The organism is Sphingobacterium sp. ML3W, assembly GCF_029542085.1.
In the GTDB taxonomy this organism is placed as follows: Bacteria; Bacteroidota; Bacteroidia; order Sphingobacteriales; family Sphingobacteriaceae; genus Sphingobacterium.
The window spans coordinates 6458123-6515793 of sequence record NZ_CP107036.1; the positions used below are offsets into that span (position 1 = coordinate 6458123).

At 41.8% G+C, this 57671-nt stretch carries 32 protein-coding genes (2 of these 32 running past the window's edge); 30 read left to right on the forward strand and 2 right to left on the reverse strand.

What is annotated here, in order from left to right:
• The 3 genes in view from OGI71_RS26680 to OGI71_RS26690 are tightly spaced (each overlapping or abutting the next) and all read left to right on the forward strand, a layout consistent with a single transcriptional unit that may run on beyond the window.
• A protein-coding gene (locus OGI71_RS26680) for an erythromycin esterase family protein (RefSeq protein WP_282253213.1) crosses the window boundary here: on the forward strand, positions 1 to 145 show its 3' portion. 1133 nt of this gene lie to the left of the window's left edge; the window shows 145 of its 1278 coding nt (coding positions 1134–1278); the start codon falls outside the window, past its left edge; its stop codon occupies positions 143 to 145.
• On the forward strand, positions 145 to 1050 hold the full coding sequence (locus OGI71_RS26685; RefSeq protein WP_282253214.1) for an ATP-binding cassette domain-containing protein: 906 nt from the start codon (positions 145 to 147) through the stop codon (positions 1048 to 1050). Before OGI71_RS26680 ends, OGI71_RS26685 begins: the two co-directional genes overlap by 1 nt.
• On the forward strand, positions 1043 to 1816 hold the full coding sequence (locus OGI71_RS26690; protein ID WP_282253215.1) for an ABC transporter permease: 774 nt from the start codon (positions 1043 to 1045) through the stop codon (positions 1814 to 1816). The genes OGI71_RS26685 and OGI71_RS26690 overlap by 8 nt, the downstream gene beginning before the upstream one ends.
• An 8-nt stretch (positions 1817 to 1824) precedes the next feature.
• Here the strand turns inward: OGI71_RS26690 and OGI71_RS26695 are convergent, their stop codons facing one another.
• Positions 1825 to 4575, reverse strand: coding sequence for a substrate-binding domain-containing protein (locus OGI71_RS26695; RefSeq protein ID WP_282253216.1), 2751 nt, complete (start codon positions 4573 to 4575; stop codon positions 1825 to 1827).
• 292 nt (positions 4576 to 4867) lie between these two features.
• Here OGI71_RS26695 and OGI71_RS26700 point away from each other — a divergent pair, with 292 nt between their 5' ends.
• The 17 genes from OGI71_RS26700 to OGI71_RS26780 all read left to right on the forward strand — a co-directional run bounded on the left by OGI71_RS26700 (position 4868) and on the right by OGI71_RS26780 (position 32478).
• Complete coding sequence (locus tag OGI71_RS26700; protein WP_282253217.1) at positions 4868 to 6190, forward strand: sugar porter family MFS transporter; 1323 nt, start codon at positions 4868 to 4870, stop codon at positions 6188 to 6190.
• Positions 6191 to 6241: 51 nt separating this feature from the next.
• Positions 6242 to 7198 (forward strand): carbohydrate kinase, encoded by a 957-nt coding sequence (locus OGI71_RS26705; protein WP_282253218.1) that lies wholly within the window; start codon positions 6242 to 6244, stop codon positions 7196 to 7198.
• An 88-nt stretch (positions 7199 to 7286) separates the two neighbouring features.
• Positions 7287 to 10412, forward strand: a complete 3126-nt coding sequence (locus OGI71_RS26710; RefSeq protein ID WP_282253219.1) for a TonB-dependent receptor — start codon at positions 7287 to 7289, stop codon at positions 10410 to 10412.
• Positions 10413 to 10515: 103 nt separating this feature from the next.
• A complete protein-coding gene (locus OGI71_RS26715; RefSeq protein ID WP_282253220.1) occupies positions 10516 to 12198 on the forward strand; it encodes a RagB/SusD family nutrient uptake outer membrane protein in 1683 nt (560 codons plus the stop codon).
• A 25-nt stretch (positions 12199 to 12223) separates the two neighbouring features.
• Complete coding sequence (locus tag OGI71_RS26720; protein WP_282253221.1) at positions 12224 to 13330, forward strand: hypothetical protein; 1107 nt, start codon at positions 12224 to 12226, stop codon at positions 13328 to 13330.
• 43 nt (positions 13331 to 13373) lie between these two features.
• Entirely contained in the window at positions 13374 to 14978 is a 1605-nt protein-coding gene (locus OGI71_RS26725; RefSeq protein ID WP_282253222.1) for a glycoside hydrolase family 32 protein, read from the forward strand.
• A gap of 64 nt (positions 14979 to 15042) precedes the next feature.
• On the forward strand, positions 15043 to 16551 hold the full coding sequence (locus OGI71_RS26730; RefSeq protein ID WP_282253223.1) for a glycoside hydrolase family 32 protein: 1509 nt from the start codon (positions 15043 to 15045) through the stop codon (positions 16549 to 16551).
• A gap of 260 nt (positions 16552 to 16811) precedes the next feature.
• Positions 16812 to 18650 carry an alpha-L-fucosidase gene (locus OGI71_RS26735; protein ID WP_282253224.1) on the forward strand — a complete coding sequence of 613 codons (1839 nt, stop codon included), beginning with the start codon at positions 16812 to 16814 and terminating at the stop codon, positions 18648 to 18650.
• A gap of 267 nt (positions 18651 to 18917) precedes the next feature.
• On the forward strand, positions 18918 to 19928 hold the full coding sequence (locus tag OGI71_RS26740) for a LacI family DNA-binding transcriptional regulator (protein WP_282253225.1): 1011 nt from the start codon (positions 18918 to 18920) through the stop codon (positions 19926 to 19928).
• A gap of 196 nt (positions 19929 to 20124) precedes the next feature.
• The gene (locus OGI71_RS26745) at positions 20125 to 20376 is read left to right on the forward strand and encodes a hypothetical protein (RefSeq protein WP_282253226.1); all 252 of its coding nucleotides are present in this window, start codon (positions 20125 to 20127) and stop codon (positions 20374 to 20376) included.
• A 65-nt stretch (positions 20377 to 20441) separates the two neighbouring features.
• Positions 20442 to 23408, forward strand: coding sequence for a SusC/RagA family TonB-linked outer membrane protein (locus OGI71_RS26750; protein WP_282253227.1), 2967 nt, complete (start codon positions 20442 to 20444; stop codon positions 23406 to 23408).
• 41 nt (positions 23409 to 23449) lie between these two features.
• On the forward strand, positions 23450 to 25042 hold the full coding sequence (locus OGI71_RS26755) for a RagB/SusD family nutrient uptake outer membrane protein (RefSeq protein WP_282253228.1): 1593 nt from the start codon (positions 23450 to 23452) through the stop codon (positions 25040 to 25042).
• 111 nt (positions 25043 to 25153) lie between these two features.
• Complete coding sequence (locus OGI71_RS26760; protein WP_282253229.1) at positions 25154 to 26170, forward strand: SusE domain-containing protein; 1017 nt, start codon at positions 25154 to 25156, stop codon at positions 26168 to 26170.
• 9 nt (positions 26171 to 26179) lie between these two features.
• Entirely contained in the window at positions 26180 to 28039 is a 1860-nt protein-coding gene (locus tag OGI71_RS26765) for a glycoside hydrolase family 13 protein (RefSeq protein ID WP_282253230.1), read from the forward strand.
• 33 nt (positions 28040 to 28072) lie between these two features.
• Positions 28073 to 28720, forward strand: coding sequence for a beta-phosphoglucomutase (gene pgmB / locus OGI71_RS26770; protein WP_282253231.1), 648 nt, complete (start codon positions 28073 to 28075; stop codon positions 28718 to 28720).
• Between the two features lie 20 nt (positions 28721 to 28740).
• Positions 28741 to 31050: a family 65 glycosyl hydrolase domain-containing protein gene (locus OGI71_RS26775; protein ID WP_282253232.1), complete on the forward strand. Its 2310-nt coding sequence runs from the start codon at positions 28741 to 28743 to the stop codon at positions 31048 to 31050.
• Positions 31051 to 31152: 102 nt separating this feature from the next.
• Positions 31153 to 32478, forward strand: a complete 1326-nt coding sequence (locus OGI71_RS26780) for an MFS transporter (protein ID WP_282253233.1) — start codon at positions 31153 to 31155, stop codon at positions 32476 to 32478.
• Positions 32479 to 32595: 117 nt separating this feature from the next.
• On the opposite strand, the gene OGI71_RS26785 is transcribed toward OGI71_RS26780, so the two are convergent.
• Complete coding sequence (locus OGI71_RS26785) at positions 32596 to 36561, reverse strand: two-component regulator propeller domain-containing protein (RefSeq protein ID WP_282253234.1); 3966 nt, start codon at positions 36559 to 36561, stop codon at positions 32596 to 32598.
• Positions 36562 to 37005: 444 nt separating this feature from the next.
• Between OGI71_RS26785 and OGI71_RS26790 the strand changes: the two genes are divergently transcribed.
• From OGI71_RS26790 to OGI71_RS26835, 10 genes are all read left to right on the forward strand, one after another.
• Positions 37006 to 39990, forward strand: coding sequence for a SusC/RagA family TonB-linked outer membrane protein (locus OGI71_RS26790; protein ID WP_282253235.1), 2985 nt, complete (start codon positions 37006 to 37008; stop codon positions 39988 to 39990).
• 42 nt (positions 39991 to 40032) lie between these two features.
• Positions 40033 to 41604 (forward strand): RagB/SusD family nutrient uptake outer membrane protein, encoded by a 1572-nt coding sequence (locus tag OGI71_RS26795; RefSeq protein WP_282253236.1) that lies wholly within the window; start codon positions 40033 to 40035, stop codon positions 41602 to 41604.
• A gap of 355 nt (positions 41605 to 41959) precedes the next feature.
• A complete protein-coding gene (locus tag OGI71_RS26800) occupies positions 41960 to 42487 on the forward strand; it encodes a sigma-70 family RNA polymerase sigma factor (protein WP_282253237.1) in 528 nt (175 codons plus the stop codon).
• A gap of 64 nt (positions 42488 to 42551) precedes the next feature.
• Positions 42552 to 43586: a FecR domain-containing protein gene (locus OGI71_RS26805; protein WP_282253238.1), complete on the forward strand. Its 1035-nt coding sequence runs from the start codon at positions 42552 to 42554 to the stop codon at positions 43584 to 43586.
• Positions 43587 to 43590: 4 nt separating this feature from the next.
• Entirely contained in the window at positions 43591 to 46689 is a 3099-nt protein-coding gene (locus OGI71_RS26810; protein ID WP_282253239.1) for a TonB-dependent receptor, read from the forward strand.
• 27 nt (positions 46690 to 46716) lie between these two features.
• Positions 46717 to 48279 carry a RagB/SusD family nutrient uptake outer membrane protein gene (locus OGI71_RS26815; RefSeq protein ID WP_282253240.1) on the forward strand — a complete coding sequence of 521 codons (1563 nt, stop codon included), beginning with the start codon at positions 46717 to 46719 and terminating at the stop codon, positions 48277 to 48279.
• Between the two features lie 30 nt (positions 48280 to 48309).
• Positions 48310 to 49791, forward strand: coding sequence for an aryl-sulfate sulfotransferase (locus OGI71_RS26820; RefSeq protein ID WP_282253241.1), 1482 nt, complete (start codon positions 48310 to 48312; stop codon positions 49789 to 49791).
• Positions 49792 to 49926: 135 nt separating this feature from the next.
• Positions 49927 to 52935, forward strand: coding sequence for a glycoside hydrolase domain-containing protein (locus tag OGI71_RS26825; RefSeq protein ID WP_282253242.1), 3009 nt, complete (start codon positions 49927 to 49929; stop codon positions 52933 to 52935).
• Positions 52936 to 53074: 139 nt separating this feature from the next.
• Positions 53075 to 56137 carry a DUF5107 domain-containing protein gene (locus tag OGI71_RS26830; RefSeq protein ID WP_282253243.1) on the forward strand — a complete coding sequence of 1021 codons (3063 nt, stop codon included), beginning with the start codon at positions 53075 to 53077 and terminating at the stop codon, positions 56135 to 56137.
• Between the two features lie 108 nt (positions 56138 to 56245).
• Positions 56246 to 57671, forward strand: the 5' portion of a protein-coding gene (locus OGI71_RS26835) for a hypothetical protein (RefSeq protein WP_282253244.1). It continues 437 nt past the right edge of the window; only the first 1426 of its 1863 coding nucleotides appear in the window; the start codon lies at positions 56246 to 56248; its stop codon lies beyond the right edge, outside the window.

The following is a 57671-nucleotide window of genomic DNA, read 5'->3' on the forward strand; positions in this document are numbered from 1 at the left end:
GGGACTACCCGATACTTCTCTGCTCAGGAGGCCATTTGTTTCAGTCATCAATCAAGGTATTGAGGAGGAAAGAAAATGGACGGACTATATTGATGGCATTTTTTATATTGATCTAAATAAAAGACCAACTTATCTCGAACGTTAATGGAAAGTATCCTAACTCAACAGCTCAGCTTTAAAATAGGTTCAAGAACCATTTTAAATAACATTGACCTCCATGTTCCTGACAAAAGTATCTACGGTTACCTTGGACGGAATGGTGCTGGAAAGTCTACTACCATCAAACTCCTACTTGGACTCTTGCAGGACAACGCCGATGCTATTTTTATCCGGGGACAAAGTTTAAAAGCCGATCGTAGCGACATTTATGCAAATGTGGGTAATCTCATCGAAGCACCTTGCTATTACACCAAATTGACCGTTTTTGAGAATTTAAAATATTTGGATATCATCCACAAAAAGGGAGAAAAACGAATCGATGCGGTGCTCGAAATGGTAGATCTAGGAAAAGAGAAAAAGAAAAAAGCCAGTATGTTATCTATGGGAATGAAGCAACGGCTAGGAATTGCCATGGCTATATTTCATGATCCACAACTTCTAATCCTGGATGAACCGTTAAACGGGCTCGATCCACAGGGAATTGTCGAAATGAGAAATCTGTTTCGCTTGCTCAATGAACAGGGAAAGACCATATTTCTGTCAAGTCACATTCTAAGCGAGCTCGAAAAGATAGCAACACATATAGGAATTATTGAGGGAGGCAAAATGATATTTCAGGGAACTAAAAATGAGTTGCTGCGTCAGGTGGAACGGGAGGCTCTACTGCGGACTTCCGATGCTACACGGGCAGCCACGATTTTATACAATGCCGAATTTTCGGTATTAAGAACCGATGGACAAACGGTCGTGGTGAAAATAGCAGATGACAACCAGTTTGATCAGTTGATTAAATGTCTGGTGCAACATAACATTGAAATTTATGGACTAGAGTCCCATAGTGCAGACCTTGAACAGATTTTTATAAACTTAATTGCCAGCTCTAATGACTAATACATTGTATATCGCTTTCTTATCTGAAAAATTCAAATTGCTCAGAAACCGGCAGATTTTTGGCGTCCTTATCGCTCCGGTATTGCTTATTTTCGCTATTGATGGTTATATTATATATGATATCATCCGGTCGGGAAGTATAAGTGCGGTACCTAATCCATGGAAGGTATTGCTAGGAAGATATGTATTTCAGTTTTTTTATTTGCTGTACCCGATTCTGGTCGCACTGTTTGTTTATGCCTGCTGTGATGTTGAGTATAAGAACAACAACTATAAGGTCCTGTTTACTTTACCGCTTGACAAGTCGAAGATATTTTTTTCAAAGGCTATTTTTATGCTGCTAACCATACTGTTTTCTATACTATTTGCCTATGCAGCCTTCTTGATCAGTGGGTATGTACTGAGTTTGATCTACCCGGTGCTCGGTTTCCAGAATTACGATTATAGGTTGGTGATTTTCGTGACGTTTCTGAAGCTTTTGATTACGCTATCGGCTATTTCGATGATTCAATTGGCATTAAGTCTGCTATTCAGAAGCTTTATTTATCCCATTGGCGTGAGCATGTTTATGCTGGTGTTTTCGGTATTTGTAGCTCAAAAGAATTTTTCTGACTTTATTCCTTACACTGGTACTTATAAGGCCTTCATGAATATAATGAATGAAAATGATGCCTTTGAAAGACTTGATTATAGTAATATTGCTATGATCATTTTATTTATGCTGATCAGTTTTTACATTTTTAAGAGGAAAGGCCTTTTTAAATAGTTGATCGCTTATTTTCGGTCTAGTTCTTTCTTAAAGGTGCTTGGTGACTGTCCATATTTCTTTTTAAATGCTGAGGCAAAATAGGACGCTGAGGAGAAACCGACGTTGCTGTAGATCTCATTGATATTGAGTCCGTCGGCCATCAGGCTTTTTGCTTTTTTGAGCCTCCTTTCGACAATATACTCGCTGATGCTGCAGTCGAGCAATTGTTTGACTTTACGATAAAGCTGCACACGCGAGAGGTTGAGCTCGCCGGCAATATCGTCGACACTCAGCCGCTGATCAGACAGCTTCGATTCGACAATAGCCGAAAAGCTATTGAGAAATCGCCTGTCGCTTTCATTAATGGTATCTGACTGTGTTGAATCAAATTGCTCGACATTACTACTATATTTTTCTTTAAGCTGATGCCGTGATTGTAGCATATTGGCAATCCTTGCCCGAAGGAGTGCGGCATTGAAGGGCTTGGTTATATAATCATCTGCTTTCAGGAGACTTCCTTCAAGGATCGTCTCTTCATTGGCTAATGCGCTCAACAGAATGACAGGAATATGGGCTGTCTGGTAGAATGTTTTGATGTCTTTGAGGATATCTAGTCCGCTGCCGTCAGGCAACATGATATCGGTGAGTACCAAATCTGGGAAATGTGCTTTCATCAGGGTGCTGGCTTGATGCGAATCTCTCGCTAAAAAAAGATTATAGTCGTTTTTCAAGATTGAGCTCAGGTAATCCCTGATTTCATCATCATCTTCAACAATCATAATGCTCTTCGATTTATTGGAATGAAAAGAGAGATTCTTGTCAGGAGATTTTACTTCAGTATCCAGAAAGTCTTGTTGCTTGAACACAGGTTTTACACCGGATACAGCTGCTATGATCTCCTCCTGTTGATAATGGGTATTTCCGATAGGCATGCGCAGGGTGAAGATCGAACCATGGCCCAATTTGCTGCTGGCTGTGATCTGGCCATGATGCAGCTCGACGATCTGTTTGACGTAGGCCAAACCGATCCCGGATCCATTCCGGCTGCCTGTTCCCTGATAGAAGGGATCAAAAATATGCTCGATATCAATGGGCGAGATCCCTAGACCATTATCCAGCACACGTAAATAGAAATAATCTTTGAAGTTATTTTCTTCGAGTGAAATTTCAATTCTACCACTGGTTGTGGTATGTTTTATCGCATTGGAGAGAAGGTTGGATAAGACCTGTTCCATCAGATATTCGTCAATCCAGACCTCTTTGAGCATACTCTTATTGATGTAGCTGATCGATATTCTGCTTTTTTTGAGCAGTGGTTTAAAACTGTTGATGACCTGCTGAATAAAAGGGTCGATATGTACTGCTGATACCTGAAGCTTTATTTTTGCTTTGCTGATCCGATGGATGTCGATCAGGTCGCTGACGAGTCGCTGCAATTTTTTTGCACTCCTTTTGACTCGTGATAATTGTTCTCTGATATCTTCTGATAGATCTTTTCGCATTTCGAGATCCTCGATAGGCGCCAGGATAAGGGTGAGGGGTGTTTTAAATTCGTGGGAGATATTGGTGAAAAAATTGTTTTTGATTTCTGCGGCTTGCTGAATCTGACTACTCATTTCAACGATTTGTTTCTGCTGGGATAAGATCTCGCCGTTCTGGATTTCAAGGTGTTTGTTTTTTTCCCAATTGCTTTTGATAACGATAATAGAAATGCCACCAAATACGACTGCGAGTACCAAACTGACAACGAGAACATTGAGAACAGATTTTTGATTTTGATAAATCCGATTTTGCTCAGTGATAAATTCCTGTCTTGTGTCTATGTCTACCTGTTGCTGTTGTATCTTTTGTGACTGTAGTGCCAATAGTTCTGCATTTGTTCTGTCGATCACAGCAGTGGCGAGGATATTTTCGCGTCGATATGGTTGATTGTTGATAATCGCCAGCGCCGTTCTGATCGCTTCGGTTCCGCCAGTGGGGTAGAGTATAGAGGCATACATATGACCTTGTATTATCTGCTCAAGACCATTGCCCGGTCCAGGCAGCGCATCTACACCGATGATTTTAATATCTTTTTGGAGCTGCGCCTCGTCCAGTGCTTTTTTTACTCCCATGGCCATTTGGTCATTGAAGGTAAAAATAATATCACTTTGTGTCATTTGAGCAATATGCTCACGCATTTTGGTATAGGCTATATTCTTTTCCCACCCACCGTGGATAATAGCACTGACCTGGATGCCGCTTGCCGCGGATATGCTTTGCATAAATCCCTTTTCACGCTCAATCGAGGCGGAGGTACCCGATAAGCCTGTTACCAATCCGACCCTACCTTTACCTTGGAGGACAGCCTGGCTATATTGACCGGCCAGTTTTCCGATGGCAAGGTTGTCGGCACCCACATAAGCATTGTATTGACCTGAAGAGGTTTTGCGATCTGTTACAATCACCGGTATTTTACGCTGGAATACAGAGTCAACGATCGGTGTAAGCGGTTCGGCCTCATTGGGTGACACAATCAACAGGTCGATACCCGCTTTGGTCAGCTCGCGTATCTGATCAATCTGCACAGCATTATTGCCTTGAGCATCGCGGTATAAGAATTCAATATCGGGATTAAAGGAGAGTTCCCGTTTCATTTCTTCAAGCATAGTTTGCCTCCATGCATCATTCCCAATGCACTGCGAAAAAGCAATGACCCGCTTCTTTTTCTGGTTTGCCGATTGACATCCCCAAAAAAGCAGCAGGATCAATATGCCATAGACGGTATATTTTCCCATGTTTATTTCCCCTTTACTATCCGAATATACATCATTTCAGTTTTTTTAGATAATAAGCGCAAGGTTAGTGTATTCTTTACACTAAAAAGAGATGGCTGAAATATGTATCATTTTCTATAAGATATGTCTAAAAACTGAAAGTTTAAAAATTATGATTTAGTATAATGTATTGATAGACAATGTTTTGTGTTGTTTCTGAAATTGTTACATAAATAAATGTTTTTGCTGTGTACAAATTTAAGTACCCGTGAAGCCAGGGTTAAATTTGGGTTAATCAATTATAGATGATAAGATGAACAAAAACACGGTATTGGCTTGGTCTTTTGTAGTGGCATTAGGCGGATTTTTATTTGGCTTTGATACAGCTGTTATTTCGGGAGCTGAAAAAGCAGTACAGGAGCATTGGCATTTGAGTGAGTTTCAGCATGGGCTTACGATGGCCATCGCGTTAATAGGTACGGTCGTTGGTGCGGCATTGGGCGCTTTGCCTTCGGACAAGCTCGGTCGCAAAAATACATTATTTGTTGTGGCCGCATTATATTTTATTTCAGCGATCGGAAGTGCGCTGGCCAACGACTGGACAATTTTTATTTTATTCCGGTTTTTGGGCGGTATTGGTGTTGGAGTGTCTTCGGTAACGGCACCTATTTATATTTCCGAAATTTCACCCGCCGCTTCACGGGGCAAACTGGTAGGTCTCTTCCAGTTCAATGTGGTACTGGGTATTTTGATTGCTTATTTATCAAACTATTTTATCGGACAGGTAGGGGAAGAATCCTGGCGCTGGATGCTGGGTGTACAGAGTTTTCCGTCGCTACTGTTTTTTGTGCTGATTTTCTTTATTCCAGAAAGTCCCAGATGGCTGCTATTGCATAAGAATAATCTATCTGAAGCAACAAAGATCATGCAGCGAATCAATTCTGAGGGCTATGCGCTTGAAATCGAGAAAATTCAGGCCTCGAAAGATGCAATGGCAGGTGAGGGTAAATTATTTATACGTGAAAACGCCAGACCAATTTTATTGGCCTTCTGTTTTGCGTTGTTCAATCAGCTCTCGGGTATCAATGCGATCATCTATTATGCACCGCGTGTCTTTGAAATGGCAGGTCTCGGTTCCCAAAGTTCCTTGCTCTCCACGGTAGGGATCGGTGTGATCAACTTTATCTTCACCTTGGTGGCTATCAATTTTATAGATAAGGTAGGTCGCAAAAAACTGATGCTGGTGGGCTCTATTGGATTGATCGTATCCCTCGCACTGGTGTCGCAGGCTTTCTATACAGGGCAAACAACAGGATTTGCTATTACAATCTACCTGATGAGTTTTATTGCCTTCTTTGCCTTCTCTCAGGGAGCTGTGATCTGGGTGTTTATTTCCGAAATTTTTCCGAATGATGTGCGAGCCAAAGGTCAGACATTTGGCAGTTTGACACATTGGGTAATGGCTGCGATTATTACTTTTTGTTTTCCGGCGCTGACAGAGATGCTCGGTGGTGGCGGTACCTTTCTGATTTTTGCACTATTTATGGTATTGCAGCTTGTTTATGTACTGAAATTTATGCCCGAAACAAAAGGACGGTCGCTGGAAGATATGGGACAGACCATCAATTTACATTAAGTATCGCGCTTTTATTGATCTAATCGCTTATGCGTACAAATAATAATGACAATGAAAAACCTGAATAAATTAATACAAGGAGTTTGTTTCGGAGAAGTTCTTTGGGATAATTTGCCGACCGGGAAAAAACTGGGCGGGGCTCCGTTAAATGTTGCTTATCATCTCAATAAGCTTGGCGTTGTTGCACAAATGCTCACCCGTGTCGGAAGGGATGAAAATGGCTATGAGCTGCTTGCCGTATGTGAACAGCTGGGGATCCCGACAACCTTCTTTCAGTACGATGATAGCTTGCCGACCTCTACCGTTGAAGTGACGATTGATGCAGACCGTAATGTACAATACGATATTGTATACCCTGTTGCCTGGGACAGAATTACAGCGGGACCGGCAGTGCTGGAAGCTGTTTCCAAAGCTGACTTCTTGGTGTATGGCAGCTTGGCCTGTCGCGATGATATGAGTTTTCAAAGCCTATTGACCTTATTAAAGGAGGCTTCCTTCAGGGTCATGGATGTCAATTTGCGTGCTCCTTTTTTTGGTCCTCATCGGGTATATGAACTATTGCGCTACGCGGATCTCGTTAAGATGAATGCCGAGGAACTGCATATTATCGCTGAATGGAGTGGGGCACCTTCAACGTACACAGATCAGCAGCGGGTGGATCTACTGTTAGATTGTTTCTCTATTCAGGAAGCTATTGTTACCTACGGCGCCGCAGGAGCAGTATACCATCATAAAAAAGCAAATATCAGCTATCATTTTCCTGCGTTGAAAGTACAGGTGGAAGATACCATCGGAAGCGGAGATTCGTTTTTAGCGGCTTTTTTGACCAAGCGGTTTCAGATGGCAGAAGGAATAGCCTTGGAGGAAGTGCTCGAGTTTGCAGCCACTTTAAGTGGGTTTGTGACGCAGAGCAGCGGTGCATGTCCCGCTTATAATGCGGAAGATATCAACCGCTTTCACTGGCTGAATCCCATCTTCCGTGATAGTGAACGGAAAATGAAACAGTAAAAAGCTTATGATGCAAAAAAGGGAAAATGCGAAATAAGCAACAGCAAGAAAAATAATCAAATTAATAATCTACTTATAATAACCAATTATGTTTACAAGACAGCAAGCTATGTTGCTTCCGTCTTTGGCTCTCTTTTCAGTTGTTGCTTTTGCGCAGCAAACAGAAATCAGGGGGCGGATTGCGGACAGCGGAACAGCCGCTCCCATCGTTGGAGCGTCGTTAGTGCTCAAGGGAACCAGTCAGGCAACGAAGACAAATGAAAAAGGGGAATTTGTACTCCAGCTATCGGGCAACAACGGTACAGTGGAAATAACCTATGTTGGCTACGAATCCCAGACAATACTATTGGGGGACAAGAAATTTTTGGATATCCGGTTGGTCAGTACCGAAAAAGGACTTGATGAGGTGGTTGTCACCGGCTATCAGCGAGAGCGCAAGAAGGATCTGACCGGCGCCGTGAGTGTCGTCAATGTGACCGAAATGATGAAAGCTCCTGAAAATAATCCTATGAAGGCGCTTCAGGGGCGCGTAGCGGGTATGACGGTAACTTCTGATGGTAGTCCAAGTGGCGCGGCCACTGTACGGATGCGTGGTATCAGCTCCATCAACAGCAGCCAGGATCCGCTCTATGTTATCGATGGTATACCGACACAGGGTGGCATGCATGAGCTCAATTCCAACGATATCGAGAGCATTCAGGTATTAAAAGACGCCTCCTCGGCAAGTATCTACGGCTCACGAGCTGCAAATGGTGTTATCGTGATCACAACAAAAAGAGGGAAACTTGGAGCGCCAAAGCTTACTGTAGACGCTTATGTGACCAGTACACATTTTAATAATCGCATGAAGGTGCTCAATGCACAGCAGTATGGTCAGGCGCTATGGCAGGCAACAATCAATAGCGGCGGTAATCCGAACAGCAATAATATCGGCTATCAATTTGAGTGGAACAACGATGCCAATGGCGTGCCACAGCTCAACAATGTGTTTGTATCCAAATATATCGATCGCGAACATACTATGTATGCCGCAGATACCGATTGGTTCAATGAAGTTTCCAAACCGGGCTTACTCCAATCTTACAATGCGACTTTGAGTTCGGCTACGGAAAAGTCAAGCTCTTATTTTTCCGTAGGTTATCTGCATAATAGTGGAACACTTCGGTATACGGATTTCCAACGTATATCAGCCCGGATGAATGCCGATTATAAACTGTTTGACGGTAAGTTGGTTGTCGGTGAGAATTTTACAGTGAACAACACGGGAGAGGTGCAGGTGCCCGGGGATGTGCTTGATCTATCCCTGAAGGCATTGCCGGTCATACCTGTACATACCGTAGATGGAATTGGTTGGGGCGGTCCCGCCCTTGGGATGAATGATCGTCATAACCCGATGCGCCTGTTGCATGATAACAGGAATAATAAATACAATTACTGGCGCCTATTTGGAAATGTTTACGCCGATTTGCAGCTTATCAAAGATTTGCATTTACGCACAAGCTATGGCATAGACTACAGTAATTTTTACAAACGTAACCTGGAAGTTTCCTATCGCTCAGGTTTTATGAGTAGCAGTCGAAGTGCTGTCAATATGGAACAGTCTCAGGGATTAAAGTGGACCTGGTCGAATACTGCAACATACAGAAAAGAGATTGACAGACACACGATAGATCTACTGGCTGGTGTAGAAATGAACCGACAGAACGATATCAGTTTTAATGCATATACAGCGGGAGATGGCGCTTTCGCTATTGAAACACCAGAATACATGTGGCCCGGTGTAAGTACAGGGACAGCCGCCGTTGGCGGTGGTTCCACAGGTTTTTCACTCCTTTCATACTTTGGAAAAGCAAACTACTCTTTTGATGACCGCTACCTGGCCTCATTCACCGTGAGACATGACGGTTCTTCCCGTTTTGGAAAAAACAACCGCTTTGCAACCTTTCCGGCTGTAACAGCAGGATGGCGAATCTCATCCGAACGATTTATGGCTGGTACCAAGGATTATATCTCTGATCTTAAACTGCGTGCCGGCTGGGGGCAGACCGGTAATCAGGGCATCGGTAACCTGGCGACCTATGCGCTCTTTGTACCTGAATATGGGGTGGGTGACCCCACCTGGAATATTGTCGATGGTACCGCTTATGATCTTTCAGGTACCGGAACAGGGACTCTCCCTTCCGGATACCGAAAAATCCAGACTGAAAATAATGATCTAAAATGGGAAACAACGACACAGACCAATATCGGCCTGGACTTTACACTGTTCGGTCAGAGTCTCTATGGATCAGTCGATTGGTACATTAAAGCGACAAAAGATATGCTGATCAATCCTGCTTATATCGGTGTCGTCGGTGAAGGTGGCTATCGCTGGGCTAATGGTGCTTCGATGGAAAATAAAGGTTTGGATATTACGACAGGATACCGCAATAAGACTGCTTTTGGTTTAGATTATGATGTGACCGCAGTCTTTTCGTCGTATAAAAATAAGGTGACCCATTTGCCCGAAGCCGTGGAAAATTCCTATGGTGGTCGTCAGGGTGATAATATTATCGGTAGACCATTGGGCTCATTCTATGGTTACTTAACGGATGGGATCTTTCAGAATCAAAAAGAGGTTGATGATCATGTTAACCAGACCGGTAAAGGCATTGGCCGTTTGCGTTACCTTAATGTCTATGGTGCTGATCAGCAGATCACAGATATGGACCGAACCTGGATCGGCAGCCCGCATCCCGATTTTTCCTATAGCTTGAATATTGCCTTGAAGTATAAAGGATTTGATCTGTCCGTCTATTTTCAGGGGGTACAGGGGATAGACGTTGAAAACTGGTTGAAAAAACAGACTGATTTCTGGAGTGTCGATGATGTGAACTCCAATAAAGGTGTACGGTTACTCAATGCCTGGACTCCACAGAATCCAACCTCGACAATTCCGGCTTTGCAGACAACAAACAATAACGATGAGGGGCGTCTGTCCAATTATTTTATCGAAAACGGATCCTATATGAAGCTTCGAAACCTCTCGCTTGGCTATACCTTACCAACGGCAACAGCTTCTCGCTTACGGATGAGCCGCCTACGTGTGTATGTTACCGGACAGAACCTGTTTACAGTTAAATCGAAGAATTTTACAGGCGTAGATCCTGAGAATGTAGGTTGGGGGTATCCGATCCCGACGACATGGACCGCAGGGGTAAATATTGGCTTTTAGAAGAGAGAACCAAAAGCCTTTGCGGATGAGAGGGGAATAGATGCGACGAGAAACCAAAACAATAAATCCATGGAAATATGGAATATTAAAAAATAGAATACCAATGAAAAAAATAACCAATAAAATCGCGATAATGATGGTGTTTGCGGGGCTGCTGTCCGGATGCACCAAGTTCTTGGATCAGACACCTAATGGTGTACTGAGCTCCGATCAGGTAAAGGAACCAGAAAGATTACTGACAGCCACTTATGCAGCTTTAGGCAATGACCATTATGATGTGCCTTTTAGCTTATGGCCTTATGGTACAGTACGATCTGACGATGCATATAAAGGTGGATCGGGACCGCAGGATATACAGACGTTCCATTTTCTTGAGGTCTCCAGTAATGTCACGACCAATTTTGCGGAGGTGGATAAACTGTGGTTTCAGCTTTATGTTGCTATTTCACGGGCTAATACGACCATCAAAACGATTCAGGAAATGAACAATTTTGATGGCAAGGAGGGGAAGTTGGCCGAAGCGAAATTCCTACGGGGACACTTCTATTTTATGCTCAAAACGCTTTTTAAATATGTACCCTATATTGATGAAAATGTACCGGTAGATAGCTATGAGACCGTATCAAATAGAGCATTGAGCAATGATGCGCTCTGGCAAAAGATTGTCGATGATTTTCAATATGCAGTAGATCATTTGCCAGCTGTACAAACGGAAGTCGGTCGTGCCAATCGAATTGCGGCGGCGGCTTATCTTGCTAAAACATATCTGTACAAAGCCTATCGTCAGGATAACGAAGAACGACATGCGCTAACTGGAATCAATCCGGGAGATCTGGAAAAAGTATTGCAGAATACGGACATCGTACTTGCATCAAACCATGCTCTTGAAGCAGATTTTGCCTTTAACTTTTTGCCGGGGAAATATGAAAATGGTACTGAAGCACTGTTTTCAATACAATTTTCAAAAGATGATGGTACGAAATTCGGCCGTGTGAATTTCTCGGATCTGCTTTCTGTACCGATGGGTCTGGGCTGTTGTGATTTCAACAAACCTAGCCAGAATTTGGTGAACGCATTCCGTACAACGGGAAAAGGGGTACCGCTTGATAATTACAATACATTGAATAGCTTCCATGCATCGGAAAAATACGACCCAAGGTTATTCCATACTGTGGCAATTCCGGGATTACCTTATAAATATAATACCAAACGCATTTACGAGGAGAGCTGGAACCGCAATCCTGCGGACTATTCGGTGTATGCTTCGTTGAAGGAGAATGTCGATCCAGATTGTGATTGTTTTGTTCCGATGGCACCATTCTTTGCAAATACAAAAAACCGTATTGTCCTGCGTGTTGCCGATGTCCTATTGATGCGTGCTGAGGCGCTGATTGAATTGCACCGTCCCGCCGAAGCTTTACCGCTGATCAACCAGTTACGTATCCGTGCAAAAAATAGTGCAACCATGACGGGCTATGCAACGGATAAAATGTTGGTAGAAACCTATAAAAATGGAGATAACATTATATGGAATGAGGAGAATGCACGGAAGGCTTTACGTGCGGAACGTCGTCTGGAATTGGCGATGGAAAATGGTCGCTTCTTCGACCTGGTACGCTGGGGAATCGCGGATCAAACTATGAATGCGTATTATGAAACGGAGAAATCGCGTCGTTCTTATTACGCTGTAGCTCATTTTACAGCGAATAAGAGTGAATATTTGCCTATTCCGGAAGCACAAATCAGACTGAGCAAATACCTATACAAGCAGAATCCGGGATATTAACTAACATATTAACCAATTTATACCAATGAGAACATTAAAATATAACATCGGATTGGGGCTTCTGCTTATAGGGTTGTTTTCAGCTTGTAAACAGGACGTTGAAAGCGCTCTTGATCTACATGCGGACGTAGATATCTTGTCTTTTAAAGTTGGCACTGCCACAGGGACGATAGATCAGCACAAAGGCAGCATCAGCGTGCTGGTACCGGCAGGGACAGATCTATCAGCGCTTGCTCCTGTAATTGTATTGCCGGGTGAAGCGAAGGTATCTCCAGCTTCGGGCATGGCGCAAAATTTTTCTTTTTCTTCGACGAAACCAGTTACATATCGTGTGTATAACGGCAATTTATATAATACTTATCAGGTTACTGTCAGAGAAATAAAGGCGGAAATAACGGCTTTTCGTATCGGAGACCGCTCAGGACTAATTGACCAGCAAAATAAGCAAATCAAAATTTATCTACCATTGGGAACAGATTTGAAAAATCTTACACCATCTGTCGAGTTTACATCGGGAGCAAGCATTGCACCGGGACTAGGCGGATTTGTGAATCTGAGTTCCCCAGTAAAATATACGCTTACCTATATGGGACAAACATTTCAATATACGGTAACGGCCGTACTCGGCGAGGAACCAAAGCCGGTACTGACAATTTATAATGGTGAAACTGTTGTGCCACATTTCGATGGTTTGGGTGTAAACGGTGTAGACTCACCTTATTCTAATCCAAAAACGAAAGGTACCAACAGCACAGCTTTCTGTGCATCCTTTATCAGAGATGCTGAAACAGGAGCTGGCTGGCACGGTGGCGCATTATGGAATGCCAATAAGGTGAATATTAACCCTGCAGCGTACAACCGTTTCTCCATTATGGTATTGAAAGATGTGGAAGGAGATGTACAGCTGGAGATTCAATCGGATGGCGAACAGAATAAAGATTGGCTACGGGCAAGATATGTGAAAGCACATATCGGTGAATGGCAGGAGTTGATCTTTGAGGTTCCTGCTGGGAGAACAGCAACCATCAATAATATACTTGTGATGCCACATGAACATCCCAACGGACAGCCGGTGGTTTTCCCAACCCAACGGATGTATTGGGATGAGTTGAAGGCATTGCCAAAAGAATAGCCGGAGTAAATAATTGGAATATGGTTTTATTAGGAGATTTTAAATGAAAACTAACTTGTATTTATTTCCAGCATTATGCTTTATAGCATTGCTGACGAGCTGTAAAAGTGGGGATCAGACCCTGCCTGTTGACAAACCTGATGACAATGCTTCGGTAGACCGATCTACCTCCTGTATTGCGACACAAGAGGCAGGTCTGTTTCAGACTTTTTATAAGCCGCAGCAAGGATTTGTCGGTGATCCAATGCCTTATTATAATACCGATGACAAAAAGTACTATTTGTTCTATCTCTACGAAAATGCAAATCGCCACCCGATCTATGTTACCAAAACCAGTGATTATGCAACATTTGAAGGCTTTATGGAAATATTGCCTGCTGGCACTACCGGAAGTCAGGATGAATGGATTGGAACAGGCAGCTTTATTAAGAGAGGTCAGACTTACTACTGTTTTTATACTGGTCATAACGGTAACCTGAATCCGGCTGAAAAAGTGATGGTCGCAACATCGGCCGACTTGCTGAACTGGACGAAACAGCCTGTGGAGAAAATACAGGCCGCCGTGGGCTATGACCAGAATAATTTTAGGGATCCACATGTATACTGGGACGAAAGTCGCGGTAGCTATGTGATGCTGGTCACGACCCGTAAGGATGGCAAAGGGGCGATTGCACGGTATGTATCCACGGATCTGAACAGCTGGTCTATCATAGATCCGCTGCTAGCGACTGCAGCATCCGCAGTAGGTAAACATGAGATTGAAACGGATGCTGAAATATTGGAATGTCCAGATATATTTAAAATCGGCAGTAAATGGTATTTAACATTTTCACGGATAAATAGGGATGAGCACCGGAAGACTTTTTATCGAATTGCTGAATCTCCGGATGGCCCCTGGAGGATCTGTCGTGATGCAGATGGTCATCATGAAACTTTCGATGGTTTATTTCTATATGCTGGCAAGACAGCTACGGATGGAACGACGCGCTATTTCTCGGGTTGGTGTTCAACAGGTCAGACGGTGAACACCAACAATGAATTACCTTGGTCAGGAAGTTTAATTTCGCATAAATTAGTTCAGGGACCGACGGGGAGATTGTATCCAACTATTCCTGCTGCAATAAACAATAAGTTTAATAAAGAATTGGCTTTTGAAAAGCTGAATGCAGTTGGAAATGTTTCTGAAAATAATAAAACATACAATATTACAGCACAGTCTGACGCAAGAAGTTATGCACGATTCAACCGTAATACAGCTAGCGTTAAAATGTCGCTGACAATAGATGCTTCGCAGTCAGATCATTTCGGTTTCACCTTTGGCGCATGTGACAATCCTTCGGAGCTGTATAGTATTGCCTTTGATCTGACGTCTTCAAACCGTTGGGGTATGCCTGCACTATTTATGAATCGAGAAACGGTTCTAGGCGGAACCGCCGGTAAAACAGAACTTAATTTTACGCCATTGATTGTGCCTGCCAATAAGGTCTTTGATGTAAAAATTGTAATCGAGAAATCGATCTGTGTGGTTTACGTAAATAATAATGTTGCTTTTACCAATCGGATCTATAAAATGGATCAGAACCCCTGGACCATTTATGCAGATCAGGGTACGATCAAAGTCAATACATTGAAAGTAGAGAAATCATAAGAATTTTAATTATTTTATCGGATAAGGCCCGGTGAAGATAATGTGATATAAAACTTAATAAGATATGGATAGAATAAAGAAATATGGAACCATCATGCTCTTTGCGAGTTTGTTGAGTTCAGCTTTTGCTCAAGTAGGACAGCGAGACATGAATCAGGCTGTTGAAAAATACCGGCCGATCTTCCATTTTACCCCCAAACAGGGCTGGATGAATGATCCCAATGGAATGGTGTATCTTAATGGGAATTACCATCTCTTTTTTCAGCATAACCCCGAAAAATCTGTTTGGGGACCCATGCACTGGGGGCATGCCATTAGTAAGGATCTGATTCATTGGGACGAACAAAAAATTGCTTTGTATCCCGATAGCTTGGGAACGATCTTTTCGGGAAGTGCAGTGATTGATAAGAATAATACCGCTGGTTTTGGAAAGGGGGCTATGGTTGCTATTTTTACGCATCATAATCATCAAGAGGAAGACCGTAAAACCGGCCTACACGAAAATCAGAGTTTGGCCTATAGCCTGGATCAGGGAGTAACCTGGACCAAATATAAAGGCAACCCGGTATTGCCAAATCCAGGGATTTGGGATTTTCGGGATCCAAAGGTGATGTGGTTCGAAAAATCAAAAAGCTGGATTATGACCCTGGCAACTAAAGATTGTATTACCTTTTATTCATCCAAAGATTTAAAAGAGTGGAAAAAGGAGAGCGAATTTGGTAAGGAAGTGGGAGCACATGGTGGAGTCTGGGAATGTCCTGACCTGATTCCAATGAAATATCAAGGTGAAACCAAATGGGTATTATTGGTCAGCATCAATCCGGGAGGCCCCAATGGTGGTTCGGTAACACAGTATTTTGTAGGTGATTTCGATGGGCATCAATTCCAGCCAGCAGATACATCAATCAAATGGCTGGATTGGGGACCAGATAATTACGCGGGTGTAACTTGGAGCAATTTAGGAGAGCGGCACCTGATGATCGGTTGGATGAGTAACTGGCAATATGCCAATGTGGTGCCAACGACGCGCTGGCGCTCATCTTCGACAATCCCGCGTGAACTAGCTTTGCAAAAGATAAATCAAAAATATTATGTAAGCAGCAATGCAGCACCCGAGGTGACTAAAGCATTTCAGTCTGTAAAAAAATATCAGGCAAATCAATCCAAAGAGCTCACTGTACAGGAGCAGCTGTCGCAAGCATTTCGGTTGGAGATCAATAAGCTAAAAGTACAGAATTTTAAACTTATTTTGTCTAATGCTATTGGAAATGAGTTGGTTGTCGGTTATGTCAAAGATCAGGATGCATATTATATTGATCGTTCAAAATCCGGGGAAATTGCTTTCAATGCAGATTTCCCAAAAAGAAGCACAGCAGGACGACTATCCAAAAGCGAAACATTATCATTAAGCCTATATATCGATGTCAGTTCTGTAGAGCTCTTTGCTGACGGTGGATTAACCGCAATGACAAGCTTGTTTTTTCCAGAGGAACCAATTACACGGATACGTATAGTGGGCGATAATAACCTAATATTTCGGGATATAAATATTGCCACATTCAGGGACAAATAAACAATTTACGCATAAAACAAAGGGGCCTTTTTTTAAAAAGGCCCCTTTGTTTTATGGCCTAAGCCGATCGCAATCAGGTTACTATCACATTGTAAAATAAATACCTGATTAGCTAGAATAATTTTAAAGACTAGTTTCGATTTGATATATTTAACAGTTGTTTTGCGGGATGACAAATACTAGACCTAATTTGTAACGCCAATTTACTTTTTAGCGAAGGCGCTTTTGCGATGAACTTTTATGTATAACACAATATAATAATGACACTTAATTTTTTTAAATGGAAATGCGCAGCGGCAGTGGGAATGCTTTTGTGTATGACCGAGGGATCATTTGCCCAGACAAAATCAATACCTTATGAAGGTGTGCCCGGATGGACCGAAAGCCAGAATAAACGGATGGAATGGTTTAGAGAAGCACGTTTTGGACTTTTTATCCACTGGGGGCTGTATAGTGCTGCTGGAGGTAGTTTTGAAGGAAAGCAATATCCTCAACATTACGCTGAATGGATCCAGACCTGGGGGAAAATCCCCAGCAAGCAGTACGCTGCGGTGCTGAAACCAAAGTTCACCCTACGTTCGTTTGAACCTAAAGCCTGGGCACGTCTGGCCAAAAAAGCAGGAATGAAATATATGGTATTGACTTCCAGACATCATGAAGGCTTTAGCCTATTTAATAGCCAGCAACCATATGCTGTAAAAAATGAGATTACAGGAAGTGCAAACTTATCCCCCAAAGGTAGGGATTTATATAAAGAGATCATGACCGCATTTCGCCAGGAGGGACTGAAAGTAGGTGCTTATTATTCTTTGCTCGACTGGCAGCATCCAGATTCCTACGAAGCTTTTAATCTGAATCCTAACACAGACAATCATAAACCTGATCATGACCGCTACAAGGAATATCTCTATGGGCAGGTCAAAGAACTTGCTCAGAATTACGGTCCACTGGATATGCTCTGGCCTGACTTTAGCAGCAAACAGCATCAAGGTGAGGCTTGGGGAACAAAACGCATGTTGACAGATCTGATCAAATGGCAACCCAATATCATTATCAACAACCGGTTTTGGGATGGGTTAGAAAACAAAAATGGTGATATTGGAACCCCTGAAAAATATATTCCGCCAACAGGACTTCCGGGCATGGATTGGGAGGTTAGCCATACAATGAACGAAAGTTATGGCTATAGTGCGCACGATCAAAATTGGAAGAGCTTTCCTAAAATCATGCAATTATTTGTAGAAACGGTAAGCAAAGGTGGTAATTTTCTGCTCAATGTAGGGCCTGATGGGGATGGAGCTATCCCTGCACCAGCGATTAAAATTATGGAGCGTATAGGTGATTGGATGCAGATCAATAAGGAGGCAATCTATGGTACCACAGCAAGTCCTTTTCAGGCATTGGACTGGGGCTATTGCACGCAAAAAGAAGGTAAATTGTATTTACATATATTTGATCGACCTGCCAGCGGAAAAATTGATCTACCGATCAAAAACAAAGTCGCTGTTGCCTATGCGTTGGCAAATCCAAAAAACAAGCTGAAGGTTGTGGTGGATAAGGGGAGACCTGTGATTCCAGTTGATGCTTTCGACATTGAAAAAGGACCGAAGGTAATTGTTGTCGAAATTCAGGGAAAACCAGATGTGGAAGAGAATCTGACGCAGACTCAGGCGGATGGACGTATTGTGATGAATGCAAATAACGCTAAATTGCTAGATGGAAAAGGACTTAAAATCATTGGTGCAACGACACATGACCCCAATCGTCCAAATGCCATCGGACAATGGAAAGATAGCAATGACCGGATCTATTGGGACATCAAAATCCAAAAACCAGGTAAATACCGTGTATTGATCAGTTATTTGCCAAATGCAAAACATAAAGGTAAGGTGATACTTTCGGCACTTGGACAGCAGCTTCCATTTGCTTTTGGTACGGAAAATGGAAAAGGATTTAAAGAGATGGAACTGGGTACAGTTGAAGTATCGCAGCAGGTTATCGGCGAGCCGAGCACCAGGGTTACATTACAGGCAACGGCAATTGAAGGTGATATGTTGCCAGAGATTGCATCGCTTACGTTGGTGCCGGTGCAGGAATAAGTTAATAGGATAAGTACAATTGTACCGACTGTTTTTAACAGTTGAGCCAGAGCAGCCCCGGCAAATATATATTGCTGGGGCTGTTTTGTATAAAGTTGTCTTTAAAAAATATGTTAATATATCTGAAAAGGAAGCTTGGCAAATGAGGCATGATATGATCAATAATTAAAGTAGCGAAACCGGAAAAGAATTTTTTATTCTGGAGGGATAATTGCGTTATTTGCATAAAGCAATTATGAAGCACACAATAGCAAATGAAACCTTGATATGTCTCAATTAACTATAATAGATCTGGCCAAAAGACTAGGCTTGTCAAAATCCACGGTTTCCCGTGCTTTTCGGGATAATGTGGATATTAATCCAGCTACCAAAGCTCGTATATTGGCTATGGCCGAGGAAATAGGCTTTTCTCCAAATGTGTACGCGAGCAGTCTCAAAGCGAATAAGAGTCTGACAATTGCAATTATTATTCCTGAATTTGGGAATAAATTTTTCTCGCAGGCGATTAAAGGGATAGAGGCTGTGGCACGTTCTAAAGGTTATCATACGTTAATTTATGTGACTGATCATCAGGTTCATAATGAAGCTTCTATTGTACGCTCGCTGGCTAATGGACGCGTTGATGGAGTGATTCTCTCGGCATCTGGCGAAGGAAAAGATCATTCGCATATCCAGCTACTGGAAGAACGGGGGATACCTGTCATGTTTTTCGACCGTGCCTACGATGACTGGAAAGGAGGCTATGTGACCGGTAACGACGCGGAAGCAGCTTATCTGGCGACGAAGCATTTGATTGAAAATGACTGCAAAAAAATTGCTTACCTAGCTATAGATCCCAATATATCTATTGGTAAAGTGCGTAAAGATGGGTACGAGAAAGCCCTTTTGGAGGCAGGAATTCAGATTAACCCCAAACTGATCCTGGATACGGTCAATGATGCTGAACAGAATATGACTGATATAAAAAACCTTATCGAACAGGAAAAACCCGATGCCATATTCGCATCGGTTGAACGACTTGCAATCTCCAGCATACGGGTAGCAAAACAGTTAAAGATACATATACCCGAACAGCTGAAAATAATATGTTTTTCTTGTTTGGATATTGCAGATTTGATAGATCCTGCACTCAGCCTTGTCAAACAACCTGCCTATGAGATGGGAGAATTGGTTACAAAATTCCTGCTGGATAAGATGGAAAACCCCAGTAATGAAAAGTTTGCTAATTCGGTTTATCTTGATTCTCAGCTTATTTTTCAAAAATCTAGCTTGAAATAAATCAAAAAATATTTGGTTTTCGTTGAACCATTATTTAGCTTTGATTTATCATCGGGAACATTCCCGGTGATAATTAAATAATCAATTTGTATAAAACATTGGATAGGGTAAATCAGCAAATCGCTTGAAAGCGATTTCTTTTTACATTGATTTCGGGAACGTTCCCATTTCCTCTTCCAATCAAAGCTAATTATCGATGGGGAAGCATATCTCTCACTTAATAGGGTATTTCTGGATGATTATCCTTTTGTCTTCACATGCAAATAAAAAGGAGAATATAACTACTGAACAGGTACGCATAAACGCGCTGCTTCCGTTTGATCAGGCAAAGGGGAATGGCCCGTGGAGCGAACGCTTCATTGGCTTTAGATTACCGCAGGCACTATGCCTACTGTGGGAGGGTAATTCTTTAGCCGATTATCTGAAACAGTCCAATCAAAAAATATGAGCACCTGATCAGGTGCATAGCTCGGGGGAGAACAAAACTAAACTAAATAAATAAACAGTTATTTTATGAACAAACAGCTATTACGTCCATTTTGGGCCTTGAACATGTTACTCGGGGTGAGTGCCACGGCATTTGCGCAGCAAGCCACGCTTCAGGGAAAAGTAATGGATCAAAAAGGAGTTTCCTTGGTAGGCGCGACACTGCGTTTCGAGGAGATTCAAAAATCACTGTCTACCAATGCCAACGGGGATTTTAGCTTGGATAGACTGAAAGCTGGGAAATTACGGCTGAAAGTAAGCATGGTCGGTTATACAGCACTCGATACCTTGATTCAGGTAAAAGATGGCAGTAATCCCTTAAACTTATATCTCAAAGCAGATGCAAGTCAATTGGAAGAAGTGGTCGTGATCGGTTATGGTACGCAGAAAAAAAGTGAACTTACTGGTTCGATCAGTACAGTTACTTCCAAAGACTTTCAAAAGGGACAGATTTCTTCACCCGAGCAATTAATTATGGGTAAAGTCCCCGGTGTACAGATCACTACAAGCGGTGGTCAACCGGGAGCAGGTAGCACGATCCGTATTCGTACTGGTGCCTCATTGAATGCCAGCAATGATCCATTGATCGTCGTAGATGGTGTTCCCTTAGCTGGCGGATCTGTATCGGGCGTAGCTAACCCCTTAAGCCTTATCAACCCCAATGACATTGAGACATTTACCATTCTGAAAGATGCGAACGCAACAGCCATTTATGGTTCACGGGCATCCAATGGCGTTATTCTGATCACAACAAAAAAAGGGAGTCGTTCGGGTACGCAAATCAATTTTTCGACACAAAATTCCTTGGCCACGGTAGGTAAAAAAGTGGACCTGCTTACAGCGGATCAGATTCGCGACTATGTCAATACAAATGGAACCGATGCCATGAAAAAGCTTCTGGGGGAGGCCAATACTGATTGGCAGGATGTGATCTATGGCAATGCATTTACCACGGACAACAACATCAATATTGCCTCCAAAGCCGGGAACATGCCTTATCGGATTTCAGCGGGATACATGAATCAGGATGGGGTGCTGAAAAATGATAACCTTAAAAGGACAACAGCAGCTTTGGCTCTGACGCCGAAATTTCTCGACAATCACCTCTCCTTAGATGTGAATGTTCGTGGTACCTGGTCAAAATCCAGGTTCGCAACACAGGATGCCATTGGTTCGGCCATTCAATTCGATCCGACACAACGCGTTTATGTGGATGACAAAAATAGCTTTGGAGGTTATTTCGAATGGATACAAGGCGGAAAGCCAAATCCCAATGCCCCCCGAAACCCATTGGCATTGCTGGAGCTACGCAAAGATCAAGGGGATGTCTTCCGAAGTATTGGTAACGCGAAAGTCGACTATAGTTTCCACTTCCTTCCGGAATTACATGCTAACTTAAATGTAGGCTACGATCTGGCCCGGTCTAAGGGAAATACATTTACACCGGCGATTGCAGCGCGTAATTTTAATGAAGGTGGTGAACGCACGGAATATAAAACGGATATTAACAACAAAACGCTTGAATTCTATTTGAAATATGATAAGGAATTACCGGAAATAAAAAGTAATATAGACGCGACACTAGGCTATGGCTACTATAAAAACAGTACCAAAGCTTATAATTTCGATCGGACCAATGAGGCTGGTGAGGTACTGACATCAGTCAATCTTCCTTTTGATAGACCTGAGAACTTATTAATCTCTTACTACGGTCGTTTGATCTATACCTATGATAATCGCTATGTACTCTCTGGAACATTACGTACTGACGGTTCCTCAAGGTTTAGTCCCGATAACCGATGGGGATATTTCCCTTCTGTAGGTTTTACTTGGCGCGCCAAAAATGAGCGTTTACTGAAAGATATTGCTGCACTTTCGGACCTTAAGTTCCGTCTAAGCTACGGAAAAACAGGACAGCAGGACGGTATCGCCAATTATTCTTACTTGCCTAATTATACAATCGGGGGTAATCAGTCCATGTATCGTTTTGGAAATGAATACTATTATTTGTATTCACCCGTGGTCTATGATGGTGATATCCGCTGGGAAAGCACCACAACATATAATGCAGGTATTGATTTTGGTTTTAACAACAACCGTATCTACGGGAGTGTAGATTACTATTCGAAAAAGACCAGGGATCTTTTGAGTACTATTCCGATAGCTGTGGGGTCTAACTTTAGCAATTTTCTGTTGACCAACGTCGGTAATATGGAAAATCAAGGGCTGGAGTTGAACCTGCATGTTGTCCCTGTCAAATCGGAGAAATCGACCTTGGATCTGGGCTTCAACTTGACTTACAACAGGAGTAAAGTCACCAACCTGACCCTGTCCGATGATCCGAATTTTATGATTGAAACGGGGGGTATCCGCGGTGGGACAGGCAATAATATTCAGGCCCATCAGGTAGGTTACACCCCTTATAGTTTTAGAGCATTTCAGCAGGTATATGATGAACAGGGAAAGCCAGTAGAGGGTTTGTATGTAGACCGGAACGGTGATGGAGTGATCAGTGATAGTGATCGTTATATGTACAAATCACCGCTTCCAAAATATCTATTGGGATTTACAGCTGCATATGCTTACCAGAAATGGTCCTTGGCAACGACACTACGCGCAAATTTGGATAACTATGTGTACGACAACGTGTCTTCCAATTTTGGCAGCAGCTACAATGTCATTGACCAGGCTTCCCTGGTGATCAACAATGCACCAGTAGATTTTCTGAATAGCAATTTCAAAGAAAAACAGCTTCAGAGTGATTATTATATCAAAAATGCCTCTTTTCTGAAAATGGATAATATCAATGTCTCGTATCAGCTTGGACAATTTATTCGAAACAGCAAAGCGAATCTTTCGATTTCGGCAACGGTGCAGAATGTCTTCACTGTTTCGAAATATAAAGGTGTAGATCCGGAGATCTCCAATGGTATTGATGACCGTTTTTATCCACGACCACGTACCTATGTATTGGGTATCAATGTCAATTTTTAGGAAAAGAAGAATGTTTAAATCGTGTATTAACTGCGCATAAAATGAAAAAATTAAATAAATATATATCGGCTTGTTTGTTAGCACTGGCGCTATCAAGTTGCCATAAAGATTTGGATCTCAAGCCCACCAATGATGTGATTGCTGAAGTGGCATATAAAGATTTTACCGGCTATACACAGGCTTTTGCAAGATTGTATGGTTCACTGACATTAACGAGCACTTCAGGCCCAAATAATACAGATCTGGGTGGTTTGGATGCGGGGACATCCGACTTTTTGCGTCTTTTTTGGAATGCACAGGAGCTGACGACCGACGAAGCCGCCTGCGCCTGGCTGAACGATCCCGGAATTAGCGGTTTGGATTACCTCAATTTTGATGATAGCAATCCTATGCTGCGGGGCCTCTATACACGCTGTGTATATACCGCGACACTGGTAAATGAATTTCTGAGAGAAAGCACCGATGCAAAGCTGAGTGAACGCGGTATCTCGGAAGCCGATAAAGCTGAAATCGCTTACTATCGTGCTGAAGCCCGCTTTATACGCGCTTATAATTATTGGGTATTGCTTGACCTATTTGGCAATCCGCCATTTGTGACGGAGGAAACCGCTGTGGGCAAAGTTGCCCCGCCACAGATCAAAAGGCCTGATCTTTTTGCCTATGTGGAAAAAGAGTTGTTGGCTGTGGCAGATCAGCTTAAAGGAAGTAAAAAGAATGTTTATGGTCGTGTAGACCAGGTTGCGGCCTGGGGACTACTGGCCAGACTATACCTCAATGCCGAAGTCTATCTAGGGACTGGCACTAAAAAATATACAGAGGCGATTACCTATGCCGAAAAAGTATTGAATTCGGGTTATAGTTTAGGAACGAATTATCGGCAGTTGTTTTATGCAGATAATGACCTGAACAATCCTGAATTTATCTTTTATCTACCTTATGATGGTACCAAGACCCAAAGTAAGGGTGGTACAACCTACCTGATCAATGCTGCGATTGACGCAACGATGAATCCGGGCTCCTTTGGTGTACCCGGTGGTGGCTGGGCAGGCAACAGAACCCGCGATAACATTGCTACGATTTTTGGCGACTATTCTGGCGCAACAGATAAACGCGCCATGTTCCATTTAAACGCTAGCGTTAAAATTGAGGACATTGCTGTCTATAAACAGGGCTTGGCTGTCACCAAATTCCGCAATGTCAACAAAGATAATACGGCTCCCGTTGCAGCGGAAGGATTTGTTGCTTCGGTAGATTTCCCATTGATCCGTTTGGCAGAAATGCACTTAATCTATGCCGAAGCTACCCTTCGTGGCGGTACAGGCGGAACAGTTGCTAAGGCACTTGATTATGTAAACAAATTGCGTGTAAGGGCCTATGGTAATACCAGTGGCAATTTAACGAATATCTCCTTGGACGATATCCTTAATGAACGTGTAAAAGAACTGTATTGGGAGGGATTTAGACGTTCGGATCTAATTCGCTACGGTAAATTTACGGGTGACAGTTACCTGTGGCCATTTAAAGGTGGTATGTTGGCAGGTCAGGCGGTACCAAGCTACAGAAATCTATTTCCGATTCCCGCCGCAGATATTATCGCCAATGTGAATCTCGTTCAGAATCCGGGCTACAATTAACCTAATGATGAATCTTTAATCTCGCAGCTCCTATCAGAGCGATGGGAGAACAAATAAATATAAGGGGTTAAAGGTGTTTATTTAAAAAAAATAATAAATAGCTGTTTACAGATGAAAATAATATATTATATAGGATTGGTGCTGCTACTGGCAACTTTCCAAAGGTGTAAAAAAGACGAAACACAGGCTAAATTGAACGCGACAGATGCGGTGAAATCAGCGGCATTGACTTTGGATAAAAATAGTCTGATCCTGTCCAAAAATAACGCAAACGATACGGTATTACATATTGCATTGATACAAGCCGATTTTGGCTATCAGGCAGCAGTGGCCAATGTGCTACAGTTTGGTATCAAGGGGGACAATTTTAAAACAGTGAAGGAAGTCGTTATTCCCGGCGGACGTACTGCAATGGGTTTTACTGGTTATGAACTAAATAGTTATTTGCTTGCTTTGGGCGTTCCGACAGGGGTGACATCGGACTTTGATGTCCGCGTAAAATCCAGCATCAACAGCAAAATCGCTGCGGTATATTCTGCGTTATCCGGGTTAAAAGCCAGTCCCTATGCATCGACAAGCTATTTATATGCTGTCGGAGCCTATCAGGGATGGGTTCCGGAGACAGCAGAATCGCTGATCTCGCCGACAAGTAATGGGATCTATAGCGGGATTATCTTTTTCCCCCAAGCGAATTTAGAGTTTAAGCTTACATCTGAACGCAATTGGGCTAATTCTTATGGTCAGACTGAGGCGGGGAAGATTGTATATAATGGCGGCGGAAATATTAAAGCACCACGTGCAGGAAATCTCGAGCTTGAAATCAATACCACTGCCAATACCATTACATACAAAGATCACAGCTGGGGTGTAATAGGTAGTGCTACACCAAAAGGCTGGGAAGCGGATACCGACATGAAGTATGACAATGCGAATCAGGTCTGGAAACTAACCGTTAATCTCACCGCAGGTGCCCTTAAGTTTCGTAAAAATCACGATTGGGGAACCAATTTTGGCGGTGTAAATGGTAGTCTTATCGCCGGTGGTGCAGATATTATGGTGACTACCGCTGGCAGCTATGCTATTGTCTTCGACCTTAATACAAATACTTATACATTGACCAAGAAATAAATTGTGCATATGCTGAAAAGAAATATAAGATTTACCACAGTATTTGTGGCACTAACTAGCCTCGGATGGAGCCCCCTGATGGGGCAATCCATCCAACGTGTGGAACCGCTGAACTGGTGGACAGGGATGGAGGTGCCTACAGTACAGTTGGTTGTCTATGGACCCCACATAGGCAAGAGCGACGTTCAGGTGGATGACAGGGGAATAGAATTGCTCAAAGTAAATCGGGTAGAGAATCCCAATTACCTTTTTCTGGATGTTAAGGTAAAAGCGGCTGCTCAACCCGGTTGGTCTACGTTTACTTTTAGCCTGGGGAAGAAAAAGTTGACCTATCGATACGAGCTCAAGCAAAGGGATCAGCGTATCAAAGCACAGGGAGTGACCAGTAAGGACTTGATTTATCTGATCATGCCAGACCGTTTTGCAAATGGCAATAAGACAAATGATCAAGTAAAAGGCATGTTGGACATGAGCCTGAATCGGGATTCAATGTATCTGCGTCATGGTGGCGATCTGGAAGGTGTAATAGGTAAATTGGATTACTTACAGGATCTTGGTGTGACCTCCGTCTGGTTGACACCGGTATTGACTAATGATATGCCTTTGGCCTCGTATCATGGTTATGCAAATACAGAGACTTATCATATAGATCCACGTTTTGGAAGCAATGATACCTATGTGCAGCTGGGAGAGCAATTACATAAACGTCGGATGAAACTGATCTTTGATGTAGTGCCCAATCATATCGGCAGCTATCATTGGACCGTGAAGGACAAGCCGATGGCGGATTGGCTCAATGAGTGGCCGAACTATACTCAGACTACTTACAAGGATCAGACTGTTTTTGATCCCTACGCGTCGGCAGATGACAAAAAGAAGATGGTTAAAGGTTGGTTTGTGCCAACTATGCCAGATATGAATCAGCAAAATACGTATGTACAGAACTATCTGACCCAAAGTCATATCTGGTGGATCGAAACAGCGGCCATTGATGGGTTTCGCATTGATACTTATCCTTACAATGACTTGGATTTTATGGCAAAATGGACCGATCGTATTCAAAAGGAGTATCCCAACTTTACCTTTTTTGGAGAAACTTGGGTACATGGTGTCGCGAACCAAGCCTATTTTCTAGGCGGGAAGCGTGTGGGACAGGATGTCGACTCGAAGCTGATGGGGGTGACGGATTTTCAACTGAATTATGCAATTGGGGATGCGCTTAATCAAAAAACCGAATGGACAGCGGGAGCAAATAAGCTTTATAGCACTTTGGCATCTGACTACCAGTACCCGCAGGCAGATCGAAATGTTCTTTTTTTGGATAACCATGATAAAGACCGTTTTTTCTCGGTCATAGGGGAAAATATACAAAAATATAAATCGGCTATGGCTTGGCTTCTGACAACAAGAGGGATTCCGCAGCTGTATTATGGTGCCGAGATCCTCATGAAAAACTTTTCCAATCCCGATGGCCTGTTACGAGAAGATTTTCAAGGTGGCTTTGCTGGCGACAAGGTCGATAAGTTTAAAGTCGGGGGACGGACAGCAGCAGAGCAGGATATGTGGAATTTTGTGCGCAGTCTGGCCAATTACCGTCAAAAAAATACCGTGTTGCAAACGGGGAAAACCATGCAATATGTACCTGAAGATGGAGTTTATGTGTATTTCCGTTACAATGATCAGCAAATTGTGATGGTTGTCATGAATTGCAACGATCAGGAAAAAGAGGTCAAATTGGACCGATTTACTGAAAGAAATACGGGAACGAAAGCTTATGTTGACGTTATTACACAACAAAAAATTACACCCGTTAATCAAAAAATCAAGCTGAGGGCTTACGAGACCAAAGTACTTGACCTAACATTTTAATACAACTTAAGATTTTAAAAGTTCTTTTTTTCAATGATTAATTATAATACTGTAAAGGCCGTAATATTTGATTTGGATGGTGTGTTGGTAGATACGGCAGTCTATCATTTTCAGGCATGGCATAGATTGGCAACGAGCTTGGGCTATACTTTTTCGCATGCGGAGAATGAACAGCTGAAAGGTGTGAGCAGAGTAGAATCGCTGGAGCTTATTTTGAAATGGGCCGGATTGGAAAAATCCGGACAGGAAAAAGAGCAGCTGCTGGTTCAGAAGAACCAATGGTATCTGAGCCTGATCGAACAGCTCAATCCAGGGCAGCTGCTTCCCGGTAGCCTCGATCTGCTCAATAAGCTTCGCGAAAAGAATATTTTGATTGGGTTGGGATCGGCCAGCAAAAATGCGTTGAACATACTTCAGAAAACCGGAATTGTGGATTATTTCGATGCTTTGATCGACGGAAATGCTGTTCAGGCATCTAAGCCAGATCCTGAGGTTTTCCTGAAAGGGGCAGAGGCTTTGGCGGTAGCACCTCAATCTTGTCTGGTGCTCGAAGATGCTCAGGCCGGCATCGATGCTGCTAAGGCTGCTAGTATGCAGGTTATCGGTGTTGGAAAAGCCGATAACTTAAAGGGAGCGGATGGCATAGTAGCCGACCTAAGGGCGCTAGTAGACAAATTTTAAATTATAGTAGCAATTAACGTATGAAAACATATATCAAGCATGATCCTTGGCAAATTATAGAAGATGAGTTTAGACCGGATCATAATGAATTTTCGGAAAGTATCTTTTCTATCGGCAATGGCCGTATGGGGCAACGGTCCAATTTTGAAGAACAGTTTAGTGGACAGACTTTACAGGGCTCTTATCTTGCAGGCATTTACTATCCGGATAAAACCCGTGTAGGCTGGTGGAAAAATGGTTATCCTGAATATTTTGCTAAAGTCATCAACTCTTTCAACTGGATCGGACTGACGATATCGGTCAACGGCCAGCCATTAGATCTGGCGAAAGTTAAGGTGAATTCATTTGAACGCCGGTTGGATATGAAACGGGGTATTTTGCACCGCAGTTTTGTTGCTGTGATGCCTGATGGAGCGGAGGTAAAGGTGGAGGCCAGTCGCATGTATCATCTTTTTGCACCCGAAACAGCTTCTTTGCAATATAACCTACAAGCGCTGTCGACCGCTATGGAATTGCAGGTGATTTCTTTTCTGGATGCCGATGTCGCGAATAGAGATAGTAATTACGACGAAAAATTCTGGGAACCATTGGCTCAGGGACAGCAGGGTACAAGTGTATTTATGTCTGCACAGACCAAAAAGACCGGATTTGTAGCCTGTGCTGCATTGGAAACCTATGTCGTAGGGCCAGAAAGCCAGATTAAGGCGGAGAGCCTCATTTCAACGACTGGTTATATGGCTGAGAAATATATCACGAGTCTAGTCCAGTCACAGGTACTTTGTATCGAGAAAAGAGTGGCAATTGTCACCTCTGAAAACCATGCTGTCGACCAGTTAAAGGAAGGGGCTACGACTTGTTTAGCTCAATTAGGGGAAGATAGTTTTGCGCAGCTTAAGGCAAAACAGGCTGCCGCATGGCAGGTAATTTGGGCAGAAAGCGATATTGAGATTTTTGGTGATGTTGCCGCCCAACAGGCCATTCGTTACAATATTTTCCAGCTGAATCAAACCTATACCGGTGCAGATGCACGGCTTAATATCGGCCCAAAAGGTTTTACGGGCGAGAAATACGGCGGTGTTACCTACTGGGATACCGAAGCGTATTGTATCCCATTTTATTTGGCTACGCAATCACCGGAGATTGCTCGTAATTTATTGTTGTACCGCTACCAGCAGCTGGATAAGGCCATCGAAAATGCCGAAAAGCTAGGCTTTAATAAGGGAGCAGCACTCTTTCCCATGGTAACTATCAATGGTGAGGAATGCCACAACGAATGGGAAATAACTTTTGAGGAAATACATCGCAATGGAGCGATCGCATTTGCGATCTACAATTACGTACGCTACACCGGAGATGCGGATTATATCTGGTCTCATGGTTTGGATGTATTGATTGCGATCAGTAGATTTTGGGCACAACGGGTCAATTGGAGTTCGGAAAAAAAACAATATGTCATGCTGGGTGTCACCGGACCGAATGAATACGAAAATAATGTCAATAACAACTGGTATACCAATAGAATTGCTTCCTGGTGTTTGGAATATACACTAAACTGTTTACAACAATGTAGAACAGCGGCTCCGGAGATTTATGCAACAGTGGTGGAAAGATTGGATATAACGCAAGATGAAAGGGCAGGTTGGCGGCATATCATCGACAAACTGTATTATCCTTATGATGAAAAAAGAGCGATTTATTTGCAACAGGACGGTTTTTTGGATAAAGAACTGATTGCGGTAGCGGACTTGGATCCTTCACAGCGTCCCATCAATCAAAAATGGAGCTGGGATCGTATCTTGCGGTCCTGTTATATCAAGCAGGCAGATGTGCTACAGGGCTTTTATTTTCTGGAGGAGCACTTTGACGATGATACGCTGCGACGCCATTTTGAATTTTATGAACCACTTACTGTGCATGAGAGTTCGCTTTCTCCTTGTGTACATGCAATATTGGCGGCCAAACTTGATAAAGCCGACAAAGCCTATGAGTTCTATTTGCGAACCTCACGTCTGGATCTGGATGATTATAATAATGATACAGAGGATGGATTGCATATTACCTCAATGGCCGGTACATGGATGACAATTGTTGAAGGATTTGCAGGTATGCGTATAAAAGATGGACAGCTGTATTTAAATCCAATGCTGCCCTCTGAATGGAAAGGATATAAGTTTCGTGTACTGTTTCGTGGGGCAAGCCTGTTGATCACGGTTTCCAACGAGTCTTACCTGATCGAAAACCAAAGCGATTTAACAGTCAATATTTTGACAGCAGTGGATGCATTTACTTTGGCTGCAAATAGTACGAGAGAGGTACTGCAGGTCAAGTAATGCAGTTTTTTTAGCTTGGCAAAGATGACACTCGCGCTTGGCTAAGATGGAACTGAAAATGGTAATTAAATTGTATTTTGTTTTAAATTTTGATAGCCTACTATGGGGAATAAACCTGAACTAAGTATAAGCCAGGTCATTAACATGAGTTTTGGGTTTTTAGGTATACAGATGGGCTTTGCCTTACAGAATGGCAATGCCTCACGTATTTTGCAATCCTTTGGCGCTGATGTGGAACATCTATCGTTATTTTGGTTAGCGGCGCCGATCACCGGCATGATTGTTCAGCCGATCATTGGTCACTATAGCGATCGTACATGGACAGCGCTTGGACGCCGTCGACCTTATATTTTGGTGGGAGCGTTGCTGACAACATTGACACTTTTTCTGATGCCGAATGCAGCGATGTTTACGCTGTTGTTACCACCGCTATGGATTGGAGCTGGCTTACTGATGTTTATGGATGCGTCGATTAATGTGACGATGGAGCCTTTTCGGGCTTTAATTGGAGACAACTTGCCCAGTAGTCAACGTAGTCTTGGCTTTTCTATACAAACCTTCCTTATCGGCGTGGGGGCAGTAGTTGGTTCGCTAATGCCTTATGTTTTTACCAAGTACTTCGGCTTTTCTGGAACAACAGCGGCTGGTCCTATACCTGAAAATGTGATTTATTCTTTCTATGCCGGTGGACTTGTGCTCTTGTGTACGGTGTTGTGGTCTGTTCTAAAAACAAAAGAATATAGCCCCAAAGAACTACAGTCTTTCACTGAAAATATTGATCAGGTTCAAGAAAACAGTACGGCTTTTGGGCTACGGACAATTTTGCGGGACATCAAAGCAATGCCGCAGGTTATGAAGAAATTGGGTTGGGTTCAGTTTTTTTCCTGGTTTGCGTTATTCATGATGTGGGTATACAGCACGCCAGCTATCGCTGAATCAGTATTCTATTTAAAAGAAGGGGATCGTACGGATCTCTATATGGAAGCCGCTAATTGGGTGGGTGTACTGTTTGGGATTTATAATGGGGTTTCTGCAATTTATGCCTTATTTATTCCGAAGATCGCCAGGCGCTATGGACGCAGCAGAACACATGCTTTTGGTCTTATGGTCGGTGGACTTTCATTGATATCACTTTTTCTGATCAAGGATGCCAATATGCTCATTTTGCCTATGATTGGGATTGGAATTGCTTGGGGAAGTATTTTGGCGATGCCCTATGCCATTTTAAGCGACCATTTGCCGGCATCCAAAATGGGCGTGTATATGGGGCTTTTTAATTTTTTTATAACTTTACCACAGATCGTATGTGGTTTTTTTGGTGGTATGATTATAAAATATTTCTTTCAGAGCCAGTCGATTTATGGCTTGTTACTTGCTGGGGTATTTATGTTTTTAGCTGCTTTTTTTGTTCCAAAAAGTAAGCAGTAAATAAAGATGAAGGATAGAAACGTTCGCAACCAAGAACGTTTCTATTTTTTGTTTACCCTCACTTGGTTTTCAATTTTCTTATAAAAATAAGTACTGCGGGTAAAAATGTAGTTCCTTTTATTGTTTACTGTGTTCGACTATATACGTACTAGGTGGCATCCCATAATGTTTATGAAAATCTCTGGAAAAATTTGACTGTACGGTGTAGCCTACCATCGTGGAGATCTGTGTAATATTATATTCTTTCTGGGTAAGCAGTTCGGCTGCCTTCTTTAAACGTGATATGTTGATTAGTTCATTAGGTGTCAGGTCCGAGAGCCCTTTGATTTTGCGATATAAAGTCGGACGACTCATATTCATTAACTTGGCAAGTTCTTCGACATTTAGATCGATATCTGAGATATTGTCATAAATTATGGTATTGAGCAAACTTATAAAGTCTTTATCTGGCGCGGAAACATTAATTTCGGCTAAATGTGTACTTGGAGAATTGGTAAAATAATTTTTAATTATTTTTCGATTGTTTAAAATGTTACGTAGCTGTACCATTAAAAATTCCATGGAAAAAGGCTTTTCAATATAAGCATCTGCCCCGATCTTCAGCCCTTGAATTTTAGCATCCAGTGCGTTTTTTGCCGTCAGGAATATCACTGGAATATGGCTGTAGAGAATATCTGTCTTAATGCGCTTACATAATGCAATGCCATCCATTATAGGCATCATGATATCTGTCAGAACAAGCTGTACATTGTCGCGGTCCAATATCTCAAGAGCTTCAGCTCCATTGTTAGCTCTTAGAATGGTATAGTTTATTTTGAGTTCCTTGTTGAGATAGGCAAGTATTTCCTTATTGTCTTCGACGATAAGAATCACCGGTTTTTCAGTAGTTTCCTCCTCCTTGGCATACATTCCGCGTTCTTCAGTCTTGTAATTCTCTTCGAGAAAAGGTTTGATATCGAGCGACTGCTCCTGGAAGATAGGAAGTGAAAGCAGAAAAATATTTCTTTGTTCTTCGGTATAAACTAGCGATAAGGAACCCTGATGAAGCTCCACAAGTGAGCGGGAGAGTGGAAGACCAATGCCAGTACCAGTATCTTTATCAGATTCATTCAGGCGATAAAATGGTTCAAATATCTTTTCTCTTTTGTCAAAAGGGATGATTTCGCCATCGTTTCGAAATTCTATATTAAACATGATATCATCACTGTTGAATGGAAGCAGCTTGATATGAACATGATTGTCGGCGTATTTTATGCCATTATGAATTAAATTTGTGAGAATTTTGCGCAGAGCCTCTTCATCTACAAAGGCTGTTAGTGTAATACGGGGCAAAGAAAGATCATAATGCAGCAGTTTTTCTTTTGCCAGGGAGTTCAAATCATTGAATACATCGGACAACAAACTGTTAATATCCGTTTTAGTGAAAATAAGGCTCATATTATTTGTTTCTGCTTTTCTGAAATCTAAAAGTTGATTGGTGAGACGGATAAGTCTACTTGTATTTTTCTCCATGAGAGCAAGATCGCTTGCTGTTTCGCTATCCGTGAATTGTCGTGTGCGGATTATTTTCTCGAGTGGCATTTTTATCAAAGTCAGTGGCGTACGGATCTCATGGGCGAGGTTGGTGAAAAATTCAAGCTTAAGATTATATACTTCTTGTTCTTTTTTGCGTTCATAGTTATCCATTTTCTGGGCATTATTTGCCTTAATAAGCAGGAAGTAATATCTTAAAATCAATAAAACAATCGTGCTAACAGCGAAGAAATAAGCAAAGTATGCCCATGAAGACAACCACCAGGGAGGCGATACCACAATACGTAGTTCTTTTTCAGTTGGATTCCATATTCCATTATTGTTAGCTCCTTTAAATCTAAAGGTATAGGTTCCAGGAGGAAGTTTATTGTAATATATTTTTTGGTTGCCTGTAATATCCGTCCAGCCCTTATCATAACCCTCCATGATATAACGATAGGCATTGCTTTTTGGGGAAACAAAGCTCAAGGCTGCGATATTAAAACTGATATTGGAACTGTTATAGGACAGTTGAATCTCTTTTGATAGCGAGATGGATTGTTTCAGTATGCCATTTTCACGAACTGGTATGCTCTCGTTGTTGATCTGAATGTCGCTAATGAAAATAGGCGGAATAAAGCTATTCTTAATGGATTTTGTCGGGTTAAAGCTTACCATTCCCTTTATGGTTCCAAAATATAATGTACCATCCTTATCTTTAAATGCTGAATTATAATTAAACTGATCCGCGGGAAGCCCGTCTCTCGATGTATAGATGACCATATGGGGGAGATTTCCGTCCAGTCTGACCAGTCCACCACCTGTTGATATCCATATACTGTTATTATCGTCTTCCAATACTTTAAATACTTGATTGGAAGGTAAACCCGATTCGGTCAGATAGTTGGTGAAATGTCCATCACGACGGTATTTTGAGAGACCGCTTTCCGTACAAAACCACAGATTTTTTTTACTGTCTTCAAATAAGCCATTGACGTAATTATTGACGAGTGTATTCCGTTTACCTTGTTCAGAGCTTAAATGTTGTATCTCGCCCGTGCCACGATTATACTGGTAGACTCCACTGCCATAAGTGTTGACCCAAAGTATGCCATATTCATCTTCGTAAATTCCTTGTATCCAGGCTTTAATGGGGAGGACGTCAAAACTGTCACTGTGTTTATTGTAGCCATATAATGCGCGGTCTGTCCCTACAAACATGCTGTTGTCTCTGGACTTAAAGATGCAAACGGCGAAGCTGCTTTGTAGCGGGCCGCTACCGATGCGGTCATAGTGCTTTTTTAATTTTCCGGTCTTTACGTTGAGTATATCCAGTCCATGTGTTGTGGAGCCTACCCAGAGTTCATCGCCTATTGTTGCCAAACCATGGACATTGTTATGTGCAATACTTCCCTTTTTTCCATTGGCAACAAAATGCTGAATCTGTTGTGTTTGCCCATCTATTTTATTTAGACCACCATCTTCTGTGCCTATCCAGAAATTTCCATAGCTATCTTTTTTTATATCATGTACGATATTCCCTGATAAAGCAGATTTTCCAAATCCATATAAGTACTTTTTGAAATTGTCGAATTGGTTGCTGTATTGGTTAAAACCGCCGAAAAATGTTCCAAACCAGATGTTATCTTCACGGTCACGATAGAAATTCAAAACAGCATTGTCCGATATGGCAAATGGATTGAGCAGATCTTTTTTGATGTGTTGGCTCTGACCTGTATGAATGTTATAGGTATATATTCCTGTCTCTGTTCCGATCCAGTATACCGACTCTGTCTGTTGGATAATGCAATTTGCCTGGATGACTTTTTTTGGGTAATGGTTTGCAAATAAGTTTTTTAATGTTCCGTTTTTAAAATCAAACAGGTAGGCTGAATTGATGGTACCGACCATGAGCAGGGAGTCGTTGATGGCGTAGACGGTCTTTGTGTTGGCCAGTGCTTTCCGATTTGTTTTTTTGAGTGCAATTTGAACAAACTTACCTTCGTTGACCTGATACCGTTCTATCGTACTGTTAATATCTGTGGTCCACAGCCCGCCTTTTTTGCTACTGGTAATGGCCACTAGGGTATTTTTGTTTTGATCAAAAGGAACGATCTCTGTCGTGTAAGGATTATAACGATAGAGTTTTCCCGTGGAAAGCAACCAGATAAAACCGGCATATTCATGTATGGCATTTACCTCTCCAATCGGTATTCTATCGAAGGGCTGGAAGTTTTCTTTCACCGGATTGTAACAATAGGTCCCCCGTGTCGTTCCCACCCATAGTATACCTTTGCTATCGGTCAGGATACTTAAAATAGACGAACTCCCGATGCTTGTAGGATCTGAAGCATTGTGCCTAAATATCTTAAATTGATTGCCATCAAAACGATTAAGACCATTCCTTGTCCCTAGCCAAAGAAAGCCCTGGGTATCTTGTGTAATACACTTAACAGAACTATTGGAAAGACCATCGTGGGGTTGATAATTTTTAAAATAGAACGATTGCGCCTGTAGGTTAGTCCATACAAGTAGGAGATAGAGGATAGGTATAAGGGTTATTACGCGCAAAATTGATAATGTATCTCTAAAAATAGTCAATAAAAAAGAAAAAAAAGAGTTTTGCTGATACACTGTGATATAAAATTGAGACGCTATGATTGGGGTTGCAATAAAGATTTTCTCATTTTTATGGAACGATAATAACCAAATATAAACGTATGTCTTGCCCTAAAATTATGACAGTGAAAACCTGTAATCTTATTTTTCAGCGAGTTTCTTCTCAATGTTTAGCGTTGACGATGCTATATTTCAATGTCTTAACTTTTTGCATTGTTTCTAATTTGGTTTCTCTCGAAGTATGTTGTTTTAAGAAGGTCAGTTGTCGCTATTTGACGGGTGCCTAATGAAGCACGACTATTTTTGATTGCGATAGATTTTGAAATCACTTAACATTATTTGAACAGGACAAAGTTCAAGATAATATAATCAATTAAACCACCAATTTAGAAGCGTATGAAAAACAAACTACTTGCGCAATGTGTAATGATGCCAGCATTACTGCTTACAACCTTTATTGCGGTAGCCCAGACCAGGGTGCTGAAAGGAAAGGTCGTGGATGAAACCCAAAGTCCCTTGACTGGTGCTACCATTAAAGTAAAAGGGAGTACTACAGCAACAACCACCGATGCTGACGGTGGATTTTCAATAAATATCAGTAATGATGCGAAATCACTTGAGGTATCTTATATTGGCTACGCAACCAAGGAAGTGCCAATTGCAGGCAACGATATGACCATTGCACTTGAACCGGGCTCCAATCAGGGGTTGGATGAAGTGGTTGTCATTGGTTATGGTACTGCTCGCAAAAGAGATCTGACGGGATCTATGGTAACAATTGGTGCCAAGAATTTTAATAAAGGTATAATGACGAGCCCTGATCAATTGATCCAGGGAAAAACTCCTGGTGTAATGGTTATTAACAACACGGGGCAGCCTGGTGGATCAACCACAGTACGTATCCGTGGTAACTCGTCGATCCGGGCGAGCAATAATCCGCTATTTGTACTTGATGGAGTGCCAATGTCAGGTAATTCACCATTACCCGAGGGCAGAGGGGGATTTTCCTCGGATAGAGGGAACCCATTGACCTATCTGAATCCAGGTGATATTGCAAGCATGGATATCTTGAAAGATGCTTCCGCTACAGCAATCTATGGGTCACGTGGAGCAAATGGAGTTGTTATCATCACAACGAAAAAAGGAAAAGTCGGACCGCCGGAAATTTCTGTCGGTGCATCAGCGGGGGTATCTACGATGCGTGAATATCCAGATGTGCTAAATGCGTCGCGATTTAGGGAAGCATTGAATTATTATACGCCTTCTGAAGTAGCAAATTCTGACTTTGGCGGTAATGAAGATGCTTTTAAAGCAATTACAAGAAAAGCAATTACTCAAAATTACTATGCAGATGTAGCCGGGGGTACTGAGCACGGGAAATATCGCTTATCTGGTGGATATTTAAACCAAAATGGTATTATCCGTGGATCCCAATTGAAGAAATATACAGCAAATTTTAGCGGTAACTTTCGTTTTTTGGAAAACAAAAGATTAGGACTTGACTTCGCTGTGTTTTTAACTCAAATGGATAACAAATATGCGCCAATCAATGCAACCGTGGGGTCAGAAGGAAATGTAATCTCCCAGGCGCTACAATGGAATCCAACAAGACCATTGCGCGATGATAAAGGCAATTTAACCTTTGTTAGTTCAACCACGCGTAATCCATTGACCAGTATTGAAGCGTTCAAGGACGTTGCAACGACAAACACCATGGTGGTCAATTTGGCACCTTACTATAAAATTACGGATGATTTAGAATACCGATTTATCTATAGTGCCATGCGACAAACCGGTAACCGTGAAGGTATGTATAGAGCCGGACTAATTGATCCATCGGCAGTGAATAATGAGCAAGCATTTATCTCTAATAATGGCGAGACAAATTTGCAGATGACACATATGCTTTCTTACAACAAACAAATCAACGACGATTGGAGTGTAAACGCTGTTGCTGGTTATGAGTATTTGGATTATAACTACAACAACAACATCTCATTCGGTGGCGGATTTAAGTATATGGGATTAGATTACTTTGATTATTTGCAATACTCGACAGTTTCAACCCGAGAAATAGCTTCTTACAGAAGTCCGACAAATCAATTGCAGTCATTTTTCTTACGTGGTGGATTTAATTATTTGGATCGCTATTTATTTACAGCGACAGCGCGAAGAGATGGGTCAACTAAATTTGGTGCTAACAACAAATATGCAATGTTCCCATCCCTTGCGATCGCTTGGAATGTGGCGCAGGAAGAGTTTTTGAAATCCAGCGGAATTTTTGATCAGTTGAAAGTTAGAATAGGATGGGGAAAAACAGGGAATCAAGAATTTCCTTCGGGTGCCTCCTTGAATAGATTTACGTTCGGCAATCAAAGTGTAGGTAGAGCCAACTTTCAAAATAGAGACCTAAAATGGGAAACCTCCACAACACTCAATGCTGGTATTGATTTCTCTGTATTAAAAGGACGTTTGTACGGTTCAATAGACTATTTCAATAAGAAAACTACGGATGCTTTATTTGAACAGACATTAGCACAGGATGGCCCTGCTGGACGTATCTGGGTAAATTTGGATGGTGAAATTGTCAATAAAGGGGTAGAGATTGCATTGACTGGTACAATTGTGAAAAATGATAACTGGACTTGGGATTTGACCGGTAACGCTACATTCCTAAAAAATAGTGTGAGCGGTTTGGTTGGTTATTATGAAACTGGTGCATTGAGAGGACAAGGTTTCTCAGGTGTATTGGGACAGCGCATGGTCAATGGTCAACCATTAAATGTATGGTATTTGGCCGATTATCAAGGTATTGATCCGCAGACAGGGACAAGTATGTATCGTGGTCATGACGGAAGCATCAATACAACGAATGATCCCGCAAGTAACAAATTCTACATGAATAGTCCTAATCCTACTACTTTGCTAGGTATTTCGACCAATGTTAGCTATAAGCAATTTTCTTTGGCGGCCAATATGAATGGTGCACTTGGGCATTACCTATTCAATAACACTGCCGCGACAACTTTAGGCATCAGTAATTTGTCTTCCCGCAATATTGGCTCAGCTTTCTTTGATACATCTGTTAAAGAATCCACATCGAATTCAGCGTCAGCCTCAACACGTTATCTGGAAAAAGGAGATTATTTAAAAATGGCTAATTTGACATTGAGCTATAAGGTGGGCAATGTAGGGAAAACACTTAAAAATTTAAATGTTTCCCTCACCGGACAAAACCTCTTTATCATAACTAAATATACAGGCTTCGATCCGGAGGTTAACACCGACGGTTCCAGTAATGGTATCCCATCATTGGGTATTGAGTATTTGCCTTATCCTCCAGCCAGAAATATTCTATTGGGGGTGAACTTCTCACTATAAGTATATTGTTAAATGTCATTGGATAACAAAAATATAAGACAGATGAAATTAAGAACTTTATTATATATCGGAATAATCGGTTCAGTTGTTACAAGTACGTTCTCTTGTACAAAACTGAAGGAAGAATTTAGAGGCGAACTGGAGGAGGGGACATCGGCTATAGATCCGGGGGCGCTCTTAGTGACAGCTTATAATTCTTTGAATACGCCTTATCAGCAGGAGCAGCGTTGGGTGATGCAGGAAATATCAACGGATGCGGCGATGGCCCCTACGCGTGGTGGCGATTGGGATGATAACGGAATGCACCGGGCAATTCATCTTCATACCTGGAATGCAGATAATGGTTATATGAATAATACCTTTGTCAGTTTAGGTACTGCAGTTTACAACGCCGGTGTTGTCGTACGTAGCAATCCAAATGCACAGCAGGCCGCAGAAGCAAGATTTATCCGCGCTTTGGCCATGTTTGATCTCTTGGATCTCTATGGAGTAGTGCCTTTACGACAGGGCCCCTCATTAGAAGATTTTAAAATAGCGCCAGATGTATTACAGCCGCAGGCAGCCATTGATTTTATGGTAAAAGAACTCAACGAGATCTTAAATAGTTTGCCCGCAAATGGGCCGAGGGCAGCTTATGTAGCGAATAGGAATGCCGCAAGAACATTATTGATGAAAATCTACTTGAATAAGGGCGCATTTTTAACTAGGCAAACACCAACTTTTGCGGCAGAGGACATGAATAAAGTGGTTACTTTAGCAAAAGAAATCACCGCAAGTGGAGCGTATACTGTATCTGCAAAAGGAAAGTATTTTGATAATTTTGCCCCGGATAATGACGAAAAATCAACCGAGAATATCTATACTTTATTCAATAAAAATGGAGAACGAGGCGGTAACGTGGATCGCACCTGGAATACAGTTGCCCATTATAATCTGAATCCAGGGGGATGGAATGGCTGGTGTACACTCTCGGATTACTATGATAAATTTGGGGCGGCAGATGAGCGTAGAGGTATTTACTATGACTATCCAGCAGATACTACCTCAAATAGAACCAAGAAATTCCAACGTCAGAATGTAGGCTTTTTTGCCGGACAGCAATATAATTGGAGTACCAATAAGCCACTAATGGCTCGGAACCCTTCGACAGCACCGTTATCATTCACACGTGAAGTAACAATCAGGACTTCCGGGGCTACATTGGAAACCGCAGGTATCCGCCCAATGAAGTATGCATTTGACTATGCGGTGACTGGACAACGGAATAACGATTGGGTTGTGTTTCGTTACTCTGATGTGCTATTAATGCAAGCAGAGGCTGTATTGAGAGGCGGGACAGGTTCTGCTTCAGAAGCTCTGGATTTAGTCAATAAAATTCGTACCAATCGTGGCGTTACGAACTTCACGTCCTTGACGCTCGACAACCTATTAGATGAGCGTGCTCGTGAATTGTATTGGGAAGGTTGGCGGAGACAAGATCTGATCCGATTCGGTAAATACTTATTAGCATGGCAAGAAAAGGCGGCGGATCCAGATCCAAAAACCTTGATTTATCCAATTCCTAGCCAACAACTTGCGGTAAACCCGAACCTGAAACAAAATCCAGGTTATTAATATGCAAAAGCTACAGTTGCTCCCTAGGAGGAGGCCTGTAGATTGCTAATTTTTTATTAAAGGTATTTAAACTATCGCGATTACTGTGGTAGTTTAAATACTTTTTTGTTTGGGCAAATTAGCGATTTTCTGAGGCTGCGAGCTGTATATCTTTCAAAATTCCCTGATATTACCTATTGAACCTGAAAATATTATCTTGTTTTTTTGATAAAAAATAGTCACTTTAGTTGTGGATAACTAGCCAAAGAGGATTGGTTATTTGACGGTTAAAACTTAGAAACTTTCAAATAGCTTATTCCATTACAAGATTTCATTGGAAAGATTGTATGGAAATACGACCATCTAAATGTAGAATATGATTAATGACATCCTACAGCGCGCACCGACTGACGAAAAAGAATTTTTTCTAGTCTATCGTTATTGGTATAGGAAATTATATTATTTTTTATACCACAAAACGCAGTGTTCGGATCTCGCTGAAGATGTTGTTCAACAAACGTTTCTGATCGTTTGGGAACGTAAAAATGGGGCAGATCAGCGGGTGCTATTCAGTACACAGCTTTTTCAAATTGCGCGTACCAAGTTGATCGACGAACTTCGCAGACGGGCCTTAAACCGAAAATACGTAGATTTTGAGAAACCTTTTGTGCTGAGCCAGTATGAAGATATGGAAAGACGGATCGCCTACAAAGATGAGTTGGAATATGTCAAAGGGCTGATTGCGCAAATGCCCTTTATGAGGCAGCAGGTCTTTTATCTACATAAGTTTGAAGAGTTGAGTTACAAAGAAATTGCTGTCAAATTATCCATTTCGCCTAAGACCGTAGAGAACCACATCAGCATCGGTTTAAAATTCATTAAAAAATTTTTCAAATTGCTTTAGGGGATAAGGTAACCTTTATTCGTATAACAGTTAAATACCTGCTCACAACTGGGTAGCAACTGTTATGAATCGTAAGCAATTATTAAATAAATTCCTGGCAAATCAATGCTCAGCGGAAGAGGCTAAACTTGTCTTCTCTTGGCTTAATGAGAACCCGAAATTATTGGATGATCTGATCTCGGAGGATGATTGGATGTCCTATATTGCACAGGAGAAAAATGTTAAGCGTAGGAACGGCAATATCTCCAAGATATTTACTGTTTTTGTCGTCTTTGGCTTGCTGTTTTTTTGCTCAAATCTGTTTGAGGAACAGCATGCTCAAATTGCACAAGACATCATCAGGAAGACCTATTATAATCCCTTATCTCGGCCCAAAGAAATCATTACGGACGATGAATCTCATCTTATTCTTGCACCGGGGGCATTGGTGCAGGTCAGAATAAAATCAAATCTTGATTTCAGATATGTAAAGGTCTTGGAGGGAAAAGTTCAATTTGAAGTAGCAAAGGATCCATCTAAGCCTTTTATTGTGGAGAGTGACCAATTGACAACAACTGCACTCGGAACACAATTTATTGTAAACTACACAAGTCGCTCTAAAGACGTTCTTGTACAGTTGCTGGAAGGGAAGGTACGGGTGGCACATATCATGCAAAGTGCGGAACATGTAAAAATCCTGAAACCTGGACAGCAAATTCACTTCTCAGCAGCTTCGCAAATGGTTCTTTCCGACTTCGGAAACACGAGTAAAGGAGCTGACCGTGTAGTTAATTTCTTACCACGGCTTATAGGTACAGCGAAAGAAAAAGAATATAGTTACCCAATGACGATTCATCAATCGACAAACTGGTTGGAAATGGAGGAAACTTCCCTGTCCGAAATTATCCAATATATTAATCATGAACTAGATATGCCTGTATCGTATGATTCTTTGCTGGTCAGGAATTATCGTTTAAAAGGACGTTTCCGAAGGAATGCGGCTATGAATTTACAGGATAAAACACAATTGGCTGAGTCCATTCTACAATTGATTGTTGAAGTAAATCCTTTTAAGTTGGAAAAACAACAGAACACATATATACTCAAACCTAAAAAATAGAATTATGGTAAAACTCAACTTAACCAAGAAACCATTTTTTGTTTTGCTGCTTCTGACACTGATGTCCTTTCAATGTCTGGCTGGAACGATCAATGGTATTGTCAAGAATGCTGCCGGACAGCGTCTAGCTGGGGTCAGTATCGTATTGAAAAATGCAGGAAGCAATTTTTCGACGAGCAGTTCTAGTGCGGCTGACGGGAGCTTTCGTTTTGCGGAAGTCCCCAATGCCAAAGGGTATGAATTGACCTTCTCTTATATTGGTTATCAGACCTATGTAGAAAAAGATGTACAAGTGTCAGTTTCGGGCGCGACAACCCTGTCTATTATCCTGGAGGATCAAGTCAACCAATTGGAAGACGTGGTGGTGATCGGTTATGGGAAGCAGAAAAAAAGTGATCTGACGGGGGCCATTGCTTCGCTTTCGAGCAATGAGCTAACAAAAGGCGGTGCCGTGAGTAATGTAGGGCAAGCATTGCAAGGAAAAGCTTCGGGAGTAGTGGTAACACAAAATTCGAAAGCTCCCGGAGGGAGTACATCTATTCGGATCCGAGGAACCAATTCCATCAGTGGAAGTAACGATCCATTGTATGTTATTGATGGTTTCCCTACAAATAATGGGATCAATATCAACCCAGATGATATCGCCTCCATGGATATTCTCAAAGATGCGTCAGCAACAGCGATCTATGGATCCAGAGGTGCAAACGGTGTTATCATCATTACGACGAAACGAGGTAAGACAGATCAAAATAATATTACTTATAGTGGTTATGTGGGGACGCAAAATCCAATTAATCCCTTTCGATTTCTTGATGGCAAGCAATACATGAACCTCGCTAATGCGCTTTATAAGGAGATTGAAGGTCAGGAAAACCAAGAAAATGCAGTGTATACTAAATCACAGCTTGAGTCTGATGTGAATACCGACTGGGTCAAAGAGACCATGCGCAACAGCATTTTGCAGAATCATAATCTACAGTTTTCAGGAGGTGGTGAGAAAACAAAAGTATTGACAAGTCTGGGGTATTTTGATCAAAAAGGGATTTTGAAGACAACGGATTTTAACCGGGTATCGGGACGTATCAATGTAGATCAAAAAGTTAACGATTTTATTCGAGCTGGTGCAACTTTGTCTGCCCAGCGTGAGAAATCCAACATGCAGGTATATGATGGAAATATTCTGAATTCGAATGTTCTGTATAGTATATTGACTTATGACCCAACGGTTCCAGTGTATAATGCTGATGGTAGCTTTGGAAGGCCTCCAGGCGGACAAGGTGATAATCCATTGGCCAACTTAATTTCTCGAATCAACGATGTGCAACGCGACAAATTAAACGGAAATATCTTTGTGGAAGTGAATCCGATCAAGGAACTGACATTACGGATGAATGCCGGTACCGAGATTACCCACGATCAATTGGGCAGCTATCTGACCAGAGATTCTTATCAAGGGGGAATTGATGACGGTGTCGCTAGTCAGGCCGATTTCAATGAAACACATAATCTAATTGATTTTTATGCAACATACGCAAAAGTATTTAACGAAAAGCATAGCTTGAACGTGATGGGTGGTTATTCGTACGAAAAATATGTGCGCAACAATAAAGGGATAAACGTGAAAGGGTTCTCAACAGATTTATTGGAATACAATAATTTGGGGATGGCCTCAAGTATTACTGGTGTAAACTCTGCTAAGTCAGAGAATCTCGTGATCTCCTTCTTCGGCCGTGTAAACTATACCTATGATGATAAATATTTGTTAACAGCTACTTTGCGTAGGGACGGCTCTTCACGTTTCAGTCCCAATCACCGTTGGGGAACTTTTCCTTCGGCGGCCTTTGCCTGGAAAATCAATAATGAAGACTTTATGAAAGGGCAACAGTTATTCTCTGACTTAAAGTTTAGATTGGGCTATGGTCAGACCGGAAATGATCGAGTGGCTGATTATGCTTCTTATGGCTTAATGGATAATGGACACTATACTTTTGATGGCGTCAATAATGCTGGTGGTGTAAAACAAAATCCAACTTACCCCGAAAACGATAAACTAAAATGGGAATCTACCACGCAGTATAATGTGGGTGTTGATTTTTCATTCTTTAAAAATAGATTGGCATTTACCTTGGATGCTTATTATAAGAAGACAAACGATCTCTTGATAAGAAGTATACTACCATACTACACTGGATATAGTTCTGGACAACGCAATCTGGGTACGATGAATAATAAAGGATTGGAGTTTTCGGTAACCAGCAAGAATATGACGGGTGAATTTACCTGGGAAACAAAATTGAACTTAGCTATGAACCGCAATAAAGTTTCCAGTCTCGGTGGTGAACCCGATCAACTATTGACTTCTTCAAAACCAATGGGCAATGTCTCGGAGGAGGCTTATTCCGTGATCCGTGTAGGTGAATCGTTAGGCTCCTTGTTTGGTTACAAATATCTTGGTGTAATTCAGCAGGGAGAGAAATATGGTCCGCAACCGAACTCAAAGCCAGGAGATCCAAAGTTTGCTGATGTCAATGGCGATGGTACCATAAACTCGGCTGATCGTACCATTATTGGCCGGGGTTATCCGAAACTCAATTTTGGGATGACCAATACATTTACATATAAACATTTCGATCTAACTGCGTTTGTCTATGGAAATGTAGGGAATGACCTGTTGAATATGACGCGTATGAACCTTGAATGGAAGCGTGGTACTGAAGCATTAAATCGCTGGACACCGACGAATACCAATACAGATATCCCAAGAAATGGATTTTATTATATGAGTTATGGCGGGTATATCAATGATCATTTTGTTGAAAATGCATCTTTCTTACGCTTACGGAATTTGACATTGGGTTATACTGTTCCATTGAGAACGAAAGCAATTCAATCCATCCGTGTGTACGGCATGGCGGAAAACTTATTTACAATCAGTAATTACTCCGGTTGGGATCCAGAGGTGGATACCAAAGGTTATGAAAATGATGCGTTGGTAAAGAATAGATCCGGAAATAATCAGAGTGCTAATGCCGGTGTGGGATTGGACTTCAATTCCTATCCTTCAATGCGTTCATTTACTTTTGGCGTTAGTGCCACATTTTAATATGTAACACCCAAAATTCTATACGACATGAACAAGATTAAAACGAATATAAAATATATGCTGGGGATAGCTGGGCTAGCCTCTATTCTTACGGGAAGTTTGCAAAGCTGCACCAAACTCGAACCAAAGTTATATAGCGATCTAACAACTAAAAACGCCTATTCAACAGAAAGCGATATTAATGCGGCCTTAACAGGTATATATACAAGTTTGTCACCTTATCCCGGTGATGCTTATCTATATTATGCGGGATATCTGGTAATGATTACAGATTATGCAACTGACATAGGGTTTTCTACAGCAGCTGGAGATCCCACACGGATGAGTAATTTTACATACGATGACAATAACCGGTATTTTAAGTTCAATTACCAAAATATGTACCAGGTTATCAGTAATGCCAATATGCTGATTGACCGTATTGAAAATGTAACGATCTCTGAGGGACGTAAAAAGGAAATTATTGCACAGGCGAGATTTCTGCGCGCATTATCCTATATGGATCTAACAGATGCTTGGGGGCCTGTGCCGCTAATTACTACGGTTAAAAACCCTACAGAAAGCTACAATGAGCCCTTGGCTCCCGTTGAAAAAATAGACGCGCAGATTGCAGAAGATTGTCAATATGCAATGGATAACCTTCCGGAAAAATGGACTGCCGAAATTGGACGCGCGACAAAAGGTGCCGCGCTTACGTTGATGGGCAAAATGTATATGCGTTCACATAACTATGAAAAGGCAAAGGTTTATATTGATCAGGTACTGGCGCTGCGGAACAAAGGTATATATAAATTAAACCCTGACTTTAAGAAAGAATGGTCTGATGACAATAAGGTGGATATGGGCTTGATCTTTGGTGTTCTACATGAACCTACATTAAATGGAGGCGAGATTACAAATCACTTTGGTCCAACCGATAATCCAGAGGTACCGGATAGATGGCAATATTACGGTGTATCATTGGATTTTTGGCGGAAGTATAGTGATCTCGATCCTCGGAAAAAATTCTTCTATTACAATTACGAGGGTAAAGCGGCACGTGATAAAAATACGAAACATGGTTTTTTTTACATGTTACCAGCAAAGGGGCAAACAACACCGCCTAGTGACACCGTTAAATTCCTTCAGAATGTTGCTACAAAAAAATATTCCTATGAAATGGTTAACAACTCCTATCTTGATGGACGGACCATACAAGTATTTCGTTTAGCGGATGTGATTTTGTGTAAAGCGGAAATTGAAAATGCATTGAACGGACCCGCAGCGGCATTGCCTTACATCAATGAAGTTCGCAAACGGGCTGGTGCACCAGCTTACGGTGATCATCCAAACTTCCCAGTACCGACAAGTAAGGAACAGATGATCGATGCATTGGTGGATGAACGTGGTTTTGAACTGGTATTCGAGTATAAAAGACGCCAAGACTTGATCCGATTGGGACGTTATGAAAAAGTGAGTAATGCCTATCTTAAAGGTCGCGGATTGAGGGAGAATGTTACTGAAGCAATGCGGTATTTTCCTTATCCATTGGAAGAGGCCCGTTTACATCAGGAAATGACTGCAGCAAATCCATCACGATTGCCTAAATAATAATAAGACGGAATAAAAAAATATGTGCAGATGAAATTCTTCAAAGCAATTATCGTATTAACGGCCATAGTGGCTGCCTCTGCCGGTTACTATTATTACAGCAATCAGGTAGAAATCGAAACGATTGAACTCACATCACCCAATAACCTACCCCTCGATGAGGATATTCATGTACGTCTGAACAAAGCTGCGGATGCTTATGTCGAATATTGGAAAGAGGATGGTGGGCAGGTCCATCAAACTGTTGTGTCGAAATCGTCATTGAATCATAACTTTCATCTCCTGACGCTGGAACCTAATAGCAGCTACAAATTTCGGGTAGTCATCGATCAGATGATCCCTGTTAAATCCAGTGAACAGTCTTTTAAGACAAGACCGCAATCGCCATGGATGGTGCATGACTGGATCAAAGGCGACCATCCACATGATGAAAAAGCGCTGGGGAATGGCCTGGTATTATTATGTTATCGCGGTTATCCAGGCTATATGGCTATGGTCGATGGTAAAGGAACGATCCGATGGTATTGGCAAGATGAGAAATTGGGCGTGCGCCTGGCTTCATTAACACCAAGAGGAACAATTCTAGCCTTACTGGCTCCTGCAAGTAAGGATGAATTCAATAAGCCCAATCAACCGAGTAAGAAATCAACCAATGCCAGTTATTATCTGCGCAGCGGAAGGATCGGATTTGTAGGCGGAACTGTATTGGTGGAGATTGATCTGACAGGGAAGGAAATTACCCGAATCGATCTGGATAAAAAAGGGATCGTCATGCATCACGATGTACAGATGGATAAGCAAAATAATATCGTTGGTATCGTCAGGGACTTTAGAATAGATGATAGACCCGGTCATCCAAAAGATACGCTCTGGGGAGACGCTATATTGACCATGGATACCAAAGGCAATGTGTTGAAAAAATGGTCCCCCTGGAAAAAATGGGATATTCAGAACGATAAAAAATTGGATAGCCTAAAACATGACCGATTCCACTTTAATACTATTTCCTTTGACAGGGACAGCAATTACCTCACTTCTTCACCAATTGAAAATCAGGTTTGGAAAATTGATGCGAAAACGGGCGATATCCTCTGGAAACTAGGAAAGGACGGTGATTTTAAATTGAAGGAAAAAGACTTGTTCTATTTTCAGCATGCACCGCATATCACCAAAACTGGTGAACTGCTTCTTTTTGATAATGGCGATTTCTCCCCTCGTGATAGTACAACGGCCAATAAACAGTCCCGTGCTATCGCCTTCAACCTTGACCAAAAGAACAAAACGGCAACATTAGCTTATGCAGCCCCTATTCCTAAAAAACAATTTACTGCGAGAATGGGAAGTGCTTATGAATTGGAGAATGGCAATCTGCTGCAAACAAGCTCAAAGACAGGATCAGTACTCATAACAGATAAAAAAGGTAAAGTACTCTGGGAGTTAAATGCCTATTTTATACCTTATCGTGCCCTGTATGTCTCCGAAGGAATTTGGAATAAATATCGAAAAAACTAATGCATAAAAAAGTATAAGATCATCTTGAGCTGAGTGTGGTATACATCCGGTATAAGCACTTTCGCTCAAGGTGACTTTAATGGCAATTAATAACTATTTACGTGTACTGGTTTTTGGGTACACCTAACACCTTGTATGATGAAGAAAAGAACAGCCTATAGTAAGCTGGCAACAATCCTTGCCGTATCATTATTCGTAAACGCTGTCCATGGACAGCTGGCTTATCCACCTGAAAAGCAAAAATGGGATGCGGATCAACTTGGTAATCACCGTGCGGTTCTCAAGATAAACACAGATCAAAAAGAGGTTCAATCCGTTATTCCTTGGCGTAACCGATGGGTTGAGGCCAATCAAGAGGTCATAATTGTTGATAGTGCAAGTAATAAACAGGTAACGTCGATTAATTATCTCTGGATGAATGCAGAATCGGGTGGCTTACGTTTTCGTCCGACTTCAGGCAAGGGAATATATTATGTTTATTATTTACCTTATAAAATGGGTGGACGTAGCCGAAATTATCCGGATGCGATTTACTTGAAAAATTCGACGCCAGCACCCGTTCAAGCTGCAAAAAATGACGCTATTAGTTCCAAAGGTATCACTGTTGAACGGTTTGAAGCCGTAGATCAGTATAATAGCAATGATCCCATGGAAGTGCTGGCTACTAAAGCGGAGATCAAAAGCTTCTTGAACAGCAATACAAAAGAAGATTATTTTGTTTTTCCTGAAAGACGGGAGTCTCCCATCAAAATGGAAAATAACCTCCCACAACTGTGGATGACGAAAACTAAGGTTCCGAATCAACTGGAGGGAAATGCGCAAAAAGGCGAATACTATGCTTTTCAATTGGGATTGTGGTCACCGAAGCGAGATCTTCAAACAGTTCAGGTATCATTTTCGGATTTTAAGTCTAGCGATGGGACAATTATTGCTGCCAATAGCTTGAACTGTTTAAATACGCAAGGCACGGCTTATACGGGAGAGGCGATGCATTTGACAGTGAATGTACCTGCGAACAAGATACAAGCCCTTTGGTGTGGCATGCAAGTACCGGAAAATATTCCGGTGGGGACTTATGTCGGCACAGCCACGGTAAAAGCAAATAATGCTACAGCCAAGAAGGTCAAGCTTGTATTTCATGTGTCGGACAACGCCAGTGGACTGGCAAGTGTTGATCAGCCCTGGAAAATGACACGATTGCCCTGGCTGAATTCAACGCTGGCACAAAAGAATACTGTCATTGCGCCCTATACGCCAATTGCTTTGACAGCTGATTCAACCTTACAGCTCTTGGGACGTGAAGTTAAGTTGAGCGCAACTGGTCTGCCCAAACAGATCAGTACATTTTTTACGCCCGAAATGACATCGATCTCAACAAAGCCAAATACATTGTTGTATGAACCAGTACATTTTCATTTTTATCGTGCCTCAGACGGAAAGGAAATACAGCTCCAAGCTGCCGGCGTTCAATTTAAAGAGAAAAATGAAGGTGAATATCGTTGGATAGCCAAAAATGAATCGGCCGACCTGACGATGGAAGTGGAGGGGAAACTAGAATTTGATGGTTATTTGCATTATGTGGTTAAACTAACAGCGTTAAATGATATCAATTTAAAAGATATCAATATGCATATTCCGGTCATGCCTGACAAAGCAAACTATTTTATGGGGCTAGGACAGAAGGGGGGGAAGCGACCGGAACAGCTTTCGTGGAATTGGGATGTCGCAAATAAGAATCAAGACGGTGGCTGGATTGGCGCCGTAAATGCAGGACTTCAGTTTTCACTGCGCGATGAACATTATTCACGGCCACTTAACACAAACTTCTATCTTCAAAAACCATTGGTGCTACCAACCTCCTGGGGTAATGAGAATAAAGGTGGAATAGATATCGGTCTCAAGGGCAAATCGGTTTTGGTCAATAGTTATAGTGGTGAACGTCAGCTAAAAAAAGGAGCAGTACTTTATTATAATTTTAACCTATTAATTACACCGTTCCATCCGATAAATACTGAAGCACAATGGAATGAACGCTATTATCACGCTTATAAACCAGTGGATTCGGTCCTGGCAAGTGGATCCAATGTCATTAATATCCACCATGCTAATGTGATCAATCCCTATATCAATTATCCATTTATCGCGACCAAAGAGATGAAGCAATATATTGATCAGGCACATCATGCAGGATTGAAAGTGAAGATTTACAATACAGTACGCGAGGTTTCCAACAGAGTGTACGAGCTCTATCCTTTGCGGAGCCTAGGCACGGAGGTATTTTCACCGGGCAAGGGTGGTGGCTATTCTTGGTTGCAGGAACATGTGGGAAACAATTACCTTGCCGCTTGGTATGTGCCCGAATTTAGAGATGCTGCCATTATCAACAGTGGTATGAATAGATGGCACAACTATTATGTTGAAGGTATGAACTGGCTGGTAGATCATATTGGTATTGATGGAATCTATCTGGATGATGTTGCTTTTGACCGCGTAACAATGAAGCGCATCAAGCGGGTATTAACCAAAAATGGGAAATCTGGTCTGATTGATTTACACTCTGCGAATCAATATAATAAAAGCGATGGCTTTAACAACAGTGCAAATCTCTATCTCGAGCATTTCCCTTATATCAATAGATTATGGTTTGGAGAATATTTTGATTACGAAAATAACCAACCTGATTTCTTCTTAACAGAAGTAAGTGGGATCCCTTTTGGATTGATGGGCGAAATGCTTCAGGATGGCGGTAATCCTTGGCGCGGAATGATCTATGGTATGACTAATCGGATGCCTTACCAAAAGCTGACACCGAAGGATTTATGGAAAACCTGGGATAATTTTGGCATCAAAGGAAGCAATATGATTGGTTATTGGTCACCAAACATTCCGGTAAAGACAGATAACGAGAAGGTATTGACAACAGTCTATAGCAGATCTGGAAAAGCAATGGTCGCTATAGCGAGCTGGGCCGATACGGATGTTGATGTACAACTAGCTATTGATTGGGATAAACTAGGTATTGATCCGAAAAAGGCGAAATTGTCGATTCCAACAATAGCCGATTTTCAGTCGGGTACAGCATATAAATTTGGAGATAAGATTTCTATTGCGAAGAATAAAGGAATCATTCTTTTAATAGAATAATAGCCGTAGTCTGGATATAGCGAGGAGCTATTTTAGGTTCCATGGGGAGTAAGGGCGGGGGCATGTTGTTGTCGAAATTGCCGGAAGTTATAGGGAAACTTTTGGTAGCTATTGAATTAATGAATAAATACATATTTCAATGAAAAAATGGATAGTGATATTATTGCTGGGGAATTGTATGCTCACGGTATTGGCACAGCAGCCCGCAAGGATTTCTGAAGTAAAAAAGCGTTATACGACTTATCCGTTTTCGGATCCAGACCCGATCGCTTCACCACAGAAACTTTATCCTTATTTTCGATTTGACGGTTTTACAAATACTGCCATTGAAAAGGAATGGAAGACCGTGATCTTGGAAAATGATTATATCCGTGTTCAGGTTATGCCCGAAATAGGGGGCAAGATCTGGTCTGCCTATGATAAAGTAGGAAAGCGGGATTATATCTATAACAATGGGGTTGTGAAATTCAGAGATATTGCGATGCGGGGACCTTGGACAAGCGGTGGTATTGAAGCGAATTATGGAATTATTGGCCATACCCCTAATACGTCTACTCCTGTAGATTATCTGTTACAGAAGCATGCCGATGGCAGTGTTAGCTGTTTTGTCCATGCTTTTGATCTTTTGAGCCGTAGCAACTGGACTATGGAAATTCGCTTAGAAAAAGACAAAGGTTATTTCTCCACGCGTTCTTTCTGGTCCAATAGCAATGCTGTCGAACAACCTTACTATACCTGGATGAATCTAGGGGTGGCGGCTGGCGAGGATTTGAAGTTTTTGTATCCAGGGAATCAATACATCGGTCATGATGGGGATGCTCATCCATGGCCCATTGACGATAAAGGACGTGACCTATCTAATTATCGTGAAAATGCCTTCGGCAGCTCGAAATCTTACCACGTCCTTGGCGCACATAGCAAGGCCTTTGGGGTATATTATAGGGGACATGATTATGGTATGGCCCGATATGCCCTGCGTGAAGATAAATTGGGCAAGAAAATATTTCTGTGGTCACAAGCAGGCGATGGGCAGATCTGGGAGAAGCTGCTGACAGATCAGAGTGGTCAATATGTAGAGATCCAAAGTGGTCGATTATTCAATCAAAATGTGCCGTCAAGTAGTTTAACGCCATTCAAACAAATCGGATTTGCCCCCTATCAGGGCGATGCATGGACGGAGTACTGGATGCCTTTTGCTGGGATAGGCGAACCGAAAGGTTTTCAATTATCTGCTGCACTACAGGTGAAGCTAGAAGCAAAAAAACTACTGTTGACCGTCGATCCCAAACGACCGCTACAGGACAGTATCTTTGCGCTTGATAGTAATGGTATGATGCTGGGGGGAAACTATCTGTCCGCTCAAGTGGGTGAAGTAAAACACATTGCTTTGGAACTAACAAGTGAAAATGTTCCCTCTTATCTCAAAATAGGGAAAGATTATTTTGATTTAAAACAGAATGAGCTAGCTGCAGCATTGAATCGACCTACTGGATCAAATAGTGGAGCAGCGATAGATAGCAATCAAACCAAACTATTTGAAGTGCGGGACTTACTCCGGTTTAGGCAATATGGTGTAGCGGAAAACTTGTTAAATAGGTTGATGGAAAAGCAAGTCCCCAAATCGGATTTTTTGTTGGAAAAAGCCAAACTTGCTTGGTTCAGAATGGATTATAGGCAATGTTATGACTATGCACGTCAGGCATTGGCGATTGATACATACCATGCTCCCGCTAATTATTACTATGGTCTGGCTGCGATTAAGTTGGGAAAGACACATGATGCTTTGGACGGATTTGAAGTTGCCTCCTTAGATCCTACATGGCGTAGTGCTGCTTATCTACAGCTTGCCAAGTACCATTATCGGATTAAGCAGGATGAGCCCGCGCTCGCCTATGCTGAAAAGGCGATACTGGCAAACGCCTTAAATATAGATGCACTTCAATTGCAGCTGCTTATTCAGAAGCGAAAAGGAATAACGTTGGATACGGCTTTGTATCAACGCATTGCTCAATACGATCCTTTTAATGCCTTTATTCAATTTGAAGAGAAAAATGAGGTGTTATCAAGACAGGAATTCGCTTCGGAAAAATGCTTTGAACTGGCTATTTGGTATGCCGATCTACACGAATATAAACGTGCTACTACCATACTCAGTAAGAATAAACCGCATACGGAGATGCTATTGTGGCTGGCTTGGCTGACCAAAGATGAACCTATAGTGAGCAAGGGCTATCTAACACGTGCCGCAGCAAGCAGCCCCGCCTTTGTGTTTCCTTTTCGAGAAGAAAGTGAACTTGTGTTTGAATGGGCAGGAGAACAGCTCAGAAACTGGAAAGTAGCTTATTTGAAGGCCTTACTTTATCGTTTCCGAAATCAAGGGGAAAAAGCGAAGCAACTATTAGATGCTGTGACGACTGAACCGTCGGATTTCGGTGCTTACTTTGCCCTGAAATCCAGTCTTGCGGAAGATAAACAGATCGATATGTCTATTACAGTTATGCGACAAGCGGTAACCACGGAGCCAAATGAATGGCGATACGGTCTTCGTTTAGTTGAATTATTAAATAAAGGAAAACGGTATGACCTGGCGCTTCAGGTCAGCACGAAGTATCGCCAAGCATTTCCAAAGAACTATATACTGACCTTGGCACATGTACGGACTTTGTTGTTGAATAAAGAATATCAGCGCGCTGAAGCTGAATTGCAAAAGATCGAAATCCTTCCTTTTGAAGGGGCAACCGAAGGACATAACTACTATGTACAGACCAAATTAATGCTGGCCTATCAATACCTGCAGCAAAAAAAGTATAAGGAAGCGAACCTGAAGGTGGAAGAGTCAAGAGCTTGGCCATCCCAACTCGGTGTAGGTGAGCCTTATCCGGATGAAAAAAATGAAATTTTGGCAGATTGGTTAGCAGCATATCTACAAAAGAAAATGGGAAATAGTACCAGTGAAACAAATCTTCTGCAGCAGATAAGCCAACGCAAACAGTCCAAAAATAAGTACGAATCTCTACTTCAACAGGCAGCTATACAGCAATTAGCAAATAGGGGAGTTACTGTCAGCAGCGGGGAAGCTGCCCCTTTAATAGATCAATCAAATGCTGTCTTTTTTGATCAGATACAAAAAGATAATTTAACAGCGTATTGGCAGGAGTTGATCCGACGAATTTATTTTGAACTAGATCAGCGCATGTTTTAATTCTCTTCGCCGTTGATAGCTGGAAAAGGAGGAAGCTTTTAATGTTTTTTTGTAATCGATAAAAAAGATGTAAATTTAATTAAGCAAAAGATTAAATAAATGGTGAGAATGGTCCTTAGGCAACTTTACTTGATATTGTTGGTCATCGCGTTTTGCCAATGTCGTGGTAGTAGCAATGCTGTAGCAAATAACGGAAAGCTTCAGCTAGGAGTGGATACGATGGAAAAAGTGCAATCTGTTACAGGGCAGTTTAAGTCAAACAACCGAGTTATTCAGTTAAGTTCAGCAATGGAAAAGCTACTTTTTGTGCTTAACAAAGGTAATATCTACCTTCCTGAAAATGGTTTTTTTCTGCAATTGAGTCAGACGGATGCCAAGCGTCTTGGTAAAGATTATATTTTATTGATCCCTCTTTTTTCCGATAGAGGAAGTTTATTGTATAATTATGATCAGGACTTTACGTTTGAGATAATCGCTGTGCCAGGGATGGAAAACTGTTATTATACAAAGAACGTAGCGTTTTTCAACGCGCATAACAAGGATAAGATTGCGTCTGAAAATGATCTTTATCCAGCCTCTATTTTTAATAATCCTACGTTGAAGGATACAATAGAGTGGGCAGTTTTTACGGATTATCGTGATCTGAGAGATCTGCCGCAATGGATAGATAACTTAGACAACAAACAGGAAGTTATAGTTCACTATGTGGGCTGTGCTGAAACACCTGATGGAGGTCATGCAATACATGATTATAGGCCTACAGCGGTAGCTGATCTTGCGAGAAAACGGTTGAATGACGTCGGTAATAAGATGGAATCATTGGGAGTGCCGAAGGAGGAGGCTTCAAAACATGAATGGAAAACTTGGTTAGGTAAGGTGGTTAATCTTAATCCGAAAGATCAGTTTCCAAAAGGAGGGGCGAGGGTATGGACGAAGACCTTTAAGGAAAATACGCATGGACTATTTGCCTGGGATGAAACAAACGACAAAATCATCAGGTTACACCCACAACCAGATTATCTTAATTTTAAGGATCAGCAACTGTTGTCTATCAACCCCAGTGACAGTAGTATTCAAGTCAGTACAATTGCTTCTTCAAAACAACCAAATGCCCAGGAATTCTTCGACTTTAGAGTTGAAAATGGAGCACTATTTACCATTAATAAACTATTCCAATGGGGACATTACAGTGTGGAAGCGGCCAATGGAAAAACCACATTCTATAAGGAAAGAGCCTCTAAAAAATTGCTACCAGTGGTACGGGATATAATTATCGATCAATGCTATATGGCTCCGGAACATAGTTATATCCTTTATCATAAGGACAGAACGATGAATTATGAAATGTTATGTATTAACAGTAGGACAGGAGCAATCGTTGCGCAAAAATCATTAGATGGATTTTTGACAGAAGCACAGATAGCCAAAGGAAAAATCGAGTATTTGCCATTTGCGACAATGAACCGAACTACCGAAAACTTTCCGTTGCTGTTTAAAATAAATGAGGTTGTCTACCACATGTTACTCAATAATA

Bases quoted from the DNA above. Each gene is read 5' to 3' on its own strand.
- OGI71_RS26685 (WP_282253214.1), top strand. From the start codon at position 145: ATGGAAAGTATCCTAACTCAACAGCTCAGCTTTAAAATAGGTTCAAGA.
- OGI71_RS26690 (WP_282253215.1), top strand. From the start codon at position 1,043: ATGACTAATACATTGTATATCGCTTTCTTATCTGAAAAATTCAAATTG.
- OGI71_RS26695 (WP_282253216.1), bottom strand. From the start codon at position 4,575: ATGGGAAAATATACCGTCTATGGCATATTGATCCTGCTGCTTTTTTGG.
- OGI71_RS26700 (WP_282253217.1), top strand. From the start codon at position 4,868: ATGAACAAAAACACGGTATTGGCTTGGTCTTTTGTAGTGGCATTAGGC.
- OGI71_RS26705 (WP_282253218.1), top strand. From the start codon at position 6,242: ATGAAAAACCTGAATAAATTAATACAAGGAGTTTGTTTCGGAGAAGTT.
- OGI71_RS26710 (WP_282253219.1), top strand. From the start codon at position 7,287: ATGTTTACAAGACAGCAAGCTATGTTGCTTCCGTCTTTGGCTCTCTTT.
- OGI71_RS26715 (WP_282253220.1), top strand. From the start codon at position 10,516: ATGAAAAAAATAACCAATAAAATCGCGATAATGATGGTGTTTGCGGGG.
- OGI71_RS26720 (WP_282253221.1), top strand. From the start codon at position 12,224: ATGAGAACATTAAAATATAACATCGGATTGGGGCTTCTGCTTATAGGG.
- OGI71_RS26725 (WP_282253222.1), top strand. From the start codon at position 13,374: ATGAAAACTAACTTGTATTTATTTCCAGCATTATGCTTTATAGCATTG.
- OGI71_RS26730 (WP_282253223.1), top strand. From the start codon at position 15,043: ATGGATAGAATAAAGAAATATGGAACCATCATGCTCTTTGCGAGTTTG.
- OGI71_RS26735 (WP_282253224.1), top strand. From the start codon at position 16,812: ATGACACTTAATTTTTTTAAATGGAAATGCGCAGCGGCAGTGGGAATG.
- OGI71_RS26740 (WP_282253225.1), top strand. From the start codon at position 18,918: ATGTCTCAATTAACTATAATAGATCTGGCCAAAAGACTAGGCTTGTCA.
- OGI71_RS26745 (WP_282253226.1), top strand. From the start codon at position 20,125: ATGGGGAAGCATATCTCTCACTTAATAGGGTATTTCTGGATGATTATC.
- OGI71_RS26750 (WP_282253227.1), top strand. From the start codon at position 20,442: ATGAACAAACAGCTATTACGTCCATTTTGGGCCTTGAACATGTTACTC.
- OGI71_RS26755 (WP_282253228.1), top strand. From the start codon at position 23,450: ATGAAAAAATTAAATAAATATATATCGGCTTGTTTGTTAGCACTGGCG.
- OGI71_RS26760 (WP_282253229.1), top strand. From the start codon at position 25,154: ATGAAAATAATATATTATATAGGATTGGTGCTGCTACTGGCAACTTTC.
- OGI71_RS26765 (WP_282253230.1), top strand. From the start codon at position 26,180: ATGCTGAAAAGAAATATAAGATTTACCACAGTATTTGTGGCACTAACT.
- pgmB (WP_282253231.1), top strand. From the start codon at position 28,073: ATGATTAATTATAATACTGTAAAGGCCGTAATATTTGATTTGGATGGT.
- OGI71_RS26775 (WP_282253232.1), top strand. From the start codon at position 28,741: ATGAAAACATATATCAAGCATGATCCTTGGCAAATTATAGAAGATGAG.
- OGI71_RS26780 (WP_282253233.1), top strand. From the start codon at position 31,153: ATGGGGAATAAACCTGAACTAAGTATAAGCCAGGTCATTAACATGAGT.
- OGI71_RS26790 (WP_282253235.1), top strand. From the start codon at position 37,006: ATGAAAAACAAACTACTTGCGCAATGTGTAATGATGCCAGCATTACTG.
- OGI71_RS26795 (WP_282253236.1), top strand. From the start codon at position 40,033: ATGAAATTAAGAACTTTATTATATATCGGAATAATCGGTTCAGTTGTT.
- OGI71_RS26800 (WP_282253237.1), top strand. From the start codon at position 41,960: ATGATTAATGACATCCTACAGCGCGCACCGACTGACGAAAAAGAATTT.
- OGI71_RS26805 (WP_282253238.1), top strand. From the start codon at position 42,552: ATGAATCGTAAGCAATTATTAAATAAATTCCTGGCAAATCAATGCTCA.
- OGI71_RS26810 (WP_282253239.1), top strand. From the start codon at position 43,591: ATGGTAAAACTCAACTTAACCAAGAAACCATTTTTTGTTTTGCTGCTT.
- OGI71_RS26815 (WP_282253240.1), top strand. From the start codon at position 46,717: ATGAACAAGATTAAAACGAATATAAAATATATGCTGGGGATAGCTGGG.
- OGI71_RS26820 (WP_282253241.1), top strand. From the start codon at position 48,310: ATGAAATTCTTCAAAGCAATTATCGTATTAACGGCCATAGTGGCTGCC.
- OGI71_RS26825 (WP_282253242.1), top strand. From the start codon at position 49,927: ATGATGAAGAAAAGAACAGCCTATAGTAAGCTGGCAACAATCCTTGCC.
- OGI71_RS26830 (WP_282253243.1), top strand. From the start codon at position 53,075: ATGAAAAAATGGATAGTGATATTATTGCTGGGGAATTGTATGCTCACG.